Genomic DNA, 57,671 nt, shown 5'->3' with positions numbered 1-57,671 from the left:
AATATAGCTCCCTGCGGCTACAATCCAATCCATCTCGGGGAGGTATTCATAGATTACGATCTTCTCCCTTGCCTTTTCTTCTCCAGGGTTTTTCCATGGGTATATGATCTTGCCGCTCTTCTTCTCAAGCATCTCCTTGATAAAGAGCCTTCCGTCTGTATCCTTGGCGTTGGCTAAATTTTTCCCTTCGCTGGCAGGGTGTACCATGAGCTTACCTTCATTATTGAGGATGTATCCGTACCCTGTATCACCTATCTTTACATCGAGGATGTAATCACGGAAATCGGCGGTTCTAACAAGCTGGGGAAGCTCCTCCTTTGCTGCCAATCCGACAATAAACCACCCCCAGGGCTGGAAGAAGTTTGCATAGGCGAAGTATTCCTTCTCGCCGTTTCCGTCATCCCATTTTATGGTGGCAAATCCATTCTTGTTTTCCAAAACCTTGGTGAAGCCGTCTATCTCATGAAGATCCTGTCCTATCATTCTACCGTTGGGGTGTTCGTATATCTTCCCATTCTCTTCGGCTATCATTATATAACCGGAATCGAGGATCTTCTGCCTGCTTAGTACCTGAGAGGCCTTCCATTTTGCAGCGGCTTCTTCGTTGATGCCCTGCATATGCTCTCCGTACTCGAAACGTACCGTTTCAACGTTTGAGTCCACAACGCCTTCGAGATAGTTTTTTGTGCTGGTGGATATGGAGGCTTTAACCATTGATGTGAATATCTCGGCGATGTGCTGGAGATCCTTTTCGATCATTGTATAGGCCATCTTGCTGGAGACCCTGTAACTGGTTATAATGAGGAAGCTTACCGCTATCAGAGAAAGAAGGCTGAACGAAACAATAATCTTGAGTTTGATAGACATCTTCATTGAATTTACCCCGGACTGTAAAATTTAAAAAATGTGTTTTAAATATGTTAGCTTTCTTGTTACTTTGTCAAGAGAAAGCTTCTAGTATCTTATCATTAGAAATCTGTATTTAATAGCACATTTTTCCAGAGGAAAGTAATTAATAAAACAGAGTTCTACACTTACGCCTTTTGATATATAGATAAGTATATATTGACAAAAAGAATGGTGCAGGTTTTACTGCCTTTGTCTCATATAAAGCTATTTTTGGAGTGTTTACCATGGGTTTCTTTGACATATTTAAAAAGAAGAAGAATATAGATGAGGATGATTCCCTTTCAGAGGAGCATGAGCTTGAAGAATCACCAGAGGAGCCGGAACCAGAAGGTGGAGCTGAAGAGCCCGCTGAAGAGGCGGCTTTAGAGGATGAATCCAAAACCGGAGAAGCGATCCCCGCTGAGGAGATAACGGGGGAAGAGCCGAAGGGTGATATTAAGCCCGTCTCCGGCGATGAGCTACCCGATCCCGAAGAGATAGAGGTGGGTATCCCCGAGGAGGAGCTTGAGACGGAGATCGAACCCGAACCGGAGCAAGAGCCCGAGAAAGCGGCAGAGGAGGACCCCAAAAAAGAGCGGAAAGGGCTTTTCAGGCGTTTGCGCATGGGGCTTTCCAAAACATCCGGCAAGCTTGTTGGTGGTATCGAAACAGTTTTTGCTGGTAAAAAGGTTATTGACGAGGAGCTCTTGGAGGAACTGGAGGAGCTTTTCATCTCTGCTGATGTGGGGGTTAACACCTCCCTATCTATTATAGATGATGTACGTTCGGAGGTTTCCAGAAAGATCCTGAAGAATCCTGAGGATCTCAAGGAATCTCTTAAGACAAAGATAAAGGATATACTATCCCTGGACAATAGTCTGGTTCAGGTTGATGAGAACCCTTATGTTGTTGTAGTCGTTGGTGTTAACGGCACTGGCAAGACCACGAGCATCGCAAAGCTGGCCCGCATGTTCAAGGCGGAGGGGCTCAGAACGGTACTCGCCGCCGGCGACACATTTCGTGCGGCGGCTGTGAACCAGCTGAGCGTATGGGCGGAGCGTGCTGGTGTTCCCATAGTTAAGCAGGCGGAGGGGAGCGATCCCGCCGCAGTTATATACGATGCCGTTACATCCGCAAAGGCAAAGGGATACGATGTCGTTATCGCAGATACGGCGGGAAGGCTCCACAATAAAGCGAACCTTATGAAGGAGCTGGACAAGGTCTTCCGTGTTATTAAGAAAGAGATGCCCGATGCACCCCACGAGGTTCTCCTTGTTCTCGATGCCACAAGCGGCCAGAACGCCCTCGCACAGGCAAAGGTATTCCACGAGGAGATCGGTGTTACAGGAATCGTGCTCACCAAGCTGGATGGAACAGCCAAGGGGGGTGCTATCATAGGCATAGTGAACGAACTCCAGATCCCCGTTAAGTTTATCGGATTCGGCGAGGGTATGGATGATCTCCGCCCCTTCGATGCGGATAATTTTGTGGATGCTTTGTTTCAAAGCGAAGGGGAAGACGAGGCTGAATGAGGCTGCTGAGTCTTGAGTCGTGCAGTTCTCTTTTCAGAAGCCTTAAGGAGGAGATTTCCCCCTATCCCCCTGTGGCGGCTAAAGTGGAGGGTGAGTGGTACAGGCTTAATCTTTTTGACAAAGAGGTTTGCGAGTATTTGAGCGCAGGTGAGCTTAGCCCGGCAGAGGCCGTTGCACTGCATATGGAACTGCTCGGGGATCTTGGTCCGGCTGAGCTGGGCAGGATAGTTACCCTCTGTGCGCACTTCGGTATCGAACCCTGTACGGTTCCCGGAATGGAACGCTTTGTGAAGGGTAAGCGCAGTTTTGATGCACTGAGGGTTCTTGGGGAAGCCCCGATTGAATTTCTCAACTATATAGAGCAGAAACGCCCCTCATTGAAAATCATATCCATTTATTCAAGCCTCAGTATTAGTGGCAGAAGGTTCCTCCATGAATACACAATCGAAACATCCCCAAGTGTCTCCGCATTCAGGAAAACCGTTGAGCTGTTGAGCGATATGGGTGAGGAGAATACACCGGAGAATTATACGCCCGAAGCACTCGATGAGCTTGCCGGTACACGCAGTTCGTTTCGCCGTGATTTTATGGACAGCTTCTCAAACCTCTCAGGCCCGCTCGATATTCAAAGCAATTCCGGCTTTGAGGACGGCTCCCTCACCCTCAGGATAGATTTCTCCACCCCGGAGGAGTTCGAGGCGAAGATAAAGGGAGCGGCGGATTCAGCAGACAGGATCAGAGATATCTACAGGTTCCTACAAGAAAATGATATATGTTGAGAAAACCGCCCTCGGAACTGAGCTGACAGAGAGGCTCGAAAGGGAAGGGCGGCAGATGCAGGTGGTTGAACCTGGGTTTATACCCGAGGATGATAAGAAGAATATCCTGATCACCTCCTCCGCCAACAATTTTGTACATAAATGCCCCGCAACAAGTATATACAGGTGCTGTGGATACTTCGTAACCGATGCTGTGGAGGGTTGCCCCTTCGACTGCTCCTACTGCATACTGCAGGCTTATCTTAACCACTCATGGATCAAAGTATATTCGGATCTGAGCCGTATGGAGAGTGAGATCCGCACCCTTGCCGCAGAGGGGAGGAGGAGGCTTGGTACGGGGGAGCTGGCGGACAGCCTCGCCCTTGACGGGGTTCTGGGGTTGAGCGAGTTCTTTGTGCCCATCGTTAATTCTCTTGATAACATACAGTTTGAGCTTAAAACCAAGTCGGTACAGGTATCAAGGCTGTACAACCTGAATCCCCGAAACGTTGTCCTCAGCTGGAGCCTTAATCCGTCATATATCGCTGAGCGTGAGGAGCATGGCGCCGCCCCCGTTTCTGAGCGGATAAAGACTGCTGCACAGATGGCGGAATGCGGTTACAGGCTGGCATTCCACTTCGATCCGCTTATCATGTATCCCGGCTGGGAGGAGGGTTACCGAAGCCTCATAGAGGAGCTTACGGATAGCATCGACCCTGCTGTGGTGGAGTATATCAGCATATCCACCTTCCGCTTCATGCCGGATCTTGCAGGGATTGTGCGTGAAAAGCACCCTGAAAGCCTCCTAATGCGAGGGGATTTCGTGAACGGTTTGGATGGAAAGATGCGCTATTTCAAGCCCCTGCGCACAAAGATGATCAAAATGGTAACTGAAGCCTTGCAGAGTAGATGGAAGGATGTTTTTATATACTACTGTATGGAGCATTCCACAGTATGGGAGCAGAATTTCGGCTTTGATCCCGGCGAAAGGGACGAGTTGGAGGGGCTGTTCCCCTTTTACGGAAGGTGAGACCGATGCGCTTTGCATGCTTTGACATAGGCGGAACAAACCTTAAGAGAGCGGTAGTTAACGATAAAGGTGAGATCCTCTCGTTCAGCTCACTTAAAACACCATCGGAATATGCCGGTCTTCTTGAAAGCATTTCGGAATTTATCCCCGATGATGTTCATTCTGTGGGTATCGGTATACCCGGAACATACTCACGGGGGAGAGCATACTGCCCTAATCTCAAGTCCCTTAACGGCAAATCCCTTGGAGCGGATATTAAGGGGATGAGCGGTAAGGATGTCTTTGTGGAGAATGATGCCGGCCTTGCAACCCTGGGCGAGTTGGCTTTCTTTGAGGATGAATCAACCCGCAATATGATCCTGCTCACACTCGGAACGGGTGTCGGCGGTGGGCTTATCATGGATGGTTCGTTGGTAGGCTCGGAGAGGGCTGTCTTTGAAGTGGGCCATATAACCCTTGACGCCATGGGTGAAAGGTGCGGTTGCGGTAAATGCGGATGCTTCGAGACCTTCTGTTCCATGAGTGGGCTTGTCAGGATCTTTAACACCCTTTCCGAGGAGGAGAGGGTGGAGAAGGCGGCTGATGTGTATAAGCTCTGGAATATGGGGCACACCGTGGCGGGGCTCTCCTTCGAGCGTTACGCACATTATCTGGCCCACGGTATGGCAAGCCTTGCAAACCTTTTCAGCCCCCAGAAGATAAAGATCGGCGGAGGGTTGAGCGAGCTTTCCGATGCGTACCTCCCCAGCGCTGTGCGTATATTCTCACGCATAGTTTATCCCAGCCTGCGGGGAGAGATAATTATTGAGACGGCTCAGTCACGCAACAGGGCGGGTATACTCGGTGCGGCTGCCCTCTGTCTGCGTTCTCAGTAGTCCTCGCCGTGATCGTCCCAGAACTCCTGCCTGAAACGGATCACACGGTTCCTGCCCTCTTCCTTCGCCTTATATAGTGATATGTCAGCAAACTTGATGGCCTGCCAGAAGTTTTCCGTATCTCTGGGGAATATTGATATACCTATGCTTAGTGTCTTCTTGATCGTAACCGAGGGGGAGATCTTCATCTCATAGTTCTGCATGTTCTCCCGGATCTTCTCAGCAACGGTTATAACCGCCTCGTCATCCCCCGCTTCCTTGATTATGACAAGGAACTCCTCGCCGCCGTAGCGGACGACGATATCGGACGCTCTCACCGATGACTTCAGCACTGCGGAGAGCATCTGCAGAACCTTGTCGCCAACCTCATGTCCGTGGACATCGTTTACCTTCTTGAAGTAGTCTAGATCGCACATCAGGATGCCGATATTCGTGTTTTTGCGCCTGTTTTCAGCTATTAGGAATTCGGTGTATTCCTCAAGGAACCTTCTGTTGTTGAGCCCTGTGAGGGGGTCCTTGAGGGTGGTTTCCCGAAGGTTTTTGAGCAGTTTCTTGCTTTCGATAACGGGTGATGCGTTTCGCAGGTATTCCTGCAGGACGGGGAGCTTATTTTTAAACTCCTCCTCTTTCTCAGGCTTTATGGTTATGTGCACAACTTCCCCTGCGGTTCCCCCAATAATAATGGGTATACACATATGCTTGCGCCCTTCGTCGTAACCGAGAAACTTGGGACAGGAGCGGTACTCCGGTTCGCCCATAACAGTTTGGGCAAGGCGTTTCGCCCTGCACTCATCGGCGTGAATCAGAATATCCGAAGCGCAGGGCATCGGCTCCAGAGTGCAGGAATCGCCGCAGATCTCATGGTTGAGGTAGTTGATCCTGTTCTTGGCATCGTCCACCTCATATATGGCGAAGTTTTTGATGCCGAAGGTGTCAAGCAATGTGAATATCCTTGTATAAACCTCAACAATATTCTGATCCTCTTCAATGAGCTGTTTAAAACGCTCCATATTTATCCGCTTCTGGAGGTAGTTGTTGAAGGCCTCTATCATGCGGCCTATCTCGTCCTTGTTGCCCGCTTTTAGCTTCATATCCGTTTCGCCGGAGGCGGCAAGGGCGTCTATACTTTCGGTTATACTGTTTATGTTTTTGGTCATCCCCCTCAGATAGGTGAAGAGGAAGCCGATTACGATTATTGTTGCCACAAGACCCAGAAGAAAACTGAATCCCACAGCTTTGATGATCTCCATCCTCTTACGTTTAAGGATGCTGTTTATATTCTTTTCAGCCGCTTCGGTTTTATCGAGGCTCATGATGTAGTAGTTAAGGGGCTCGAAGTACATGGTGTTCACAAAGTAGCCCCTTGGCTCATCCTTTGCGGCAAAGTCTATATAGGAGCCGTGGATCCTTGTTTCATAGGCCTGTTTAATGAGATGGACGATCTTTGCCCTATTACCCGGACTGAAATTCATCAGTGTTTCAAACTCACTTCCGCTGCTGGAGATAAGATCGCCGCTGAAGTCGTAAAGTGCGAAGGCGTACTGGTTATCATTAAACAGGAGTACGTTGTTTACGAACTCCCTTATTATGTCCTCCCTCCCGAGCTGTTCCTCCCCTGCGGAGGTATAAAGCTTGGTAAGGATACCGTGGAGATCCATGGTGTATTTCATATGGTTGAAGGATTTTTCCTGGAAATACTGGGCCTGTTTGTCGAAGATCTCTTTATCACGAAGATAATTGTCGATCTCCAGATAGATGAAGAAACCGTAGCCCACAACGCCGAGAAGTACTAGACCCATGAAGTAGATACCGAGCAGTTTGATCTTTAATGACACGTTGCGAAAGAAGTCCATATAGCAAATCCTCTGATAAATAAACGTTAAGCCCTTTAATATTCTCATAAGAATGTTACATTTTTAGTAGGATTTCAACATATTTCCGGCCTCAGGGGATCTTTTTTGAGAAACTTGTCAGGTCTTCATATGTCATTAATGAAAAAAGGGGGAACCATGAGATATATTATTATTCTGCTTATGTTTGTTTCGGCCACAGCCTTCGGGGCGGATCCGGAACTTCTAAAAGCTTTCGGCCACAATGAAAAGGCAAAAAAGGCTATGGCAGAGTATTTCGATACACTCAATGAGAAGAGTATCGATGCGGGGGGTGTTCGTATCTCCGTTCTTTTCTCCGACAGTAATATGGAACATGCGGATAAGTATCTTGAAGCCTCTGCGGAATACATCGAGCTTTATTCCAAGCTCCTGACTCCCTATCCCTATGAGGAGTTCAAGGTTGTGGAGGTTCCTTATCCCGCAGGCTATGCCTTTGACGGCTATACGATGATCGGAAAACAGCTCATACCATACCCTTTTATACTGGACTACTCCCTTGGTCATGAGGTTCTGCACCAGTGGTTCGGGGGTGCTGTGGGTATAGATTACGAAACTGGTAACTGGGCCGAGGGGCTTGTTACACTTCTCTCGGATCACCTTTACCGTGAGAGCAGCGGAGAGGATAAGGAGTACCGTAGGATGACCCTTGCCGGGTTCGATTCCTATGTTCGCTCCGAAGATGAGATATCACTGAGGGAGTTCAGAGCGAGACACGGCAAGAAGACCTCCTCCGTCGGCTATGGCAAGTCGATGATGTTTTTACACATGCTAAGGAATATGCTCGGTGAGCAGTCCTTCTACGATGGCCTGCGCCTTTTTATTCGTGAGAATACGGGTAATGAGGCATCATGGGATGACCTGATACATGCCCTTGAGAGATCTTCCGCCAGGGAGCTAAAACTGGTGGCAGGCAGATGGCTTGAGGTAAAGGGTATGCCGGAGTTAAGCCTTCATGGTGCGAAGGTCGGCATGGTTCCGGAAGGGTTTGAAACTAAACTGCGCCTCACAAGGGGAGGAGCACAGCTTCCCATACATCTTCCCGTTAGCATTAGGACCGTTAATGGTATCGAGGAAAGGAGCGTTTATCTCGATTCTGATAATGCGACATACTCGTTTATAACAGAAGAGGAGCCTGTGGAGCTGGCTGTTGATCCATCCTTTGATGCCCCCCGCATACTCCTCCCTGCCGAGACGCCCCCCACTACAGCACGGTTTATGGGGGCGGATTCGAGGATAATAGTAACCGGGGATGCGGATAAATACGCCGCACTCATTGAACTGTTCGACGGTAAGGTGATACAGCCCGATGAACTTACGGACGAGATGTTCAGGCAGAACACGATCCTCTTCGCCGGAGTTTCCGCTAAGGAGTATCTTGGCGAACGGGGGAGGATCGAGGCCGGTTTCGTCTTTAACGTATATCCCCACCCTTTCATGGAGAAGGGGGTTGTTGCCCATGCTTCCGCCATGAGCGCAGAAGAGGTTGAGCGTGCGGCTGGCAAACTGAGGCACTACGGCCGTTATGCGGGGTTAGCCTTCAATATGGGGGAGAATATCCTGAAGCGTGTTGAAACAGCTGAGAACGGTATTATTGAAGAACTGCGAAGGGAAAAGCAGGGGGTTAAGGTGGAGAGTGTGTTAAGCGTTTCCGATATTGCCCGAACTATGAAGGATGCTCCGTTTGTGTTCATCGGCGAGAAGCACGACGAGTTCTCCCACCATGCAAACCAGTTGATTATGATAAAGGCACTGCACGACAGAAAGGGTGATATAGCCATCGGCATGGAGATGTTCCACAGGGAATTCCAGGATGTTCTGGATGACTACATCGCAGGCAGGATCGACGAGAGAACAATGCTGGAGAGAACCGAATACTTCTCACGCTGGCGCTTTGACTTCAACCTGTATAAGCCGATACTGGATTATGCAAAGGAAAACAGTATACCTGTAATAGCACTTAATATAAGCAACGCCATAACCGCCAAGGTCTCGAGAAATGGCCTGGAATCGCTTACGGATGAAGAAAGGGAGCAGCTCCCCAGGGAGATAGACTACTCGAACAGTGATCACAGAGATTTCCTTGAGCACATATTCTCCATACATAAGGAGAGCCGCAACTTTGAATATTTTCTCCAGGCACAACTCCTCTGGGAGGAAACCATGGCCGAAACTGCGGCAGACTACTATCAGGCCACGGGGCGGGATATGGTTATCCTCGCCGGAAACGGCCATGTACGTTACGGCTATGGTATTCCCGATCGTCTCAAGAGGCGTACGGGCGGGGATTATGTTACAATACTTAACGATGCTCCGATGAATGAAGGGGTGGCTGATTATATCCTCCAGCCCCAGCCGCTGGATGGTGAAAAAGCTCCGAAGATAGGGGTTTCTATCCTGACGGCAGAGGGGGTAGAGGTGATCAAGGTCTTTGATGATACCCCCGCCATTAGGGGTGGGGTAGAGAAGGGGGACGTCATAGTCGGCATAGACGGCCAGGATGTCGAAGAGCTTGAGGATCTTAAGCTAGCCCTCTTCTATATGGAGAAGGGGATGGATATAACCCTTGATGTTCTGCGTGATGGAGAGCGTTTAACCCTTGAACTTACCCTTTAGGAGGGTGGATGAAGCATCTGATAGGCTCGATCTTTTTCGGGCTCATCCTTCTTTTTGTGTTCAACACCTTTATCAAAAAGGATGAGGAGAATAAGAGTATCAAGATGCCCCCTCCAGAGGAGCGGATAAACTTCTCTCCCAGGAAGATAGTGGGTGTGCCGGCAAGGTTTGCCGCCTATGAAAGGGCAGTGGATCCGCATCTGGCGGAGGTTCGTGAGCTTGCCCTCTCCCTTGCCAGTGACTGCGGTATAGATACGGAGTGCAAGGTGGCCCGGATTTACCGCTTCGTACAGGAGAAGGTGAGGTATTTGAGCGATCCGGCGGAATACGAGCTCATCCAGAGGCCGGAACGTACCATGGCACTAATGGCGGGGGACTGTGAGGACCTTGCCATACTCACAGCCTCTCTCCTCTTAAGCCTTGATGTTCAGACCGAGCTGGTGGCGATACCCGGACATATGTATGCCATGGCCTGCGGAGTTGACCCGAAAAGGCTATACGATATGGTCTCGGCGGAATACAGGGATGCAGGCTCCGGTTTTAGCAAAACCTTTACACTGCAGAATGGGAGCAAATGGTATAGTTCATTCCGGGAGTTCAGGAAGCGTTCCAGCTTTAGGATTGAGATAGAATCATCTGCAGATGCGGATGTGTACCTTCTACCCGAAAGAGAGGAGCTGGACAGATTCCTGAGAAGGGAGAACTTCACATACATGACCTACTGTTCCCGGGAGAATATCAGGGAAAGGACACTCACATGCGATATCGAGCCGGGGAACTATCTGGCCGTTACCTCCGATGAGAGGAGCTTTGTTCAGGTTCGTATTATCTCCGAGATTAAGAACAGGTTCGACCGCATAAGGGTGTACAATAGAAACGGGGTTAAATGTATCCCCCTTGATGCCGCCATAAAGGGTGAGATGGTTGTTCCGGGGATGGAATCCGAAAATGCCGAACTCCGGGATAAGAGCTTTATCCCTCTAATAAGATGAATTTGAACAACGAGGTTTAGATGAATAGATTTTTCTGCTCTAAGGACTGCCCCGATCTGTGCGAGTTTACTGTTGAGCATTCCGGCTCAGGCATGGTTTTCAGCCCGGCCGAGAAGGAGGAGGGGAGAAACGGATTCGTTTGCCGTAAGCTGAAAGGTTTCTATGAGAGGGAGGTTGAAAACGGAGCCCCCTTTGATGAAGAAGGTATAGAGAAGGCCGGCGATCTTATCCGGAAAAACATGGGTAAGCCATTCCTGTATATAAGAGGTTCGGGTAGCCTCGCCTACAACATGGGGTACTGGGATCAACTCTTTTCAAGGATACCCGGTGCTGTTTTTGTTGAGGGTGGACCCTGTGATGAAACCGCCATAGCAGCTCAGGAGCGGGACTTCGGCGTCTGCGCTAATCCCCCGGTTGAAAATCTGGAAGGTGCAGAGACTATCATCAGTTTCGGCAAGAATGCCCGTGTTACAAGCCCGCACCTTTACGGCTATATGAAAGAGCTCAAGCAGAAGGGGTGCAGGATAGCCTATATCGATCCTGTAAAGTCCGAGAGCAGAAGGCTTGCGGATCTCTACATACAGAACACGCCCGGAACGGACGGCCTTCTTGCCGCCGCACTGCTGATGCATCGAAACGGTGAAGAGGGGTGGGAGGAACTCATCGATGAGGCGGATGTGAACCGTAGTGATTTCCTGAAGCTTTCCGGTATGCTTAGGGATGGCAAAACGGGGATTATCATCGGCTGGGGACTGCAGAGGTACTCTAACGGATTCAACGCAAACCGCTGGATAAACCGCCTCGCTGTTAAAACGGCTAATGTGGGAAGACTATATTTTGGAAGATCCTCTAAAAGCGGCATGGTCACACCCGCCGCGGAGGAGACGGGTACGATAAATATCGGAAGGCTTCCCGTTGCATTGGCAGAGGGTGAGTTTCCCCTTGCGGTGATAGTGGCTGCAAACCCTGCGATGACCTATCCCGATTCAAATATGTGGGATAAGGGGCTTAAAAAGACCACGCTTATCAGTGTGGACACCAACCTGAACGAGACCACAACCCACGCAGATGCCTTTATCCGTGTGGGGGGGATGTTTGCCCAGCCGGATATGATGGGGAGCTATTTCTTTCCCAAAGAGGCAAGGAGGGATGTGAAGGTTTTCGATGTACTCTCCGATCAGGAGGCGGCATCTAAGCTGGCAAGACTGCTCGATATTGAGCTTGATATAAAGCCAATCGATGAGGTGGAACGATTCCAGATTCCCCCCAGAGAGTACAGGGAGGAGAAGCTTGATCTGCTACGCCCCTCAGAAGGTGAAGGCTTCCGCCTGATAACGAGCTCCCACATGGCATGGCTGAACTCACAGGTTCCTCCGTCCCTGGGTGAGAATGTGAGCCACATATATATATCCGAAGAGACAGCCGCAGAGACCTCCTTCGGCGATGGCGATATCATCGAGGCGTACAACTCAACAGGCTCATTCACCGGCGTTTGCAGGATTTCGGATATGGTGCGCGGCCGTGATATACTGGTTTATAAGAACAGGACCATGAAGGAGGGGCGCCCCAATGCAGCCATTCCCGCCGGACTGACCGATTCGAAAAACGCCTATAACTACTACGATGCATTTGTTTCCCTCAGGAGGAAGGAATGATAGAGATTATACCCGCTTCACAGAGATGCTACTCGGACTTCGGATGGCTCAAGACCTACTGGCTATTCTCCTTTTCCAACTATTACGATCCGGATAATATCAGCTTCGGCGATCTCAGGGTTTTCAACGATGATATCGTGGAGCCGGGTACGGGTTTCCCTACCCACCCCCATGAGAATATGGAGATCGTAACCGTTGTGCTCTCGGGGAGTGTTACCCATGAGGATTCAACGGGGGGGAGGATGACCATAAGGGCTGGAGAGGTGCAGAGAATGTCCGCAGGGAGCGGGATAACCCATTCGGAATACAACCTCGGCAAGGAACCTGTGCACTTCCTGCAGATATGGGTGAGGCCCCGTAGGAAGGGGGGTGAACCCTCATACGAACAGAAGAGCTTCGATGAAACCTTATGGGAAAACCGTCTAGCCCCCATCGCAACGGGTAATCCCAAGCTGAAGAACTGCCTGAGCATAAACTCCGATGCAACCATATACCGCTCCAAGCTCAGTAGCGGAAGGGGCTTTGAGCTTGATGCGGGTGATAATAGAAGGATATTTGTCTATCTTACAAAGGGTAAGCTGGCCGTTAATGGAAGAAGGCTTTCTGCGGGTGATCAGGCTAGGGCGGACCTTGAGTGCTTTTTGAGCATCAAGGCGGATGATGATGCGGACTTCATCCTTATTGACATACCCTCAAGCAAAGGATTCGGCTATGACAGCAAAACACTCAAAGGGACACGCCTGGGATAAAAGCATTGATTTACAGAATCTCCCCGGATGTTATAATTGTATCATTCCGTACACTTTTTATTACGGTGTGGATGGTACGAAGGGAGATAGGGTTTGCCTAAGGGTAGCAGTCTCAAAAAGATTCTTTTTGTAAATTATTCCGTCCTTGCGGCTGTGGTAGCTGTTGTTTTTATTGCGGGTTACGGCTTTCATATTCACAGCTTTGACCGGCATCTTAAAAAAATAGCCTATGAGGCTATGCTGCTTCTGGATGAAAATGTAGGCTTTTACAGGGAGTTTCTCTCACCCAGAAACAGGTATGTCCGCAATAACCTTGTGGCGGAGCATGCTGCCTATCAGCAGACGATAATCGAAAGCGGCATACCGGACAACGCAACCCTCGGTATAATAAAATCTGAGCTTGAGAGCGAGTTCAATACCTCCGTTGAGGTTAACCTCATATCCGGTGAAGGGGTTATCTTCAAGACCACATACCCCCTCGAGCTTGGTTTCGATCTCAGTAAGCTCGTTAACGCCTCTGTAAGCCTGCGAAATGTTAAGCAGAGTGGTGAAATATCCCTCGATTATCCCATCTACGAGAGAAAGGGGGGGATCCTGAGAGCCTACACCATGAGCTATATCCCCGAGCTTGATATATATTTCCAGATAGCACTCTTCCTTGCCGATCTTAACGATGTAGAAAACAGAATGGAAAGAAATGTCCTCAGTACGGATTATATAACCGATGTGGCCGCCTATATGGTTTATGAAGAGGTGAGCGGTGAAAACGTTGAATATCATATAATCGGTTCCGCTGGTGATGATGGGGGCGGGGAGGAGTACCGCACCAGTATCGAAGAATCCATCAGAACGGGGGATGTGGTTGAGGGAACCTACATGAACGGCGTTCATACATTCTTCATGGCGGCAAATGTTGAAGATTCCGGTGATTATATCGTAAACCACCGCCTTGTTTACCGTATGGGATTTGATATGAAGGATGAGTGGTACTTCGGTTATGCCTCTCTTCTATTAAGGCTAACCACTGTTTCGTTGATAATCCTGACCTTTGTTGTTGTTTACCGCACCTTCTCAAAGCGTTTCTCAAAGCCGTTTGAGGGGGTTGTGAGGGCTGTGAAAAACTCGGAGGAGGTTCCCCCCGAGGTGCTTTCTCAGTGCGAAAAGGAGCTTGCAGGACTTGCGGAGGTCTATAACAGTGAGCTTGCAAAAATGAACGAGCTTATTTCCGTTGCCGAAAGCTACAACGAAGAGCTTGAAACCCGTGTGCGGGCAGAAATCGACAGACGGAAGGCGAACGAAAGCATCCTTATCACCCAGGCACGTCTCGCCACCGCAGGAGAGATTATCTCGTCCATCGCCCACCAGTGGAAAAAACCCCTTGGCATCCTTGATGTCTTCCTTGAGGATATCGGCAGGTATATAGATGAGCCCGAGCTTGGAGAGGAGCGTATCGTGCAGATCAGCGACAGCTGTATGAACCAGGTTCTCAAGATGAGCTCCACCATCGAAGACTTTAGAAAATTCTTCGCACCATCGGATCGTAAGGTGATATTCAGCCTGAAAGACAGTCTGCAACAGGTTCTTAACCTTCTTGCTCCGTATTATGCGGTATTTGGCATCCGCATCGAGTTCCGCTGTAACCTCGGAGGGGGTGAACACATGGGGAAGGTGAGCGAGATAAACGAAAACCTTTTCTTCTCCTGCGACATTGGAGGTGCGGACTGTGTGAACATGTGTGGAAATAGAGATCAGATGGTCTACGGGTACCCGAATGAGCTGAAGCAGGTCTTCCTTGGTATCCTGGATAACGCAAAAGAGGCGGTGCTGGAGCATGCAGAGAACGGCCTGCTGGATCTTTCCCGTAGGGGAGGGCTTATAACCCTTTCCATCGAGTCCCAGGGGGATAAGGTTGCGGTGAATATCGAGGACAATGGTGGAGGTATCCCCTCAAGCTTTCTCGGAAGGGTTTTTGAACCGTATTTTACAACAAAACCCGGGGCTAACCGAACAGGTATAGGGCTTTATATGGCAAAAACACTGCTGGAGACGGGAATGAACGGAACAATTCATGTTTCAAACTCTGAGAAGGGGGCTGTTCTAACAGTTATTCTCAATAAGTTTCAGTGATAGAACAGTAGAACGCATTTAAAGCTTTTTTGCATTCTATAGACAGATTTAATAATTAAGTACATCATAAGATAATTGTTATCCTATTACTTACACCATTTCTTCATCTGATAGCGTATTATGCCGATAAAAAGTGTTGATTTATGCAGATATGGTGTTAATCTGTTTATGGTTCAGTGATGTCCTGTCTTACGTCCTGCGATCTAACCGTCCGGCTATAGACGGCGCCCTGTTCCAAGAAATCTTAGAGGTATTTTGTATGAAGAACATTTTTGTCGGCAATCTTCCCTTCAACTCTACGGAAGATGAGCTGAGAGATCTTTTCGGCGGCTATGGAGAGGTAATCTCCGTCAAAATCATCAATGACAGAGAAACTGGACGTTCACGTGGATTCGGCTTTGTGGAAATGGAAGACGCAGATGCTGAAAAAGCTATGGAAGCGCTCAACGAAAGAGATTTCGGCGGCAGAACACTCAGGGTCAACGAAGCTCACTCAAAGGGCGGAGCGGGCAGACCCAGATACTAACATTCCGTTAGTCTAATCATTTTTTGTATTAACTGGTTATTTGCCGGTTTTTCGTTTGTCTGTTAAGATTAAAGAAAGCAGAGATGAACCGGGCCGTTGGGGTCCGGTTCTTTTAGCATGAAACGAAAAAGCGGAGAAATAATGCCAAAACTAAGACCATATTCACTTCGTCAGATACTTCTTCACAGCTTTCTGCTTTTATTCTTTACCGTTACAGCATTCCTTATAATTGACCACTATCTTAGCCAAAAGCTTGCTTTTTCCAGACTCTCCGGAGCATATACCGGTGTTTCAAGCCTTATAGAGGAAACACTGCGAACCTCTTCGGAGTTAAGCGAGGTCAGGATAAGCACTATTTCCGGAGTGCTGCGGAGTACGCATAATAAACTGAACGCAGAGGTATCTAGCAGGTCCGACTGGCTTTCTAATACCGCAGGTGCTCTCGCAGGGAAGATTGACAGACCTGTTTATATTGAGGTCTACGACAACTCTATCCGAAGACTAAACGGCTACTCCTCTGAGCGGGATGATCGAAAGGAGTTCTCCCTCTTTAACACGGAGGATTTTGTTGATGTTCAGTTCAGCGGTGCAACAAAGCTTAAGCATGAATACTATCCTGCTGTGGGAGTCACTATTGTTCAGAGTCTCTCATGGTCGCAGAGCAGGGATATGTTTCTGCATGTATATACACGCTATTCTGCGGCTGATGAGCTCCACAGGCGGCTCACAAGGCTCTCCACAGAATCGGAGATGTTTAAAGATATCAACATCTATTCCGTTCGTGATGAGCGGATAGACCCAATATACGGCAGTGCCGGCACACCTGTTATGTTCCGTTCGTCCATTATAAAAGCGGCCAGAGAGGGTGAGCTTTTTATGAATGATCGGATATTCAAGAGGATGGAGAACAGTAGCGGTCTTCCTTGGGATGCGATCGTTTATGAAACGGTCTTCTCTCCAGACTCAATGGTGAGCAGTATATGGAACAACTCCATGATATATGCCGTAATCCTGGCAATACTGGTTTTCGCCGGCCTTATAATCCTTTACATCAACTTTCGAATGAAGTTCCAGAAACCTTATGAGATGCTTATGGACCGCTTCAGCAAGTCCAGAACAGTTGAGAAGACAGATTTTCAAACATCTGAGCTCAGTGAGCTAGCCGAGGCCTATAACTCCCATCTCATTGTTATGAAAGGAGTTCATTCAAAGCTGAATGAATACAATACAGCTCTCAGGGAGCAGGCTCTGGAAGAGGCACACAGGCTTGAGCGCCAGAAAGAGTTTATGGTTCAGCAGCTACGCCTCACCTCCATAGGCGAGATGGTTAACTCTCTCTCTCACCACTGGCGGGAACCCCTGAGCCTTATGTATATAAATATGCGTAACATCAAGGATGAGATGGATTCGGGCAGGTATGACGAGTTCTATCTGGAGGAATGCATCGGCAACTGCCGTGAGCAATTGAAGCTAATGCAGGAGGCTGTGGGGCGGTTCATAGAATTTATAGATGAAGAAAGAAAAGGGGAGGAGTTTTCCCTGCACGGAGTACTTGATGAGGTACTCAGTTTTGTCACCGTTTACTATGAAAAGGATGGAATCCTGATAAAAGATGATATAGATTCCGCCAAAGGCGTTATGCTTATGGGGGAGGCTTCGGTAATAAAGCAGATACTGCTTAATGTCCTTATGCAGTTTAAGAAAGCCCTTGATGAAACAGAATCTGGAACGGGCGTTGTCTCCTTTGTTTTTATAAGCTCCCCCTCCCAGCACCGCATTTCTTTGAGCGAAGAGACCGGTTCGGTGAGCTTTACAAGACCCGATGATTTCTTCGACAATCTCAGGTTTTATGACAACGACAAAGGTATCGGCCTATACGTATCACGAAGGCTTATCCAAGAGAACTTTGGCGGTTCTTTGGAGGCTTCTTCCGACCAGTCCGGCTCCAGGTTCGATATTATTATCCCCACCACCTGATTTACGGGTATAAAACCGGAACATCAAACACTCCATTCTATTGTATATTTCCCCAGCGGTTAGATAAAACCAGCGTGTACAACCATCTGTTCAATCGGGGGAGTAATGGCTATCAACTGGGAAAAGATGCGGGCTGATTTTGAGATTAGCGGTGAAAGCACCGGAGGTCTCGCCCGAAAATACTGCTGTACTGAGAGGACTATCCAGAAGAGGATAGCGGATGAGGGGTGGCAGAGATCTAATGAGAGGGTGAAGGTGAACCGCATAAAGATACTGAATGCGATCCACGACAGCACCCTTAAGGGGCTTGAAAAGGCGGACTGGCTCCTTGATGAATGCGAAAACCTGAAGGATCTGGAGATCCACTCTAAAACAGTGAAAAACTACAGGGATATAGGGGTTACAAAAACCGAGGAGATCGTAAAGGAGGATTCCATAAGCACCTCTTTAGAGGACCTTTACGACGGCCTCGGCTTAATCGGGGATGATGAGGTTGAGCGGATCCTTGATAACGAAGAATGATCCTAAGATAAGGGCATTGCTCAAAGGAAGAAGCAGCCTTACTGCCTATTCCATGCTCAGCTTCCCCCGCTTTGCGCCCAGCTGGCACCATAAGGTTCTGGCGACAGAACTGGAGAGGGTGGAGCGGGGTGAAACGGACAGGCTTATGGTTATGATGCCCCCTAGACACGGTAAAAGCGAGCTCGCCTCGGTCCGCTTCCCTGCATGGTTTCTCGGGAGGAAGCCGGAGGCAAGGATTATTGCATGCTCGTATAGTGCCGAGCTTGCGGAGCATTTCAGCAGGCGGGTGAGGGATGTTCTGGACTCATCCCGCTCCCGGCTTGTTTTTCCAGGTGTCCATCCGAGGAGGGGGTTCTCTTCGGCGGGTAAATGGGAAACCGAAGGGGGAGGAGCCTATGTAAGCTCTGGTGTAGGCGGTTCCATAACAGGGCTTGGCGGAGACCTTATAATCATTGATGACCCTGTTAAGAACAGCGAGCAGGCAGAGTCGTCTGCTTACAGGGAGAAGGTCTGGGAGTGGTATCAATCCACCCTTTTTACTCGATTGGAGAAGGGGGGAAGGATAATACTAATCCAGACAAGGTGGCATGAGGACGACCTTGCCGGGCGGCTTCTCTCCTCGGGGGACGATGAGTGGCGGGTGGTCTCCTTCCCAGCCGTTGCCGAAGTTGATGAGGAATACAGAAAAGCGGGTGAGCCCCTTTGGAAGGAAAAGTATGGAGCTGAGGATCTGGGTCGTATACGCAAAAGTGTAGGAGAGAGGGTGTGGAATGCTCTTTACCAGCAGTCCCCCTCGCCCCAGGAAGGTTCGGTTTTCAGGAGGGAGTGGTGGCAGTACTATCGCACTCTTCCGGCAAGGATCGATTTTTTTGCGCAGTCCTGGGATATGAGCTTCAAGGGGGGTGAGCGTTCGGACTATGTGGTTGGGCAGGTCTGGGCCGCCTCCGGCAGCTCACGTTACCTTGTGGATATGGTTAGGGCGAGGATGGACTTCGCCGAGACGCTCAGGGCTGTACGCAGGATGACAGAGAAGTACCCTAAGGCGGAGGCCAAGTATATTGAGGATAAGGCGAATGGCTCCGCCGTTATCAGTGCATTAGGAAGGGAGATTTCGGGTCTCATACCCGTTCAGCCTTTGGGAAGCAAAACCTCCAGGGCTTATGTGGTGCAGCCACTTCTGGAAGCGGGCAACGTATGGCTACCGGAGAAAGGGGAGTGGGTTCAGAGCCTTGTGGAGGAGGCGGCGGCTTTTCCTGACGGGGCGAATGACGACATGGTGGATGCCATGACCCAGGCTCTGAACTTTATGGCGAAAAGACAAGCCCCTGCAGGGTTCAGCTCCGGTGCGGTGCGGAGTTCTGCGGGGTTAATGAAGGGATATTAAAGGGGGATAGTATGAAAAAGCTGACAACAGCAGTTACAGGACCGGCAGGGATAGGAAGCGTTCTCGGATATATGCCCAATCCGGATACGGTTCTTTCGGGGGGTGTCCGAATGGAGACCTTTGCCCAGATGATGAACGATGCTCATATCTCAGCGAAGGTGGAGCAACTCAAAGAGGGGGTGCTTTCAGGGGGGTGGAGTATTGCCCCGGCGGATCAGGGTAACGATGCTGTGCGCACTGCGGAGATGGTTCGAAGGGCCGTTGAAGGTATAAACGGTTTTCGTGGTGATCTTGAGGAGATCCTCAGCGCTGTGGAGTATGGTTTCTCCGTAACCGAGATAGTCTGGAAGAGGGAAGGGGGACTGATGCTACCGGAGAAGCTTCTCGGCAGGAAGCAGGAGCGTTTTGGATTCAATTCCGAAGGCGGTCTGCTCATGGACGGAGCCTCCGGGAGCAGTGTTATTGATGAGGAGTATAAGGTGATAGTCCACAGGCATTCGCCAAGGGGGGAGAACCCCTACGGTTCCCCCATCCTTTCAAAATGCTACTGGCCTTGGATGTTTAAGAAGGCGGGTTTCCGCTTCTGGCTTACTGCGGCGGAGAAGTACGGTGTCCCCACTGTTCTGGCACTCTTTGACAGCATAGACGATGAGGATGCAAGAAGAAGGGCGGCATCCCTTGCGGAATCTTTAAGCGGCATACAAAACGATGCGGCACTCGCCATGGCAAATGTGGACAAGGTTGAGGTGCTTGAAAGCAGGGGGACATCCGCTGATTTCTCCGAACTGATCAATCTTTGCAATGCAGAAATATCAAAAGCGGTTACCGGAGAGATTCTTACCAGTGACACTTCAGCCGGTGGTTCATGGGCTCTAGCTAGGGAGCATTCAAAGACATATCACTCCAGGGCGGAGAAGCTTGCTGTATCCCTTGCGGATACACTTAACTCAACACTCATAAGATGGATTACAGAGCTGAATGCCGGCAAAGGTGTTCCTGTTCCTGTTTTCAGTTTCGAATGGGGAAGCTCCGCCGAATGGGAGGTGGTGAGCGATGCCATAAAACTTGGTGTTCCTGTGGATATTGAAGAGATTGGCAGGAGGTTTGGCATACCTTTGATTAACGAAAGTCTTCACAACGGGGAGGATTAATGCTAAATAACCATTTGTGAGGGTGATGCGGATGGTTAGGGTTTTTTCATTAGCGCTTTTCTTATCGTTGGCTGTTTTTGCGTCTGATTGCTTTGCAGGATTCAGTTTCAAGAACGGTACGAAGTATATCATGGGCGTTCGGCTTCAGAACACAGTGCGAGGGCACGATGATTATATACTTATGAAGCCCGTGTCTTCCAAAAACTACTCATGCGACTGTAACTATGCGCATATTAGTGTTCAGCTGATAACAGGTAGCTACGAGATAGTCTGCTGTGAATGGGTGCGTATGAATGATGGGAAAAGCCTGCAGGTGAAGATGCGCAGTAACGGCGACCGCTGTTACTGCGAGTTTGAATAGCTCTGCGGCTTGCGGAATGCCGGATTTCTGTGCAATAATAGTCTACTATTCTGATTCCACAATTAAACAGGGGCATGGGTTATGAGAGAAAGAAGAAGGTACCACAGGTTCGAGGATCTCCCCGTCAAGGTTGAGCTTAAGAGTAACGACGGCTCCGGTTTGTTTGAGGCTGAGATCATCGACGTAGGTATCGGCGGTATGAAGATACGTACCGATGAAAATATCACTATCTATGAAAAATATATGATGCTTATCAAGTATCCTGAGGATGAGAGCCTGTCCGAATTTGAGGTGGAGGGCAAAGCATGGCGTATAGAACCGGATACCGAGATAAACAATGACATCAGCAGGTATGTGGCCATCGAGTTCACCGGCTTCGATGAAAAGTACAGAAAGATGTTTACCCGGTTTATTGCAAATTACCTTGTGAAATCAAACACAGAGGAAGAGGTCTACTAGTTCAGAAAATCCACCAGCGCACCACTCGTGCTTCTGAGGCGGTTGCATATCAGTTTTGATATGAACTCAAGGAGCTTAACCCCGAGCTTAGGCCTATCCGATATGATCACCCTGAAATTACCGCCGGAAAGCCTCATGAGCGTGCTTAGCGTGGACGCCTTGGCTGTTGCAGAGCGGGGCTGACCATCTAAAAGAGCCATTTCGCCCACTGTCTTACCCGCAGATATCCTTGTGATAAGTTTCTCGATATCCGTCGAATCCTTCTTGTAGATACTCAGCTTACCCTTGACCAATATATACATATCCTCAGCGGGTTCACCCTCAATAAAGAGCGTATTCCCCCTGTCAAGCTCAAGCGGCTCAAGAAACTCAGATAGCGAAAGGATCTCCTTCCAGCCGAAAACCTCTGAAAGGGTTGTTCTTTCGATCATCTCCGATTTTTCCATAATGGTGTAGGGAACTCGTCTCAATTTGTGCTTTCCGTTTTCTTCATTAGGATCAAGTCTTATGATCATGGCAATCCGCTAAAATATAAATTGTGTTTAGACAGGCGGGTTTTGTGTTCAGCCCGAATTAATAATAAGAATAAACGGAATACAGCGCATGTCAACAGGTAAGAGTTTCGATGCTGGGATTCAGCCTGGAAAGATCTTTTCAGCTACCCAATGTATTCGGAAGAATTTATCACTTTTATCCATTTTTTCATCATCTGGAATAATAACGAGATCGGTGTCCCTCGATTCTGGCTTAAGGATAGTTCTCCTGTTTTCCCTATAGGCTTTGTATATACCGGCGTTGCCGTTATATGCCATGAGTATGGAGTCCCTGTCACCGAAGGGTGGAGCGGCCCTGTCAATGTACATGATTTGCCCGGAATGAATTGATGGTTCGAGGATATCTATGTCGACCTCAACCCAGAAAGGGGGCTGCATGCCGGGATTGTTGGAGAGCAGGATCCTGGAGAGCTTCACCCTCGGGGAGGGGATATCCGGAGGGGTTGGTGGTGACGAGACATCCTGCACGAAATAATCCAGCTCAACCTTAAAGAATGCGGCTATCCTGCTCAAGGTTTCGAGGTCTGGGTTGCGGTTGTTGTGGATGTAGTTCGATATACGTGAGGAAGAGATGCCTGTGGCCTCACAAAGATCCTTCTGCTTAATGTTGTTTTGTTTGATTAACTCTTTGAGCCTGCTACCTATCATAAAAAAAGAATAAGGCTGCATACACGAAATGTCAATATAAATATTTAATTGTGAATGACTAGCCGAAGAAAAAAGACGCCAGTAGAAAAGCGCCTTTCTGATTGATTGTTATTCGGGTCTTCTGGCGTGCCAGTGCACCCTATAGCACTGGGTTCCCGGGGCGTATCCGCTGGCTTTTTGAACGGTGACTGGTTCCCCTGTGTTGGTTTCGGGGGTGAGCAGGATGCTGTCTTCATTCTCAAAGCATCTCATGTACCTTACCGTTCCACCGGAAACATAAACAACGCTGTCTCTGTTTGAGGGGAGCGTAACCAGTTTCTCAATGAAGAGAAGCTCGCCTTCGTGGACTTTCGGAGCAAACCTGCCGTCACCCACAACAACCCAGAAGGGTGTTTTGAGTATATCGGTTCTCCCGGCGGCCACATCTTCAAGGTGATGCTGTGCCTGGGGCGAGCCTGGAAGGTAGTCAACGTTATCACGTTCGGCTACCATGGGCTGGGGCTCTGTGCTTATGTTTTCCCCTTTACCGAGAAGCTCATCTGCGTCGTATTTGAGGACTTCGGCGATGGTGTCGATGGTCTCCCTTTCAAACTCCCCCTGCCCGAGCTCTATGCCGGCGAGGAATGTCATGTTGTATCCTGTGGTGTCTGAAAGATCCTTTTTGCTGAGCCCTCTCATTTCCCGCACTTTCTTAATCCGTTCGCCGATCTCTCTGTTGTTTTTGATTGTGTCGCCATAGGCGAAGTAATCAAGCTTAACTTCGAGGAAACGGGCGATCTTGCTAAGGGTTTCAAGGTCGGGCTCACGGCTGCCGCTGAGGTAATTGGAAAGGCGAGATGGGGAGAGCCCCACTGCGCGGCATACATCAACCTGCTTTATCCCTTTGCGTTTAATCAGTCTTCTTAATTTTTCTCCAATCATAGTCTTAACTTACCTTATAATTATTTATGTGTAAATAAACTTGCCTAAACCATAGCCGGAAGACACTTAACATGCGGTTGACAGTGAACTTTCTGCTCACAGACTACCGAAGTTATCCAGCTTAGTTACGCAATCCACCGATTCGATAATCAGCGTATGCGTAGTTTCAGCCACTTATTTAGCTCTTGCCAAGCTCCGCTCCTTATGATATTTACTTCCCCTTAATCGGGATGTAGCGCAGGTTGGTAGCGTACTGGTTTCGGGTTCCAGAGGTCGGGGGTTCAAATCCCCCCATCCCGATTTCAGTTCTTTATCTACCAATGCCATGGTTCTTCACAGTGCATCTTCAATAAAGCTCCTTTAGTCGAGATATCATAAAACCGACTCTTACGGGGTCCACTTCCCAAAACCATCATAAATATTTGTCAAATACACCGCCCTCATATGCTGAAAAGGAGCTACGGTATACACGTTTGGTATTTCTCAGATATATAATTGTACATTAAGGCAACAAATTTATCACTAAAAATGCCAGACGTACGTACACGAAGCGCATATTATTAATTGTGCATTATCAGAACGTCTTCAAAACGTTTGAAAAGCATGTTCTTTTAATGTACAATATTTACATAGCGTTTCTATGGGATAAGAATATACCCATGAGTGTGTCATGTCAAGAAGGAGATGGTGATTTGTACATAAAAATAACTAAAAAAAGTCGGGATAATTGCGTTTCTGTTATTCCCAAAGGGGTGTTTCTCTGTTATGATGAGTCACATAGTGAATACAATGCTCTATGCTAAATATCTTTTCTGACAGTGGTGACATGGTAGGTAATCGTATTAGAGAGCTGAGGAAAGCCCTCGGTCTAACCCAAAGAGAGTTCGCAGAAAGTATATTCTCCTCTCATCGTTCTGTGCAGAACTGGGAAACGGGAGAACGCAATATCAGTTCCCGAAACCTTAAGTATATTTGCGTTATGTATAACGTGAACGAGGAGTGGCTCCTTGAAGGGGAGGGGGAGATGTTTGAGAACGGTATGCCAGGCCCCGGCGAAAGCCCGGACACCAGCTATCGAACTCGAGTCGAAGATATTGTGAACCTTCCCTCCCGTTTTATAGACAAAGGTGCAAACGCCTTTGTTGTGCATGATAATGCCATGGAACCTGGAATTGTGGAAGGTGATGTGGCTATATGGAGGAGTGTTGACCCCGCAGACCTCCGCAGCGGCGACATAGTTGTCCTCAAACCGGCTAGGGGGCATTTCACGGTACGGCGCTTTTTGGTTCATTCCGGAAGAAAGCTATACGTTGCAGATAATAAAGACTATGAGCCGGCAGAGTGCGAGAAGGCAGAGCTCAAGCTGTGTGGTAAACTCCTGGAAATATTCGGACGCAAAAATCTTAGCTGAAATTTTCGTTTCCATATTCATGAACATTGGCATATAATCCGACGACAATTCCTCCGGGAACTCTATTTCGCATTATTCGCATCGGGATACTTGTATGGTGACCAATGTTTATCGAAGCCCTAAGAGCGAAAATCCGAAGACTTATCCAGCTGGACTGCTCCCCGTCAAGGATTGCAGCGGCATCTGCCGTTGGTATATTCATCGGATTCTCGCCGTATCTCGGTCTGCACACAGCACTTGCCATCGGGGCTTCCTTTGTGTTCAGTCTTCCCCTGTATCCTCTTCTGCTCGGGGCATACATAACTAACCCTCTCACAATGGTTTTCATATACGCTGCATGCTATAAGTTCGGCAAGCTTTTCGTGGACGGTGCAGATTTGAATATCGACATTGGCAACCTCTCCCTGACCGATCTGTTCACCACAGCAAAGGCCTTTCTCCCCCCATTTATGGTGGGTACGCATCTGCTCGGCTTTCTTGTTGGCATCTTTACATATTTATTGATATACTATATAGTGAAAAAGTATCGTGAGGCATATTAAGGCCTCAACTCTCTTTTCATTTAAGTGGGTGTTATGGCAGAGATTATTTCTGTAGCAAGCGGCAAAGGGGGCGTGGGGAAAAGTTTTTTCTCTTCGAATATCGCCATGGCCCTCTCCTCAGCCGGAAGCAGAGTTTTACTGGTTGATGCTGATCTGGGCGGAGCAAACCTACATGACTTCGTGGGGATACGTGTGCCCGGCGTGGGGCTTTATGACTTTCTCAAGGAGAAAGCGCCTATTGACAAGGTTATACAGAACACACCAGCACAGGTGGACTTCATCGGCGGTTCCGGGGATATCCTCGGAATGGCGCACATTACAAACTACGAAAAGCTGAAGGTATTGAACAAGCTTAAAGCCCTTGACTACGATCATGTTATCCTCGATCTTGGAGCGGGAACAAGCTATAATATGATAGACTTTTTCAACTCTGCGGATAGAAAGGTTATGCTCATGAACAGCGAGCCAACAAGCCTTGAAAACTCCTATGGCTTCCTTAAGGTGGCTCTTTACAGAAAGATTGAGCAGCTGCTCCGTAAGGATTACAGGTTCGCGGACATCTGCAAGAAACTGAGAAGCAAGAGTATGAATTATCCAAGCGTTTCATCGATTAAGGATTCCATGCGCTCCATCGATGTTAAGCTTATTCCTAAGGTTGAAGAGATAGCTGTATCCTACAAAGTAGGTATTGTTCTTAATATGCTGAAAACGAAAAAAGAGCTTAATGTCTTTTACGGTTTCGAGAATGTTGCTAAGAAATATCTCAGCATAGATATTGAAAAATTAGGCTTCATACCCTATGATATTAGGGTGAGTGAGAGTGTTAAAAAGCTAAAGCCTTTTTATATAAACAACTTGAGCAGAGATGTCTGCCTTTGTATTGATGACCTGAGAAAACAACTACTGGCAAAACTTTAAGGGGTGTTCGATGGACAATATGCAGCCTGTTAACCCTTCTCTTGACTATGATGACTCCATAGACGAAGGAGAGATTATACAGCTAGTCGGGCTTAAGCTCGGCGAAGAGGAATATGCAATCGATGTTCTCAAGATTCAGGAGATCATCAGGCCTGTGGAGATAACAGCTGTTCCCCGAACAGACTCCTTTGTTCTCGGTGTTATGAACCTGAGAGGCAAGGTTATCCCCGTTATCGACCTCCGTGTACGTTTTGCCCTCGACAAAATGGATTTCGACAAGGAAACGAGGATCATCGTTGTCCGCTTCGAAAGCGAAAACATCGGTTTTGTGGTAGACGAAGTTACCGAAGTAATCAGAATCAACAAAAGCATGGTAGAGCCTACGCCCCCCCTTGTGGGCTCCATCGGTCAGGAATATATCCTTGGAATCTGCAAATATGAGGAACGACTCATAATTCTTCTGGATATCGATAGTGTTATCGCCGACGGTAAAACAGTCGACAGCGACCTCAGAAGAAGATTCTTCTCCCAGCCCGCCCTTGAAGAAAAGCCTAAGGTAAACTATGAGGAGGTTGCTAAGAGCGTTGAAAGCGAAGCACCTCAAGAGGATGAGCCAAAGGCCATAGAAGAGCCGGAACCGGAACCCTCTTCTGAACCCGAGCCCGATAGTGGGGGAGCTGATGACGGTGTTGGTGATGATATCGATGCCCTCATAGCCCAGGAGCTTGCAAAGCGGGAAAAAGAAACCGAGGAGATGCTTGAACGAAAAAAGGATGAGCCCGCATCTCATCAGGCTGAGGGAGATGCGGACGACGAGGTGAACGCAGTTCTCGAAGACGCACTCAGCCAAACGATTGGAAACGGTGATGAAGCCAATTACGTAGAGCAGGATGACCTTGACGCTCTCATAGCCAAAGAGCTTGAAAAGAGGGAAAAGGAAACCGAAGAGATGCTCGAGCGTAAAAAGGCTGAAAAAAAAAATGAAGAATTAGGGGAAGCTGAACAGGAAGAGCCCACTGAAGACGAATCTGACCTTGACGATGCCGTCATTCAACCTGATTATTGTACCGTTTCCGGCAAGGAAAAACAGCAGAAGATTGAAGAGGAAGAGGCCAGAGCCGAGGCCGAGATGGCCGCTCAGTTGGAAGATGATTCCGATACCTCCACCTTTGAAGAAGACACATCCGACGAAGAAAAAACCAAACAGCAGTTAATAGACGAGGAAGAGGCCAGAGCCGAGGCCGAGATGGCCGCTCAGTTGGAAGATGAGCCCGATACCTCCACCTTTGAAGAAGACACATCCGATGAAGAAAAAACCAAACAGCAGTTAATAGACGAGGAAGAGGCCAGAGCCGAGGCCGAGATGGCCGAAGAGATCGGACTTGATGAAGGGACTGATGATTCAGGCGGTATAGATACGGACGCTGTCATGGACGATGATCTAGGTGTTCTTCTTGATGAAATCGAGAATGGTGATTCCGAATCTGAACCTGAATCTGCGGAAGATATTGCAGAGGAGGAGGCCGCCGAGGCCGCCTTTGAGGATACTCCCGAAGAAGAAAAGAAAGACCAAAACGGCTTCTTCGTTGAAACCGACTCCATAGATGACTTGCGTGATCTTACCCAAAAGATAATAAACGGGGATGCCGTTGACCTTGGTGTTGATATAAAAGGTGAGCTGGGCGAACTTGTGCGATTGATAATGGACACTAAAGAGCGTGTGGACGAAGTGGATCCCACCATTATGGTCTCAAAGGAAAGCATGCCGGTCGTTGTGGAATCACTAGAAAAGGTAAACGAGACCACCGAAGAGGCAACCATGAACCTCATGGAGGCCGCCGATAAGATGTCCAGTTTCTATGCAGAGTTTATTGGCGATGTGGATGATTTTGAAGATCTTGTCTATAAGAAGGATATAACATCAGTTAAAAAGAAGCTCGATTATATGGAGAGTCAGATAGGTCTTGCCGAGGATCTTGGCTTTGGAATACTTCACTCCCTCGAGTTTCAGGATATCACAGAGCAAAAGCTCCGCAAGGTTATCAATTCTGTGGAGGATATCGGCGCCAGGATCGGAGCAATACTTGGTCTTATCAAGGCTCAATCTGGAAATGCGGAATTGAGTGATGACACATCTCAGGATGATATTGATAAGCTGCTCATGGACTTCGGTCTAGGCTAAACCCCGGCGGGTGGCCTGGTGCGGTTCAGGTCTGCTAAAGGGTTAAACAGCTGGCTCAGTTTATGTTTGTGGGAGTTACCCTGGCGGGTTGGTCTGGAACGGTTCAGTGCATGCTAAAGGGTTAAACAGCTGGCGCAATGTATGTTTGTGGCAGTTACCCTGGTGGGTTGGTCTGGAGCGGTTCATGTCTGATTGATCAGTATAGGGCTATATTTGTTTATCTGCCGTAATCTGTGACTAAAAGTTGCAATGGCTCTGATTATATAACATTACACAAAGGGTCGCTTAGAGAGCGGCCTTTTTCGATATCGCAATAATTGTTGCTGATAAGTTTGTATCGGCGAGTATTTGTTATGCCCCAACCAGCAAAAAGCAGGTTATTCTATATAGCCTCTGTGCTTCTCCCATGGCAGATTTGAGAATATTAAAAAAATATCAGATAACTTATAAGTGATTAAAATATAGGCAAGTAGTCTGAGGCATCAAATAATCAGGATCCATGACTTGAAAAACTAGAAACTACACAAGTAATCAACAATTCTGTGGAGAAAAAAGTGCTTGACACCACAAATACCCTTAAAGCGCGGGTATTATGTAACACTCAGATATATATGATTAAAATATGACATAGTCTGCGGATCCCCATAAACACTACATTTCAGCACCTGGGAATTCCACATGTTATCCACAGTGGCAAACAGGATATTTAGAGCCTTTTTCAAAAGTATATGGAACCCCGAAACTTTTGTTTACAACTGAGAATGTCAACTGAAAGTAAGGCAAGGTGTAAAATAAATTTACATATATGCGGACAGCTTAATATGTGGAAATGAGTACTCCTGCTACGGCCTATCATAATGATTTTTAAAGTACACGATTATCTACAAACGAGGTTGTAGAATCATACATCCGGTAGCATAACCGCATTGGCATCTATTGTTCATTTCATGCTGCCAAATTATTCTGCATATAGGTATCGATCTAAAGATCCACATGTGCAAACCTGATTATTGGTTTTTGGCTGAACAGAATGGCTGCGATTTGTGATGGATCATGGGAATTCAGGAATGTACTATGCTGTTGGAGGCTGTTGCGTCGACCGCCTGAGTTGTGCATGTCACTGTCATCTCCATTAAAGCATTCCTGTGGAGCGGATACCTGCTCAATAAGGAACAATATCAAAGCCTGAAACAGGCCAGAGTAGTATGGATATTTTCGGACACCCTGCTACTAGTTCTGTCCATCGTGTTAGTAGTAGTGATTATGCAATGAATATAGATAAGAATCAAAACACAGCATGGAATCATGATCCGATCGAATACGATGGTTATTAATGCAGACTACAGTTTTGTGTGTTGTTAGGGATGTACTGTCATGAAGCGGGTGCGTGTGATTTTTATGAATATACAGCATATCTAGTTATTGGTGAATGTGATGGATGCTCTGAAATTAGCTCACGTACCGCTCACTTACTATCATTGATTACAACAAGCCCAAGCCACGATTCACTGATGAATGAAAACTCGAAAAAATGGCTGGCTGTTTTAAATAAAAGTAGTAATAAGAATGATTATCGGTGCGCTGATTAAAAATTAATCAAATGTAAGGGAACCTTGAAATAATAGGGATTTTTCCCATTACATTGCCTTTATTCCCACAGTTGTCCACATTCTTGTGGATAAAATAATGCTTGACACGCTGATCACTATAAAATCTGGAAAAGCTGTTAAGTCCTTGATATTGTGTAAATATGTGGAGAGTTATGTGCAAAGATAGTGTGATCTATGTATAAAAAGCACAAAACTGTCCACATGGTTTCAACATAGGATAACGGAATAGTTACTCCTGAACACAGTTTCATAAATAGAATACCTATATAGTTATATACCTTTGGAAAATAGGTAAAAACAAAAAGATAGGCTAAGCTGTTCTATTATGGAGCGTTCTAAGATATTGCTGACATGAGAATATCCGAATTAAAAAATATATTACATTTCACGTATAAAAGTTACCTTCGGGCATCCGGTGACAAAAAAGGGAGCCGTAAAGGCTCCCTTTTGTATAACGAATTGATATACTTTGCTGAATTAACGCTTGGAGAACTGAGGAGACTTTCTCGCCTTGGGAAGACCGGCTTTCTTTCTTTCCACAGCTCTTGCGTCCCTTGTGAGGTAGCCTTCTCTTTTGAGGGGTCCTCTGTAGTTTGCGTCGAACTGGCTGAGTGCTCTTGCGAGCCCGTGTCTGATTGCTCCGGCCTGTCCGCCTTTTCCTCCGCCTTTAACGGTTATGAGAAGGTCAAACTTCTTTTCTACGTTAAGCTTGGCGAGGGGCTGGAAACATACTTGAAGCAGAGAGGGTCTTTGAAAGTAGCTCTCGGCATTTCTACCATTTATGGTGATGTTTCCGTTACCGGGCTTGAGGAAGACCCTGGCCACTGAAGTCTTTCTTCTTCCTGTGCCGTAGTTGTATCCTGCCATAGGTAACTACCTCCTAGAGTTCCAGTTTCTGAGGCTGTTGAGCCTCATGGGGGTGTTCGCTGCCGCTGTATACCTTAAGCTTCTTGAGCATAGCGTTGCCCAGCTTGGTCTTGGGGAGCATACGCTTAACGGCGAGCCTTATAGCTTCTTCGGGCTTTTTCTCGAGCATTTCGGAGAGTGTTCTCTCCTTGATGCCGCCGAGGTAGCCGGAGTGCCTGTAGTATTTCTTGGTTTTCATCTTGTTGCCGGTAACGGTGAATTTCTCAGCGTTAACGATAACAACGAAATCTCCGGTGTCAACGGAGGGAGTATATTCGGGTTTGTGCTTACCCATGAGGACAGTGGCTACTTTTGATGCAAGTCTTCCGAGGATTTCGCCTTCGGCATCAACGATGAACCACTGCTTTTCCATATCGGGTTTTGCCCAGTATGATTTCATCTGTATACCTCTTATGATTGCGGCCTATAAGCCATTCATAATTAGAGCGCAAATGAAGGGGTTCTTAGAATCCCTTGCGGCGCTCCTTGATCCTTGCAGCCTTACCTCTAAGCGCTCTCATGTAGTAGAGCCTTGCCTGTCTAACACGTCCAGTGCGTTTAACCTCTACGCTCTCAACCCTGGGAGAGTAGAAGGGGAAAATTCTTTCAACGCCGATGTCACCTACCATCTTTCTAACGGTAAAGGTAGAGGAAGCACCGTTTCTATGAATCCTGAGAAGCAGACCTTCAAAGGCCTGGATACGTTCCTTGTTGCCTTCCACAATTCTGAAGTTTACCTTAACGGTATCTCCGGGGCGGAAAGCAGGAAGTTCCTTATTTTTAAACTCCGCTTCAACGGATTCGATGAGTTTGTTTTTCACAACAGACCTCCTGTGGTGTATCTGTTCAATCTGTCCAAAATTATGGCGACCGCACTTCGAACGGAGAGGTGATTGAAGTCACCGGCTCCATCTATGGGTTCGAGTATGTGGTCTGCCATGTCAAAAACATCGTCTGTAAAGCCCCAGCCCGTGCCGAATATGAGCAGATGCGGCTCGGATAATGAGGCTTCGGCCAACTCAGGATATGTGATGTCGGCTCTATCGGTTCGGGCGGTCGTGGCAATTATGCGGGGCTTGCGGCCTTCCGCCCGTTCGATCTCTTCGATTGTTTCCATGAGGCTCTCTCGAAGTTCAGTTCCTTCAAAGGCCTCTTTCCTGTTTACGTTGTAGGTCGCACCGTAACCTTTGAGCCAATGTTCCATGACCCTTTCTGCGATCTTTCGCTGGGCTTCCAGTGGGGTTACAACGAAATATTTCTTTACTCCGAAGGTTGTACAGCTTCGGGAGATATCGTGGAGATCCATGTTGGTTATGGATGTGGCCACGACATCCTTCTCCTTATCCCTCATGGGATAATGCAGAAGAGCTACATATAGCCTTCTGCGGCGGGTTTTGTCAAGACCAAGATCACGTAAAATCGATTTATCCTGATCATTTAGCTCCGCTTTTGCCAAAAGATCCGGCCTGCGTTCTGCTGTTGTCTGGAGTGAGCGCGTTCTTCTCCATTTATCTATCTCTGCATGATGCCCGTTTGTGAGCACTTCGGGAACCGTAAGCCCTTCGTATTCGTAAGGGCGTGTATAGTGAGGGTATTCAAGCAGGCCTTCGGAGAACGATTCTTCAATTGGGGAGTTCTCATCACCGAGCACACCGGGGATAAGCCTTGCTACGGAATCAAGCACCGTCATAGCTCCGAGCTCTCCACCGGTCAGAACGAAGTCCCCCATGGATATGCACTCGTCCGCCACAAGCTCGTAGACGCGCTCGTCTATCCCCTCATAGCGTCCGCAGATGAATGTTAGTGAATCGTACTCCAGAAGCCTCTCGGCCTCTCTCTGGCTGAATGGTTTGCCTCTGGGGTCCATAACGATAACCCTTGTGGAGGGCTCCTTCTTCTTGATATCACGCACAGCTTCAACGATGGGCTCAGCCTTCATCACAAGGCCCTGGCTGCCGCCGTACTGGTATTCATCGGTCTTGCGGTGTTTATCGGTGGTGTATTCCCGTACGTCAACGGCGTTAATGCTGAGAATCCCCTTCTCGGCAGCCTTGGACACAACGCCGAGGGAGAAGTGATCCTCTATCATTTTGGGGAATATGGTAAGAACGTTAAACTTCTTCACTTACAAGACCTTCTCTGTTTATGAGTAACTTTTTGTTCCGGGCATCTATGCGCAGAACGTGGTCGGGGTTGTTGGATACGAGGAAGCTCCCCTTATCCCCCTTTATGCGGAAAACATCGCTGGTTCCGGTTTCGATATAATCATCCAGAGTGCCGATGAATCTATCCTCGGTGTCATACACCTCTGAGCCCTGAATGCGGCTCCAGTATACCTCCCCTTCATCCTCTTCGGGAAGCATGGAGGCGGGAACAACGACATCAAGACCCTTGAGCTCAAGGGCGCTCTCCTTGTCCATAACCCCATCCACCTGTATAAGCAGGGCGTTCTTATGCTCCTGCATGTAGCCGATCTCCAGAGACTTCACAACGGAGCCGTCCTTTGCAAGCATAAGATACTTGATCTCTGCGTAGATCTGAGGGTTGTCGGTAATGGGAGCGATTCTCAGGGTTCCGTCCAAACCGTGGGTTCCTGTGATTCTCCCGATGCGGATAAATTCCATAAAGCTGCCTATACGCAAAAATACAGCCGGATAATGATCCGGCTGTATCATGACAAAACTAAACCGGTTTAATTCTGCCGATTATTCTAGCCATGGGCAAATATGCCTCAAGCTTTCAGGGGTATCAGTCCTCAAGAATCTCGAGAACAACCTTCTTCCCGCTTTTTACGCCGGAAGCGTTTAGGATTGTCCTGATAGCTTTAGCTGTTCTGCCCTGTTTCCCGATGACCTTACCAAGATCACTGTTGTCCACTCTCAATTCGATAATGGAAGCCTTTTCGCCTTCTACTTCTTCAAGTCTCACAGCATCCGGGTTGTCCACGAGTGATTTGACTATGAACTCTACAAGTTCTTTCACGGCTTCACCTCATAGGTAAGTATTATCTCAGGCACCGGCTTCGTGGAGTTTCTTAATTATACCCTGCTTTGAAAGAATATTTCTAGCCGTATCGGTGGGGATAGCACCTTCTTTAAGCCACTTAAGGGCTCTTTCTTCATCAACCTTAACCTCTGCGGGGTCGGTAATAGGGTTGTAGTAACCGAGGATCTCGATGAAGTTTCCGTCTCTTCTTTCTCTGCTGTCTGCTACCACGATACGGTAGAAAGGTCTCTTTTTACGGCCCAGTCTCATGAGCCTGATCTTTGTCGCCACTTGGTTTACCTCCGTAAGTGTTACATATTCTTGAACATATCCTGCATTTTTCTCATATCAAGTTTCTGGTTTCCACCCATCTTCTTGCGCATCTTCTTCATCATCTTATTCATCTGGGAGAGCTGATTTACCAGCTTGTTAACATCGCTGACATTGGTTCCGCTCCCCCTCGCGATCCTCTTTTTGCGGCTTGCATTGAGGAGCTTAGCGTACTTGCGCTCTTTGGGGGTCATGCTCTGAATGATAGCCTCAATCCGCTTCATCTGGCTTTCGTCCACGTTGAGAGGGCCCGCGGCGGAAAGTCCGGGAATAAGCCTCATGATGCTCTCAAGGGAGCCCATCTTCTTTATCATCTTAAACTGTTTCAGCATGTCGTTGAAGTCCATGCCGCTTTTCTGAATCTTGTCGGCGAGGTCTTCGGCCTCGTCTTCATCTATGGCATCCTGAGCACGTTCCACAAGGGAGACAACGTCGCCCATGCCGAGGATGCGTGAGGCCATCCTGTCGGGATAGAACTGCTCGAAGTCATCAAGTTTTTCGCCGAGACCAATGAACTTGAGGGGTTTGCCCGTAACCTCTTTAATGGAAAGGGCGGCACCACCCCTGGCGTCACCGTCCATCTTGGTGAGGACGATACCAGTGGCATCAAGGTATTCATTGAAGGTCTTGGCTACATTAACCGCATCCTGCCCTGTCATGGCATCCGCAACGAAGAGGATCTCGTCGGGTGAGACGGTGTCCTTAACACGGACAAGCTCGTTCATGAGGTCTTCATCTATGTGGAGCCGGCCGGCGGTATCTATTATAACGACATCCTTGGCTGTCTTCTTTGCATATGCGAGTGCCTCATCTGCAATCTGAACGACATCCTTGGTGTCTCTGTTGGTGTAAACATCTGTCTTGAGCTGTCCTGCAAGAACCTCAAGCTGATCGATAGCCGCAGGGCGGTAAACGTCCGCAGCAACCAGAAGAACGGATTTCCCACTCTTCATAAAGAACTTTGCCAGCTTGCCCGAGGTTGTGGTTTTACCGGAACCCTGCAGGCCTGCCATCATAATTACAGTGGGCGGGGTTGAGCTTAGGTTTATCTTCGCATCGGGGCTGTCCTCTCCGCCGAGAACGTTTACCAGCTCATCGTTTACTATCTTGATAAAGACCTGATCGGGTGTGAGGCTCTTCTTAACCTCTTCCCCCATGGCCTTTACACGGACATTATCAATGAACCGTTTTACCACCTTGAAGTTTACATCCGCCTCCAGAAGTGCAAGGCGAACCTGCTTAAGGGCGGTTTGTATATTCTCATCGGTGAGGCGCACCTCTTTGCGCATCCCCTTGAAAACGGCAGAAAGTTTTTCGTTCAGAGTGGTAAACATGTCCTGAAACTAACCCTTTAAAAACTTATTCCGGCCGTTGGGCGCAACTCTCCTTGCAACGTGCCGGGAACTAAAACTTATATTGAAAACCGCTCCATGTGTCAACTATTTTTCAAGGAAACTCAGAGCATCTGAACACTTGCGGAATATGCAGAATAACATATATTTGTGTTATGAAAAGTAAAGTATTGCTTTTAATGGTCATGACAGCCCTTATCAGCCTCTCCTGCACTAAAGCAGACAGCCTTAACCCGCCTGAAAAAACTGTGGTTCATGAGGAGCCGTACATTAAAGGGAGTGTTGTCAAGAAGGATGGGGGTTCATTTCTTTCAATGGTGAACACTTCCCTGTTGGATTCCGCCAGATTCAGGGGGACTGCCTACTATCTCAACAACGATATGGAGAGAATTGACGAGTTCGCCTTTGCCGGTTTACCTGTAGGTCCAGGTTCGGCATGGAGCAAAAGGCTCAATCCGCCGGAAGGTGCGCATTACATATACGTGGTTTATACCCAGCTTTTATATAATGACGATCGTGACGTAAGGATCCACGGCTCAGGGATAGACGGTGAGAGCTACTTCGGCGAGTTCAGTATTCCCCTGCCCGGTAAATAATCAGACAATAAAGACCCTGTTAAAGCTGTATGAAATCGGCTCACATCCTGCCTAAAAAGTGTGCAGCTGTTTGTTTATTATTGTACTCATAATTGACATCAAACCTGTAAACCATTGACAAATCGTATATAAGCTATATGGCACGCCCATTGCTTTCTCCTTTGTGTTCAAAAAACAAAAAAGGAGGAGTTCCTATGAGGCTTATTAAGGCGATTGTAAAACCTTACATGCTGGACAACGTGAAGGACGCTCTTGCAGAGCTTGGTGTAACCGGTATGACCGTTTATGAAGTGAAGGGTTATGGAAGACAAAAAGGGCACAACGAGCTTTACAGGGGTGCTGAGTATCAGATCGATTTCGTTCCTAAGGTGATGATGGAGGTTGTTGTACCCGATGACATCTCCGAGAAGGTTGTGAGCACCATATCTGAGTCTGCAAAGACCGGAAAGATAGGCGACGGTAAAATCTTCGTCATAGACGTTAAGGATGCTGTCCGTATACGCACCGGTGAAACCGGTTCTGAATCCCTTTAATAATACAAACAGATACAGGAGGACATAAATGTTACGTCTAATAGCTGTTTCGCTCTTTGTGCTCATGGGTGCGGCACTCGGCTACGCCGAAGAAGAACCCCTTACTCTCGAAAGTGTCAAGGCCGCATCGGACCTTGTTCAGACAAATGTAGACTGGCTCTGGACCCTCATAGCGGCGTTTATGGTATTCTTTATGCAGCTCGGTTTCGCCATGGTGGAATCAGGTTTCACCAGAGCAAAGAGTGCCGTTAACATCATTATGAAAAACCTCGTGGACTTTTCCGTTGGAGCACTCGGTTTCTGGGCCATCGGTTTTGCCATTATGTTCGGCGCAACATCCACAGGCTTCTTCGGTACAGAAGGTTTCTTCCTTTCCAGCTGGGATTACAGCGATAACTGGACCCTTGCTTTCTGGATATTCCAGACGGTTTTCTGTGCCACAGCTGCAACCATCGTATCCGGTGCTGTTGCTGAGAGGGCAAACTTCAAGGCATATATGATATTCTCGCTTATTATGTCTGTACTTATATATCCCGTTTTCGGAAGCTGGGCGTGGGGAAGTCTCTTCCACGGTAACGGTTGGCTCGAAGGTCTTGGTTTCATAGACTTCGCCGGTTCCACAGTTGTTCACTCCATAGGCGGTTGGGCAGCTCTTGCTGCAGCGATAGCTGTAGGTCCCAGGATAGGTAAATACGGAAAAGACGGCCGTGTTAAGGCGATTCCCGGGCATAACATACCCCTTGCGGCCATCGGTGTATTCATACTCTGGTTCGGATGGTACGGCTTCAACGTCGGTTCCGAGACTGCTGCAGACAGCCTTCTCCCCCTCATTGCGGTGAATACAACGCTCTCTCCCGCAGCCGGTGCCATTGCTGCACTCTTTACCACATACTTCATCTACAAGAAGTTTGATGCGGGAATGAGCCTTAACGGTGCCCTTGCAGGACTCGTGGGTATCACAGCTGGTTGTGCAAACGTTACACCCGGGTTCTCTGTAATCATCGGCCTTCTTTCTGGTATACTCGTTGTCTTCAGCGTAATCTTCTTCGATAAGATTAAGGTGGACGATCCCGTGGGCGCCATCTCTGTGCACGGTGTTTGCGGTGCATGGGGTACCCTTGCGGCTGGTCTCTTCAACTTCGATTTCGAAGCTGGTGCTCTCAGCCCTGTGATCATGTCTCAGGTTGTGGGTATTGTTGCGGCATTCGTATGGGCCTTCGGCGTTACCTTTGTGGTAATCAAGATAATAAACACCTTCATCAGCTTCCGTGTACCCGAGGAAGTGGAACTTGGTGGTCTCGATATGTACGAGCACGGTGTGGATGCATACCCTGAGTTCTCAAGGTCACTTATTAAGTAAAAAATATATAACACTACTGTTGTACAATAAAAGGCTCCCTACGGGGAGCCTTTTTTATTTGTTGTTAATACGTAATGTGAATAAATGATAATATATCTCACCAGCACAAATTTTCGTCAAAATATTCTCTATATGTGTAAGAAGTCGGTCATTAGGCATTTCTACATGAAGAGATCGTAAAGAAAAAACCTCAAAACACCAGAAATATACATAAAAACGATGAAATTTAACGGGATCTAATATCAATACTTGCGCTGTTAACCTAAACACTTTATTTTTGATCATACAGTAATAAGAATATTCAATAAGGAAATGGTATGAACAGATGGTCAAGTAAAAAAACGGGATACTGCTTTTATAGGATAATCCTTATATGTGCCTTTACTTTCTGCATATTGAGCACGGTTTATGCACTTGATGATAAACATATCGTTATAAATGGATATAATGCTGAGCCGTTTTATAATTCAACCTCTAATGGTATTTACCAGCAGGTACTTGATAATGTCTTTCAATCAATGGATTACAGTGTTGAGTATCGAAGCTATTCCGCAGAACGCTCCCTTGCAGAAACCATGAAAGGTAACGGCCATGCTGAGGCTGGACGGGTTCACGCACTCAAGGAACTCTATCCGTCGCTTATCAGAGTTGATGAGCCGCTGTTGAGGAAGCGTGAGCTTGTAGCCTTCAGCATGGGAGAGTCGGACTTTGCCGGATGGAACAGTATTAAGGGTAAGTCTGTGGGTTTCATGAGAGGGTGGCAGATCTGCGAGATAAACACAAAGGGCGTGGCACGGGTGGAAAGAACAACCAGTCTTCGCTCGTTGTTTATTATGCTGAAAGAGGGGCGCATAGATTATGCCCTCGCTGGAAGGCTCGATGGAACAGCAGCCTCGCAAGATGTCGGTATGAATGGCCTCCATGTACACGACCCGCCGCTGGAGTCCCAGCCTGTATACCTTTATCTCCATAGTAGTGCTTCGCACCTGCTTCCCCTTATCTCGCAGGAGTTAAAGCATATACATGATTCTGGAAAAACAAGAGCAATAATAGCTGATTATATTCATAGAGGTGCAAAAGAATGAAAAGATATTTGCGAAGGATTCTCGAACGGGGACTTTCGGGCAAGCTCACAATAATCATCTTTATGCTCGGAATATCCGCTGCGATTCTTCTTTCCGTTGTTTCTTTCTATATTGAATACAACGACGTTAAAGAAGAATCGGTGAAGGAGCTCACACGGATTAAGGATTCGCAGATACCGGTTTTAGCCGAAGCACTATGGAAACTGGACTATGAGCTTGTTGTAAAGGCCTCAGAATCTATCCTTACATCTGAGGATTATATAACAGGCTTAAAGCTGTTCCATGATGGTAATCCATACATTCATTTGGGGAAGTTGACAAAATACGGCAGTGTAAGAACATTCAATGTTGCCACAGAGATTTTTGAAGGGGAGCGGGAGATTGGAACCCTTGATATCTATGTGGATCTCAACAAGGTTATTATGCCTGTTTTAGAGAGGACCCTTAGATGGTTTTTTGTAGAAGTAATCATGATCTTTGTTCTCTGCTCGCTTATATATTTTGCTGTGAAAAAGATCGTTGTGGATGATCTCGAGGAAATATCTAGGCAGCTGAAGGACTTTGACCCGCAAAAAGATCTTGGTAAAAGAGTAAAAAGAAGACAGACACTCCATGATGAACTTAGTGATTTTGTGGTCAGTTTCAACGAACTTTTGTCCAGATACAGTGCGATTCTTGAAAAGAATACCAGCCTCAACGAAGAGCTTCGTGAGCGGAACATCTTATTTGAAACAGTTATGGAGTCCGTCCCTGTGGGTATAGCCGTGATGGATTCAGAGGGGATTGTAAAGAGGATATGGAACAGGGGAGCCGAAGAGATGACTGGCTGGAAACGTGAGGAGGTCCTTGAAAGCTTTATACCGATGATTGAGCAGACCGAGAATCGGATGGCACTTTTTAGGGAGCGTATGAAAAGCATAATCCGCGGTGGTGAAAGCTTTGAGTTTGAGGGTGAGCATCTTAGAAAGGGGGGCGAGGTGTTTTATACCAAGGTATACTCATCCCCGGTGGAGCTTCAGGGGGACAGATGCATTGTTACGGTATTTGCCGATATAACCGAGGAGAAGCAGCTCCGTCGCCAAAATAGTAGAAAGGCTGAGATTCTCAAGCTTATAAATGAGAACACCCTTGATGTTATATATGCAGTGAGTATCGACGGAGAGGTTGCCTACTGTAACAAGGCATTCAGAAAGATTTACAGCTCCAATGAGAGAGATGCTTCTCCTGGAATTACCGCCAGCTATGTACACCCCGAAGATGTTGAAAAGGTTGAGAAATGGAAGAGAGATGCATTCTATACGACATTTACGGAGGGGAGGTTCAGAACGGAAGACTCCATGGGTTCTGTGCGCTGGATAGAAGGGCGATGGAGGCCTCTGCTTGGCGAAGGGGGTGCATTGATAGGTATCCAGGGGCGTGAGCACGATATTACTGAAAGTGTGGAAGCGGAGAATGAGCTTGTCGAGACCGAAATGTTTTTCTCAAATATGATAGAGCATGCGCCTGTACTTATTTTCATGCTCGACAGAAACCTGCGCATTGTGGATGCAAATATTGCCGCACTCGATTTTGCAGGCTATTCAAGGGGAGACCTCCAAGGTTTTGACTTTGCCAGAACACTCTTCCGAGGTGAAGAAGCCGAGAAGATAAGAAATATTCTCACTCCAGATGCAACCCGGTTCACAAGGAGGGTGGAGACAACCTTCAATATAAGGGATGACTGGAAGATGGATGCAGAGATCCTTGCAAGTGCCGTTTACAGAGACGGAATCCATAACGGTTATGTGGTCTTCGGCGTGGACATGAGCGAGGTTCAGGTTATGCAGGATACAATGGTCTCCATTCAGCAGAGCTTCGAATCTCTCAGCATAGAGTTTAAGAGCGTTCTGGATGCTGTGGCGGACTCAATAATATATGTGGACCTTAATATGAGGATCCAGTGGGCAAAGATCAGCTCCACTGTTTCTTTTGAGAAGAAAGATGCAGATGCACTGACCAATGAGTATTGCTACAAAGCACTTTTCAATCTTGATTCACCGTGCAGAGACTGCGCCTGTGTCGATGTACTTAAGTCGGGCGAGAGCACACAGAGAAGGCTTACCACTCCCTCCGGCAGGACGATGGATGTTCATGCTGTTCCTGTCTTTGATGCCAGAGGGGTGCTCAAAGGCTCCGTTGAAGTTCTGAATGACATCACCGAACGCCTCAAGATGGAGGCAGAACTCGCTGATAAGCATTACTTCAGTCAGATGGCCGAGCTTGCCGCCGGAGCAGCCCACGACATCAAGAACCCGATGCAGGCAATCCAGCACAGTTCTCAGAACATCAGCTGCTTTCTTGATGATCTGGAGATCTTCCTCAGGGAGCTTCCGGAGGAGTACATGGATGAGGTTATCTCTGCGTTCAAGATACCGAAGGCGGTTTCAATGGCGAAGGACGGTACACGTAATATTATCTTCAACTCCGACAGGATAAACGAGACTGTAGTAGATATGCTTGCCAGTTATGCTCCAGATCAGAAACAGGAGCTTATTAATCCGGAAACCCTAATAAGGCAGAGCGTGGAAATGCTCAGACACAAGATCAAAGACAAGTGCCATAACTTCAGAGTAAATTACAAAAACATGAACACATGGATAAGTGTTGATAAAGGTAAGATACGACGGGCACTGATGAATATTATCAGCAATTCTCTGGAGGCTCTGCCTGATCGTTCCTGTGGTGTCTATGTAAGTGTATACGAAGATGTCACCGATAATTCCGTTGTTATCTCCGTAAGTGATGAGGGTGTGGGGATTGCGGAGGAGGATCAGGAGAAGGTGTTCAGCTATTATTACTCGACTAAGGATAAGCAGGGGCGTTCGGGTATAGGGTTGTACCTTTGCAAAAGGTTTGTGAGGGAGAACGGGGGTACCATTGGGTTTAACTCTGTTCAAGGTGACGGGACTACTTTCTACCTGAAGTTTCCCAGAGAATCAACCAATCTGAAGGTTTATAAGAGTGAGGGAGTAACATGACTGCAATCTATGACAAGAACATTTTGATCGTTGATGACGAGGAAACGATCCTCACATCCGTAGAGATGATGCTTCGCCAGGAGGGGTACCGAAATATCTTGGCTAAGGATTCACCCTGCGAGGCATTGAATACTGTTTATTCTGGTGATATTGATCTCGCCGTTATTGATATGAACATGCCGGAGATGGATGGGGAGGATCTGCTGGACGGCATAAGGAAATTTAGCGAGTTTATTCCGGTTATAGTTATTACCGGGAATGAAGATATCGAAAGGGTCTTCCGGTGTACCAAGAAGGGGGTTTTCAATTACCTCATAAAGCCGGTTGACAGGAACAGGTTTCTCACATCCATAAAGAATGCCCTGAATATGAGGGAGCTCCAGCTGGAGGCGAATAACCTTAGAAGGCATCTTATTGAAAGAGAGATAGAACACCCCGAAGCATTCGAGAAGATAATCACGAGATCCAGCAAGATGTACGGTATATTCAGCTATCTTGAATCGATAAGAAACTCCTCAAAGCCTGTTCTTATCAGAGGGAAATCGGGGAGCGGAAAGGAACTGCTGGCGGAGGCTGTTCATAAACTCGCCGACAGGAAAGGGGAGATGATAAGCATAAACGCAGGAGGACTTGACGAGCAGGTCTTTAACGATACCCTCTTTGGTCATCAGAAGGGTGCATTCTCCGGAGCAGAAAGTGCAAGGAAGGGTGCTGTGCAGTCTGCGGAGAACGGCACACTTTTCCTTGATGAGATAGGCGATCTTTCTGAGCAGACCCAGGTAAAGCTTCTGCGTCTTCTTCAGGAGGGGGAGTACCAGGCCTTGGGATCCGATCTCACAAAGAAAACCAACGCAAAGATAGTTCTTGCCACAAGCAGGAACCTTGAAGAGAAGATGGAGAATAAGGAGTTTCGTGAAGACCTTTATTACAGGATAACCCTTCAGCAGGTAACCATACCGTCCCTTAATGAGCGAAAGGAGGATATTCCCCTTCTTTTGGAATACTTTGTGGAGAAACGTGCTAAGGACTACGGCAAAGCTGCACCAGTCATTCAGGAAGGGGTGTATGATCTTTTTGCCGAGCAGGAGTTTGAGGGTGAGATACGTCACTTTGAAGGGGTTGTGGGTAAGGCTGTTGTCCTGGCTGGTGATGTACTTGGTCTAGAGCATGTTAGAAAGGTGTTTGAGGAGGATCCTAAGGTAAAGCCTGCTGAAAAGGACTATAAAAGCTTTAAAAAGCCTGGTTCAATAGCAGCACTTTTCGAACATTTTCCCACGATTAACGAAGCAAGTGACCGACTTGTACAGGAAGCCATGGAAGCAACCGGTGATAAAGTGGGAGAGGCGGCCAATCTGCTGGGTATATCAAGGCAGTCTCTGAGCAAAAAGATAAATAGATAGGGTGGAGCAAAGCCGATAGCTTCATTCAAATGCTCCACCCCTTATCTGGTGCCCATCAGTTAACTTCAGAGGGTGAGTAGATGTCGTTTATGCGGACACTTTCAGGCTCAAGGCCGAGCATGTCTTCAACAAAATCGGAGCACTCCTTTGCTGCATCCTCAGGGTTTGCACAGTCGATGATCTGAAATCCGTTAAGCTTAGGCTTAGAAAGAGAATAGTTGAATTCCCAGTGTACTTCGTAAAACATAATCGTCTCCTTTAGTTAGTTACTACAGCTTTTACGTAGCTTGAAAGTTTGGTAGAAAGCCTGTTTGAGAACTCACATGCTCTGGAGTGCTCAAGCCTTGCCTTGTTCCATCTGCTCTCTGCATCCTTGAGTGCATCGCCGATGTGTCTTATTCCGTCGAAGTATCCAACAACGTGGAATACGAACTCACCGCTTTCCATGGAATGTATCTCATGAGCCACGGACCTCTTCTTCAGCTCGGATGCAAGGATTGTCATCTTACAGGTTCCTTTCTGGAAGAAAGCGCATCTTTCCATGATGCATTTCCCTGACACGGAAACCTCGGCAGTATTAGATGTTACAATTACCTCTGGTTTTGCGAGCTCACCGTAAGCTCCTGCTGCGCTAGTTGCCATTTCGGCCTCCTTTACTGTTTTAGTTATCTTTCTTAAAGCATGGAGTGTGCCAATTTGGTACAGATCTCGAAGGCCTGATGTGACAGTATGTTACAGCCTAAGTCATGTCTGCGGATTACTGGCAGGATCGTAAAGATATTTTACCTAATGGTCTGACCAATGCCTAAGATCCTGGTGTTGTAGTATAAGGTTGAAATGTAAAAAAATGTGACAGTCATCTGCTGTGTAAACAAAGTGGACGGGTGTAAGTAATGTTAAGAAACGGGGGGTAGGATTATTTTGAAAACAGCACCTTTTCCATTGTTGTAGGCTTCGATTTCTCCGTTCATCTTCTTGGTAATAATGGTATTTGCCATGTATAGCCCTATGCCTGTCCCCTGCTCTCCTTTGGTTGTGTAGTAGGGGCTGAAAAGGTTCTTGAGGGACTCTTCAGGTATGCCTCCGCCATTGTCGCTGATAGTAACAACGATATGTCCGTTCTCGCTTCCAACGTCTATGGTGACTACTCCTTCGATTGTTTCGAATTCCTTGGAGCTGTTGCGCAGATCGTTTATGGCATCCTTGGAGTTTGTAACAAGATTAAGCACTACCTGCTTGAACTCGTTTGGATACCCCTTTATGTCAGGGGAAACGTCACTTCTGCACTTGTCCGACAGCTCGACACTGATATTGTTCGCCTTAAGCTGCGGGGTCATCATCGATACTACCTCACGAACAGCCTTGCACACCTTGAACTCCTTAAGCACTTTTGTGGGTGCGAAGAAGCTTCTGAAATCATCTATGGTCTGGTCCATGAACTTTACCTGTTCCATGATCATGTCGATATGCTCGTCCATTACAGATGAGTCAATATAACCACTTTCGTAGTCATCACCTATAGTCTGGGCGATGATGGCCACTGCGTTGAGAGGCTGTTTCCACTGATGTGCGATAACTCCAATCATCTCACCCATGGCGGCCATACGGGAACGCTCTATAAGGAGGGACTCCTTCCTTTCCTTCTCCTCCTCAAGTAACTTGATTCTGCTGATGTCGCTAACAGCGGTAATATTTATCTTTTTACCGGAAGCAGTTTCGGTTACACCCGCAGAAACGAGGATCGGAACATTCCCGCCGTCCTTTTTGACACCTTCAAATTCAAAGCTTGCATCATCGGATTCTATGACCCTGGAGTATAGCTTGCGGTATTCCTCTTTTTTGTACTCGGGGGTTATGAGTGAGTAGTGCTTTCCTGTCAGCTCCTCTATACTGTATCCAAAGAGGCTTGCAAAGGCTCTGTTGACGAGGATGAAGATACCGTTTTCGTCGGTGATGCATATGCCTGTGGAGGTTACATTGAATACGGATTTAAGCATCGTATCAGTTTCAGAGAACTTCTCTTCGGCGAGCTGTAGCTCTGTTATATCCTGAATTGTTCCAAGCAGTTTTGTGGTGTATCCATTTTTGCCAGCCACCGCTCTGCTGCGGCTGATCACGATGCGCTCTGTTCCGTCATCCCTAATTATTCTGAAGCGTTTATCGGAAACATTCCCCGGTTTCATGGTCCTTTCGAATACCAAGGCAGCTGTATCCTGGTCCTTCTCCGGCACAAAATCAAGCATGCGTGCTATGGAGGGCTTAACGGAGCCCGGTGTTATCCCAAGTATGCGGAACATCTCATCGGACCAGTACATGTTGTCACCAGCGAGGTGCCATTCCCAGTTTCCGATATGTGCTGTCTTCTGAGCCTCTTCGAGGTATTCTCTGCTTCGGTCAAGCTCCTCGGACTTTAGGCTGTATTTCTGCTCAAGCCTCCGGTTTGCCTCTTCCAATGCCTTCTCCATCATTCGGAGATCGGTTACGTCCATGGCCAGCTCAACGGCTCCGGTCATCTCGCCTGAGCTGTTCCTTATGGGGGAGGCGAAGAACTTGTATGAGCATTCATCCCTCTGCTCTTCCTCAAGGGTGGAGTATCTTGTTGATGGCTTGCCCGTTTCAAAAACATCCTTAACGGTGCAGTTTTTGCAGGGTTCATCCTTTCCGTGAAGGTCCTTGTAGCATTTATTATGGGGTGAGGCTTCGAAGTCGAAATCGATGGTATTGAACTGTGTGTCCACAACCTTCAGGTGTCCCGGAATGGTGCTTATAACCGCCTGCATAACACTGAGCGTCTCCGCAAGCCTTCTCTCGGTTTCCTTTCGTTCGGTTATATCCATGAAAATGCCCATACTTCCCCGGAAACCGGATTCTTTATCCATGAAGCTGGAGGCGGAGACGATCATATCCCTGATGGAGCCGTCTGCGCATTTAAGGGAGACCTCGTACCTTCCGTATTCCCCCTTTCGGCGCATTTCAAGCTGTCTTTCCACTTCGTTGAGGCTCCTTGTGTGAACGAAGTCGGTGAGCTTCATGCCCATAACCTCTTCTATGGAGTAGCCGAGGATGTTCAGAAGCGTTTGGGATACATAGCAGATGTTTTGATTCTCATCGGTCATGCCCACCCCTTCGTTCAGCTGATCAAGGATGCGGATGTAGTAGGGTGCGGGTGAAGCTGGATGGAGTCTGGAGTTCTCGGGAGAGCCTGTTTCGTGTTTGAGGCGTCGAATTTCGGCTATCAGTTCTTCTTTGCTCCATCGCTCATAGTTCATCAATACTTAAAAACCTCGTGTTTAAATAAAATATATATCATTCACTTTTATCCGAAAAAGGAAAAAATTCAATATGAAATAATCAATATCATGAATAATGCTACCCGGAAAGGTAGTATTCACAAGCTTATAAAATAAATCGCACTTGAGTGCAATAAAAAAACTTGACACGATACGACTAAGATATATCTTGATTAATACAATAATATAAGAATGGAGGTGGAGTATGTTACGCAAGCGTGATGAAGCAGTTTTGTCGCCTTTCAGAAGCCTGTTCGACCTCAATCGTGAGATGGGGCGTGTCTTCGACAGGTTGGTTGATGGGGACTATGCCGGTTCACCAGCCGCTTTCAGGCCTGATATCGACATCGTAGAAGAGGATGACAGGATCCTGGTAAGCGCGGATCTTCCCGGAATGAAAGATGATGATATCGAGGTATCACTCTCCGACGGCGTTCTCACCATTAAGGGTGTGAGGGAAGAGGTTAAAAGCGAGAAACAGAAGAGCGTCCACAGGCGTGAGAGATACTATGGCAGTTTTGTCCGCAAGTTCACCCTCCCTGCAAACGTGGAGAGTGATAATGTGAAGGCGGTGTTCAGGGATGGTGTCCTTGAGATATCCCTTCCCCTTGCAGAGGCCGCAAAGGAAAGACGAATCGCCATCGAGGCTGAATAAGGTGCAAAAAGAGGGCTCCCAAAAGAGCCCTCTTATTCTATCTAGTCATTATCGAGCAGTGCGTTTTCCGCAACCTGCTCAAACCTTTCAACGGATATAATCTCCAAAGACTTTTTAACGTTCTGGGGGAGATTCGCAATATCCTTCTCGTTCTTTTTGGGTATCAGTGCCTTGGTGATGCCGTGACGCTTTGCCGCAAGAAGCTTCTCCTTCAACCCGCCTATGGGGAGCACCTTACCTGTGATGGTGATCTCTCCGGTCATGGCTACGGACTTGTTCACAGGTTTCTTTGCAAAGGTGGAGAGAATCGCCGTTGCCATGGTTATTCCCGCAGAGGGTCCATCCTTCGGTATTGCTCCGGCGGGGACGTGGAGGTGTATGTCATATTTAGAGAATTCTTCCGGATCGATGCCGTATTTCTCCGCAATGTTCCTTATATATGTGAGCGCAGCCTTTGAGGACTCCTTCATAACATCCCCGAGCTGGCCAGTTACCGTCAGGTTCCCCTTGCCGGGGTATCTTGTGCATTCCACAAACAGAACCTCACCCCCTACCGGTGTCCAGGCGAGCCCTGTGGCGATGCCTATCTCGTTGTCCTGCAGCTCGTCGTCATCAAGGTATTTAACGGGTCCGAGGAACTTTTCGACAGTTTTCTCCGTTATGCGGAAGTTCTTGTCCTTCCCTTCTGCAACCTGTCTTCCAACCTTTCTGCACACTGTGCCCACGTATCGTTCGAGGTTTCTGAGCCCCGATTCACGTGTGTAGCCTTCTATGATGTGCATAAGCGAGGGCTTGGTGAAGTTTACCCTCTCCTCGCTCAGGCCGTTTTCGTCTATCTGTCTGGGGACAAGGTACTTCTCGGCGATCTTCAGCTTCTCCTCCTCGGTGTAGCCTGGGATCTGGATAACCTCCATCCTATCCTTCAGTGCGGCGGGGATGGGGTCGAGGTAGTTCGCCGTAGTGATGAAAAGCACCTTTGACAGATCGAAGGGCACACCGAGATAATGGTCCACAAAGTTGACGTTCTGAACGGGGTCAAGAACCTCAAGGAGTGCCGAGCTCGGATCGCCCCGGAAGTCGTGACCGAGCTTGTCGATCTCGTCAAGCATGAGAACGGGGTTATTCGTCCCCGCTGTTTTAATGCTCTGTATTATCTTGCCGGGCATGGCGCCGATGTAAGTTCTTCTGTGTCCACGAATCTCTGCTTCGTCCCTCATTCCGCCGAGGGACATGCGGACGTATTCACGACCCATGGCGCTGGCGACGGATTTTCCAAGGCTGGTTTTACCCACGCCGGGGGGGCCCACAAGGCAGAGAATGGGGCTCTTCATATCCTTCTTAAGTTTGCGCAGTGCAAGGAAGTCGAGTATCCGCTCCTTAACCTCCTCAAGGCCGTAATGGTCATTGTTCAGAACCTTCTTCGCTTCTTTTATCTCAAGCTTCTCTTTGCTCGATTTGCTCCATGGTAGCTCCACAAGCCAGTCAAGATAGGTTCGAACAACGGTGGATTCTGCGGAATCTGGATGCATCTTGGTAAGGCGCTTAAGCTGTTTGTCAGCCTCTTCCTTCACCTTCTTGGGCATCTTTGCCTTCTTTATCTTGGCCTGATACTCCTCAAGCTCAACCTGGATATCGTCCTCTTCCCCAAGTTCTTTCTTTATTGCCTTGAGCTGTTCACGGAGGAAATATTCCTTCTGGCTCTTATCAATCTCACCCCGGGCATCGTTCATAATCTTCTGCTGAACCTCAAGGATGGAGATCTCCCTGGTTAGGAATTCGCTCACCTTCTTAAGCCGCTCAAGGGGGTCGCTCTCTTCCAGAATCTCCTGGGCCTCTTCCATCTTAATCCCGAGGTTTGAGACGATAATATCCGCAAGCTTACCGGGGTCGTCTATGGTCTCTATAACAGCGAGGAGGTCGGGGAGCATAGGCTTGCCGAGGTTGACAGCGTTGCTCAGCTGTTCCTTCACATGGCGCAGGAGAGCCTCCGACTCAAGCTCGCCGTCCTTATACTCCTCAAGGAATTCTGCAACAGCAACCTTGAAGTTCGGCTCACGCTGGAGGAATTCTCCGATGGATGCACGTTTAACCCCCTGAACAAGGATCTTGATCCTTTCGTCTGGGAGTTTCAGCATCCTGAGAATAACTGCAACGGTTCCTACTGTGTTGATATCCTCCTCATCCGGCTCCTCCTGCTGGGGGTCCTTCTGGCAGGCGAGGAATATCAGCCTGTCGCCGCTCAATGCCTCGTTTACTGCTGAAATACTGGATTCTCTTCCCACAAAGAGGGGGAGTACCATATATGGAAAAACTACTATATCCCTTACAGGCAGCAGCGGAAGCTCTTCTGGTATATGTATATCGGTTTCAAATTGTTCCACTTCGTTTACCTCTTGTTCGTTATTTTCGTTCTCTTCACTCATAATTAATCCTCGATTGTATCTGAAAGAGATTATTCAGCTGTTTTTTTCAATGTTACGCTGAGAACCCCTTTCTTCAGTACGGCGTGTGTTTCTTCCTCATTCACCCGAAAGGGGAGGGGTAGAACCCTTTTGAAGGGGGCAAACTCCCTTTCCACACGCATGAAATAAACCTTATGATCGAGGCAGTAGCGCTTTCTTACCCCCTCAATTATAAGAAGGTTCTCGTACAGATACACGGCGAAATCATCACTGCTGACACCGGGGATCTCAATATTGACAAGTATTTCATCCCCTCTTATCAGTGCATCCATGGGAGGGGTGTTGGTTTCTGCCATGGAGCCCTTCTGTGATTCGATAAGATTCATAATCTCATCCACTTCCTTTTTCATAAGGCCGTGGATGAATCTTATCTTGGAGAGATGATCGGGTTTGCTCATTTCTTCCTCATGAGAGATTCAGCTCTCGTATGGTTTTAAGAATACCCTCCCGGGTATCCTCCCTTTCAAGGGCGAAGTTTACAGTTGCCTCAATGAGGCCGTCCATATTTCCGCAGTCAAAGCGTTTGCCTTCGAATTCGTATCCGTAGACACCCCTTTCGTCTGCGATGGTTTTTATGGCGTCGGTGAGCTGTATCTCGTTTCCGGCTCCTTCGCCTGTTTTTTCGAGTTCGTCCATTATGTCGGGGGTTAGTACATAGCGGCCGATGATGGCGAGATCGCTGGGGGCGTTTTCCTTCGGTTTCTCCACCATGTTTCCAAGGCGGAAGAGACGCTCGCTCTCCTGCTCCTTCACTTCGACGATGCCGTATTTATGTGTCTGGTCCATAGGAACACGCATGATTGATATAACGGGAGCTTTAGTGCGCTCATACTCCTTGGCCATTTCGCCGATAACCGAACCCTTCGAAAGGATTATGTCATCGGGGAGGATAACGGCGAAGGGATCGTTCCCCACGATATCCTTGGCGCAGAGAACTGCATGACCCAGCCCCTTCTGTTCCTTCTGGCGGACATAGACCACATCACACATATCCGATATTCGGTTAACCTCTTCGAGAAGTTTTTGCTTACCCGCCTCTTCAAGGGCCTGCTCAAGGGCGGGGTCCCTGTCGAAGTGGTCTTCCATGGATTTTTTTGTTCTTCCTGTTACGAATATAATTCTCTCTATACCGCCGTTAAGGGCCTCCTCCACGGCGTATTGGATAAGGGGTTTGTCTATCAGTGTAACCATCTCCTTGGGGATGGCTTTGGTGGCGGGGAGCATCCTCGTGCCCATGCCCGCAACGGGGAAAACTGCACTTTTTACCTTCATTTTTTCTCCTCTCAATAATAAAGTTATTCATTATCCGGCCAAACATCGCCGGCTTAAAATCAGGGGAAAATAATCCCGGCGTAGCCCACAACCTTGTCGTTGTCCCCCGATACCTCTCCGCTGTGGGTATGCTCCACAAGCTGGGGATTCGAACCGCCGAGCTGTTTTAAGTACTCAATACCGATCCCTGCCGGTATAACACCGCACATTGATATGCTGTTGTCTGTTACACTTTTGAAAAGCTCCTCCGTATCCATCTTCAGAACGGCATCAATTGCCATCCGGTCCTTCTCTTCCGTGATGGATGCATTCTCAAAATGGTTGAAATCGGAACTGATAACAACGAGAATATCCTCGTCTTTGAATGCTTCGGCCATTATCCGGCCAAGTTCCCGTACAGTTCTTAAATCGCCCCTCCCCACTGTAACGGGGAGTATCGCCACATCGGGGTTAAGCTGTTTTAATATAGGGACAATAACCTCTAGGGAATGTTCATTCCTGTGGGCGGCGGTGTCGTGGGTGAAAACACCCGATGAAATAAGCCTTCCGGCAGCGCTGTCGTCCACACGTACCTCGCCGCCGGGAACCTCCCATGCGCCCTCGCTGTATACGGAGAAAGGGGAGCCCATGCTTGTGTGGTTTGGTCCTATCAGGATGACCGTGTCGGGTATACGAACCCTGCTGAGGGTTTTAACAGCCGTTCTGCCCGAATAGACGTAGCCCGCATGGGGCACAAGTACGGCTCTGGCTCCCATAGTGCCGGAACCTTCCCTGGCTGATTCGATAAACTCTGAGATTTCGCTGACTGTCGAGGGGTAAAAAAGCCCTTTTACCGCTGCTTTTCTGAGCATAGCATCTTTCCCACCTTTTCTGTCCAGCTGGACGGCATCTTCACTGAGATGTTAAAGTAGCTGTAATCGTTAACCAGAACAAGCCGTTTATCCACATGGCTCAAGGCCCACGGCTGTCTGTTTCTTGATATTACCAACTCTTTAACCCTTTTAAAAGTGAAGTGTTTCATAAATGGGAAGATACCCTGCAGAAACCGGAGATGATCGAGGGTTTTGGAACCTATGGTTATGAGACGGTTCCCCTGGGCGCAGATCTCAAGCCTCCCGTCATGGGTGAACAGGATGAAATAGTCCTCCCCGAGAGCCTCTTTGAGGTCGAAATCCGTATCGAACATGCACATCTTCTCGCTCCCTGCGAGGAACTCCATGTAGGATGTTACGATGGTAGCTTCGGGGTTTTCGTTGCTTATGGTCTGGAAGGAGACGGGCTCACCCGTCTGGTCTTCAATCCTGTATGAATCCACAGCGCCTGAACGCAGGAGGTATAGGTCAACGATGTTGCCGCAAGTCATATCATTGCCGAACTCTGAGAGTGCGCCGCTGATCTTCTTTGATATAAAGCCGCTGAAGAGTGTTTTTTTGGTTTTGTTGCAGAGATCTGTATTCGGTTCTTTCCCTGAAACGTCCCCCCGTGCTGTGGTGTAGGACCCTCCGCTGAAGCAGTGTACGTTCTTGGCGGAGATGGGCGGAAACTGACCGTTGTTTACAAGGCGAACCCTGTTTCCGCAGTGCTTCACAAATTCTGCTATCCCCGCCAGGTTAGGGGAGGGGTTCAGGAAGATAAATTCATTCATTTAATAGGCATCGCTTCGTAGAATGCGTTTCTGCGCACAGGCTCAAGGCCGGAGGCTGTTATCATACCCCTGAGCTCTTCCTCTGTAAGGCCTTCACTGCTGGTGGCTCCCGCCGCATGGGTTATATTCTCACGGAATATCGTCCCGTCCAGATCATCTGCGCCGAAACGAAGGGCGATCTGGGCTGTTTTTTCACCCAGCATTACCCAGTATGCCTTTATATGCGGTACGTTGTCCAGCACAAGGCGTGAAACGGCAACCATCTTGAGGTCATCCATCCCTGTGGAGGGCATCATGCCGTCGAGGAACGTGTTCTCCGGATGGAAGGAGAGGGGGATAAATGCTAAGAACCCTCCGGTTTTTTCCTGTAAATCTCTTATGGCCTCAAGATGCTCCATACGGTGTTCATCGGTTTCGAGATGGCCGTAGAGCATTGTGGCATTGGTTTTTACGCCCTCTTTATGGGCGATCTCATGAATCCTAAGCCAATGATCCGCTTCTATCTTTTCGGGGCATATCTCATTGCGCACTTCGGGGTTGAATATCTCCGCACCACCCCCAGGCATCATGTCGAGACCGGCTTTTTTGAGCCCTTTGATAACATCAACGATGCCTATACGGGAGATCCGGCTGAAATAGTCTATCTCAACGGCGCTGAAGCCCTTGAGAACCTTGGCGGGAAAGTTCCTTTTCAGCTCGCTGAGCATATCCGTGTAATAGGTGAAGGGTGCGGTGGGGTGGAGTCCGCCAACAATGTGGAGTTCGTCCGCTTCCTTTCCTGATTTGCGTACATATTCGAGGATGTCGTCGATCTCCATGAAATACCCGTCATCGTCACCCTCATCCCTGGCAAAGGCGCAGAATCGGCATTTGCTCACACATATATTCGTATAGTTTATGTGCAGGTTATTAACGTAGAAAACCTTCTTCCCCCACATCCTCTGGCGGAGGGTGTCCGCTTCGGAGCCGAGTTCGAGAAAGTCTTTATCGAAGAGGTTCTGCATCGCTTGCTTTATCCTGTTATATTAAATGTGTCAAATTCTTGAAAAATTATCACAGTCCGCACTCTTTTAGCAACCGTTTATTGGCTACTCCGTCCCACGGTATTTCTCACCCTTCTCAAAGAGCTTCTTCCATACCCTGAGACCGTCCTTCTCCACAAGGTCCTTCTCCGCCTCTATCCTTTGTTCCAGTATCTCAAGGGCATCTTCGAACCTGTCCGCCTCGGCCAAAGCCACGGCGAGTGTTATCACACCCCTGTTGGAGGGGCGCAGTCGGAGTGCTTCTGCGGCATTCTCCACAGCGAGGCTTCCGTTACGTATGGCGGGATCCTTGGCTGTGGCAAGTCTCCATGCGAGTTTATGCCTTGCGGCGGCATTCTTCGGCTCGAGCTCAACGGCCTTTTCAAGATCACGCAGGGAATAGCTCTCCTTACCCGCCGAACGGAGTATATCCGAACGGAGGAGGTAACCATCAGCGGACTCCGGCGCAAGCTCTATCCCCTTGGTGGCGTCCACAACAGCACGCTCGAGATCACCGGCTTTGAGGTATGTTCTCCCCCTGCCGATATACGCCATCGTCAGTTCTGGGTCATAGGTTATAGCCTTAGTATAGTTGAAGAGGGCCTCTTTGGTGTTCCCCTGTGCCCGGTAAGCTTCAGCCATGCCGGCATAAGCTTCGGCCCATGTGGAGGGTTTTCTGCTCACCGCTTCGTCAAGATCCAGCAGAGCAAAATCGTATGCACCCTGATGGAGCCTTGCCATCCCCCTTTTGTAGTATAGCCTTGCCATATTTACCTGGTAGCGCATGGCGGCTGTGTAGTCGTTCTCCGCCGCCGCATACTCACCCCTTTCCATATAGAGATCTCCACGAAGCTCCCTTGTGGTGTAGTGGTCGTATTCATCTATCGCTTCGGAGTAAATCTCCTCTGCACGGTTAAGGTTACCTGATTCAAAGGCGTTAAGCCCTTTTGTGTTCATCAGTTCTGTCTGTTTGGGTACGCATGCGGCGCACAGCAGTGCGGCTATTACAATAAATCGTCTCATGAATAAGCACTCCTAGATTACTGGGGATTGGGGATTCTAACCTATGGCGTATAAAAAATCGACAGCTTTAAAGGTGTATGGACACAAAAAATTCACGTGAAGTAACATATTGTGACAATCATTGTTTGTGAGTGGTTTATATTCTCACTCAGCAAAGAGGAGGGGATTAGATGATTCTCGAAATAGCAAAAACAGGTTCATACGGAGACACGGTTATTACGCCGGAGATACTTGGCGAGATAGCCGCCTCCTTTGCCGGAGACGTTCCCGTTACTGCGGGGCATGAGCTGGCGGATTCCATGCCCGCTCTCGGCTGGGTCAAGCGCATCTGGGTTGAGGGGGATACCCTTCTCGGCGAGGTGGAGTTGACCGGGGAGATGCAGAAGGCGTTCGATGGCGGTGAGTACAGAAGATGGTCCATCGGCGCAAGGAAGAGGGAGGATGGCTACTACCTTCATCATCTCGCATTTCTCGGAAGCGTTCCACCGATGATAAAGGATCTCGAGGTTATCGAGATGGGGGACACGGAGGACTTTATAACCATACCCGTGGAACCCGAAGGTGGCGTGCTTACGAATCTTGAAGAGCTTAGAAGGCTGCGTGAAGAGGTTCGGGAGATCAAGATCGAGCAGATGCGAAGGGCGGGTGAGGGGAAGATTCCCGCATTCCGGTTGGAGACTGCCGTCAGCTTCGCCAGAGAAAGTAGTGAAGCGGTGAACATGGCGGATGGGAGCAGGATTGAGGCGGCGGATCTTTTGATCGACCTCTTCGGTTCACTCCCCGAGATGGTTAAGCCCGGTTCAGATATGAGCAGAGCGGGGGAGCATACCTCCGTATCGGCAAGATGTTTTTCAAAGATATAGGAGGATTTCATGGCTAAATTCGATGCAGTTGTGAACAGACAGACGGTGGATTCCGCAGAGATTCTGGATGGCCGTCACCCCGCAGTGGTTCGGGTTATGGAGTTTAAGGCGGATTCGGGAGAGGTTCCCGCAGGTGAGATCGTTGCGAAGGACGCTCTCGGGCTCATATCTTCGTATGACCCGGATGCGGTTTCGGCAAACGCAACGCTGGCGGTGCCTGTAGGGGTGAACCTTTTTCCCGTGGATACAGCAAAGGACAGCCTTGGGAATGTGGTTGTCCACGGAACGGTTATCAGAAGCTCACTCAAGACAGAAGGAGCAGAGGCCGCAGATGTGGATAAGGATACACTCGAGCAGAATACCCAGATCTGGGCATTCTAAATACTAGGGGGAGGATACATGATTCAGTTCGACATCAACTCATTTTTCACAAGGGAGGCGCTTGTCCGCACACTTTCGGATATGCCCGTTCTCTCAACACCTGTAATGGACACCATATACAAGGAGGAGAGGCGAAGAAACCATCCGCTTCCCACTGTGGCTGTGGCGGATCTTCAACAGCCCATACGCAACATCGCAGTGAGCAGACGGGGCTCAAACCCTGTTCCCCTCTACGGCGATTCCGGCGAGATTACCCATATCGAACCCCAGCCACTCAGGCCCTCTGAAAGGCTTTCGGGTGTGGATGTGAACAACTTCAAGATGATCGATACAGCAGGAGCAAAGCTCCTTATCGATAACAAGATAGACAGGCTCAGAAGAGTTGTAAGAGCCTCTACCGAGGCGATGGCGGCGCAGTCGCTCAAGGGGAAGATAAGCTATCCCATGGCAATGGACGGCGGTTTCGGAACCTATGAGGTGGACTTCGGCACGACACTGACCCATACACCCGCAACCCTGTGGGATGATTCGGGTATCACCATCGATGAAGTGATCGCTACATTCATAGAGATGGAGGCGGCGATTCAGGAGAGTAGTCGTTTCAGCGGCGAGATACTCTTCTGGGCGGGGCGCGACGCCTTCATGGCGCTCAGTAAGATCGTCCAATCCCTCGATGGTTCAGTGGTTGCCACCATGGAAAACAGGGCTATCAATGTGGGCGGATACAGCGTCGGTCTCATGAATTCATCTTATACAAACCCTGCGGACGGAACACCGGTTAAGGTCGTGGACGACAACTCCATCGTGGCAGTGGCGAAGGATGCTCCCTTCGAGCTTGTCTATGCGGTTCTTGATGATCTGGACAGCAACCTCGTTTCCATGCCTTTCTTCGTGAAGCCCGTCGAGGATAAGCGTACATCCTCCATCGAGCTAGTGGCGGAAAGTAAGCCCCTCCCCGTTCCTTACACTAAGGCGGTGAACTGGGCCGCTGTCACGGCATAAGGGTTAATGCGTGGCTCTGCTTAGTGCTGAAGAGCTCCGGGAAGAGATTCAGCAGGAGGATTTCGACGCAATAACCGGCGGTGACGACACCATAGCTGAAAACGCTGTGGAGAATGCAAGGGATCGCATCACTGCCGTTGTAGAACGCTTCGGGCTTGAATACGACGAAGAGGATAAGGTTATACGGCTTGCTCTTAAGAAGATGGCGCTGTGTG

The 57,671-nt window shown here is 48.2% G+C and carries 54 protein-coding genes and 1 tRNA gene (2 of these 55 only partly in view); 32 read left to right on the top strand and 23 right to left on the bottom strand.

Annotation, left to right across the window (positions count from 1 at the left end):
- Positions 1-873, bottom strand: the beginning of a protein-coding gene (locus tag K300_RS0112855; RefSeq protein WP_022852084.1) for a methyl-accepting chemotaxis protein. It extends 1,095 nt beyond the left edge of the window; only the first 873 of its 1,968 coding nucleotides appear in the window; the start codon lies at positions 871-873; the stop codon falls past the left edge of the window.
- A gap of 260 nt (positions 874-1,133) precedes the next feature.
- On the opposite strand from K300_RS0112855, the gene ftsY reads away from it, so the two are divergent.
- Genes ftsY through K300_RS0112835 form a run of 4 tightly spaced genes read left to right on the top strand, consistent with a single transcriptional unit; the run spans position 1,134 to position 5,083 of the window.
- Positions 1,134-2,420, top strand: coding sequence for a signal recognition particle-docking protein FtsY (gene ftsY / locus K300_RS0112850; RefSeq protein WP_022852083.1), 1,287 nt, complete (start codon positions 1,134-1,136; stop codon positions 2,418-2,420).
- Positions 2,417-3,199, top strand: coding sequence for a hypothetical protein (locus tag K300_RS0112845; RefSeq protein WP_022852082.1), 783 nt, complete (start codon positions 2,417-2,419; stop codon positions 3,197-3,199). Before ftsY ends, K300_RS0112845 begins: the two co-directional genes overlap by 4 nt.
- Positions 3,186-4,208, top strand: a complete 1,023-nt coding sequence (locus tag K300_RS0112840) for an SPL family radical SAM protein (protein WP_022852081.1) — start codon at positions 3,186-3,188, stop codon at positions 4,206-4,208. The genes K300_RS0112845 and K300_RS0112840 overlap by 14 nt, the downstream gene beginning before the upstream one ends.
- Positions 4,209-4,213: 5 nt before the next feature.
- Entirely contained in the window at positions 4,214-5,083 is an 870-nt protein-coding gene (locus tag K300_RS0112835; protein WP_022852080.1) for an ROK family protein, read from the top strand.
- Here K300_RS0112835 and K300_RS16430 read toward each other — a convergent pair.
- Positions 5,077-6,936 carry a diguanylate cyclase gene (locus K300_RS16430; protein ID WP_022852079.1) on the bottom strand — a complete coding sequence of 620 codons (1,860 nt, stop codon included), beginning with the start codon at positions 6,934-6,936 and terminating at the stop codon, positions 5,077-5,079. The two genes, K300_RS0112835 and K300_RS16430, sit on opposite strands and share 7 nt — an antisense overlap.
- Before the next feature lie 156 nt (positions 6,937-7,092).
- Here K300_RS16430 and K300_RS16425 point away from each other — a divergent pair, with 156 nt between their 5' ends.
- The 12 genes from K300_RS16425 (at position 7,093) to K300_RS0112770 (ending at position 21,491) form a co-directional block, all read left to right on the top strand.
- Positions 7,093-9,588 (top strand): ChaN family lipoprotein, encoded by a 2,496-nt coding sequence (locus K300_RS16425; protein ID WP_022852078.1) that lies wholly within the window; start codon positions 7,093-7,095, stop codon positions 9,586-9,588.
- An 8-nt stretch (positions 9,589-9,596) separates the two neighbouring features.
- Entirely contained in the window at positions 9,597-10,580 is a 984-nt protein-coding gene (locus tag K300_RS0112820) for a transglutaminase-like domain-containing protein (protein WP_022852077.1), read from the top strand.
- A gap of 20 nt (positions 10,581-10,600) precedes the next feature.
- On the top strand, positions 10,601-12,235 hold the full coding sequence (locus K300_RS0112815; RefSeq protein ID WP_022852076.1) for a molybdopterin-dependent oxidoreductase: 1,635 nt from the start codon (positions 10,601-10,603) through the stop codon (positions 12,233-12,235).
- Positions 12,232-12,984 carry a pirin family protein gene (locus K300_RS15680; RefSeq protein ID WP_022852075.1) on the top strand — a complete coding sequence of 251 codons (753 nt, stop codon included), beginning with the start codon at positions 12,232-12,234 and terminating at the stop codon, positions 12,982-12,984. Before K300_RS0112815 ends, K300_RS15680 begins: the two co-directional genes overlap by 4 nt.
- A 93-nt stretch (positions 12,985-13,077) precedes the next feature.
- Positions 13,078-15,111 carry a sensor histidine kinase gene (locus tag K300_RS0112805; RefSeq protein WP_022852074.1) on the top strand — a complete coding sequence of 678 codons (2,034 nt, stop codon included), beginning with the start codon at positions 13,078-13,080 and terminating at the stop codon, positions 15,109-15,111.
- Between the two features lie 259 nt (positions 15,112-15,370).
- Positions 15,371-15,637, top strand: coding sequence for an RNA-binding regulator (gene rbp, locus K300_RS0112800; protein WP_022852073.1), 267 nt, complete (start codon positions 15,371-15,373; stop codon positions 15,635-15,637).
- 141 nt (positions 15,638-15,778) lie between these two features.
- A complete protein-coding gene (locus K300_RS0112795; RefSeq protein WP_022852072.1) occupies positions 15,779-17,614 on the top strand; it encodes a sensor histidine kinase in 1,836 nt (611 codons plus the stop codon).
- Positions 17,615-17,719: 105 nt separating this feature from the next.
- Positions 17,720-18,136 carry a hypothetical protein gene (locus tag K300_RS0112790; RefSeq protein ID WP_022852071.1) on the top strand — a complete coding sequence of 139 codons (417 nt, stop codon included), beginning with the start codon at positions 17,720-17,722 and terminating at the stop codon, positions 18,134-18,136.
- On the top strand, positions 18,120-19,520 hold the full coding sequence (terL, locus tag K300_RS15675) for a phage terminase large subunit (protein ID WP_022852070.1): 1,401 nt from the start codon (positions 18,120-18,122) through the stop codon (positions 19,518-19,520). The genes K300_RS0112790 and terL overlap by 17 nt, the downstream gene beginning before the upstream one ends.
- A gap of 11 nt (positions 19,521-19,531) precedes the next feature.
- Complete coding sequence (locus K300_RS0112780) at positions 19,532-20,671, top strand: phage portal protein family protein (protein WP_022852069.1); 1,140 nt, start codon at positions 19,532-19,534, stop codon at positions 20,669-20,671.
- Positions 20,672-20,738: 67 nt separating this feature from the next.
- Positions 20,739-21,032 (top strand): hypothetical protein, encoded by a 294-nt coding sequence (locus K300_RS0112775; RefSeq protein ID WP_022852068.1) that lies wholly within the window; start codon positions 20,739-20,741, stop codon positions 21,030-21,032.
- A gap of 81 nt (positions 21,033-21,113) precedes the next feature.
- The gene (locus tag K300_RS0112770; protein ID WP_022852067.1) at positions 21,114-21,491 is read left to right on the top strand and encodes a PilZ domain-containing protein; all 378 of its coding nucleotides are present in this window, start codon (positions 21,114-21,116) and stop codon (positions 21,489-21,491) included.
- Here K300_RS0112770 and K300_RS16420 read toward each other — a convergent pair.
- The 3 genes from K300_RS16420 to K300_RS15660 all read right to left on the bottom strand — a co-directional run bounded on the left by K300_RS16420 (position 21,488) and on the right by K300_RS15660 (position 23,614).
- Entirely contained in the window at positions 21,488-22,006 is a 519-nt protein-coding gene (locus K300_RS16420) for a cyclic nucleotide-binding domain-containing protein (protein ID WP_022852066.1), read from the bottom strand. The genes K300_RS0112770 and K300_RS16420 overlap by 4 nt on opposite strands.
- A 120-nt stretch (positions 22,007-22,126) precedes the next feature.
- Positions 22,127-22,693 (bottom strand): helix-turn-helix domain-containing protein, encoded by a 567-nt coding sequence (locus K300_RS16415; RefSeq protein WP_022852065.1) that lies wholly within the window; start codon positions 22,691-22,693, stop codon positions 22,127-22,129.
- 108 nt (positions 22,694-22,801) lie between these two features.
- Positions 22,802-23,614 (bottom strand): helix-turn-helix transcriptional regulator, encoded by an 813-nt coding sequence (locus K300_RS15660; protein WP_022852064.1) that lies wholly within the window; start codon positions 23,612-23,614, stop codon positions 22,802-22,804.
- Between the two features lie 226 nt (positions 23,615-23,840).
- On the opposite strand from K300_RS15660, the gene K300_RS0112750 reads away from it, so the two are divergent.
- The 5 genes from K300_RS0112750 to K300_RS16630 all read left to right on the top strand — a co-directional run bounded on the left by K300_RS0112750 (position 23,841) and on the right by K300_RS16630 (position 28,667).
- Positions 23,841-23,914: transfer RNA gene (locus K300_RS0112750), tRNA-Pro, on the top strand.
- A 526-nt stretch (positions 23,915-24,440) separates the two neighbouring features.
- Positions 24,441-25,025, top strand: coding sequence for a helix-turn-helix domain-containing protein (locus K300_RS16410; RefSeq protein ID WP_022852063.1), 585 nt, complete (start codon positions 24,441-24,443; stop codon positions 25,023-25,025).
- 104 nt (positions 25,026-25,129) lie between these two features.
- The gene (locus K300_RS0112740; protein ID WP_022852062.1) at positions 25,130-25,567 is read left to right on the top strand and encodes a DUF2062 domain-containing protein; all 438 of its coding nucleotides are present in this window, start codon (positions 25,130-25,132) and stop codon (positions 25,565-25,567) included.
- Positions 25,568-25,600: 33 nt separating this feature from the next.
- Positions 25,601-26,485 carry a nucleotide-binding protein gene (locus K300_RS0112735; RefSeq protein ID WP_022852061.1) on the top strand — a complete coding sequence of 295 codons (885 nt, stop codon included), beginning with the start codon at positions 25,601-25,603 and terminating at the stop codon, positions 26,483-26,485.
- A gap of 10 nt (positions 26,486-26,495) precedes the next feature.
- Positions 26,496-28,667 (top strand): chemotaxis protein CheW, encoded by a 2,172-nt coding sequence (locus K300_RS16630; RefSeq protein WP_022852060.1) that lies wholly within the window; start codon positions 26,496-26,498, stop codon positions 28,665-28,667.
- 2,087 nt (positions 28,668-30,754) lie between these two features.
- Here the strand turns inward: K300_RS16630 and rpsI are convergent.
- From rpsI to ffh, 8 genes are all read right to left on the bottom strand, one after another.
- Positions 30,755-31,144 carry a 30S ribosomal protein S9 gene (rpsI, locus tag K300_RS0112720; RefSeq protein ID WP_022852058.1) on the bottom strand — a complete coding sequence of 130 codons (390 nt, stop codon included), beginning with the start codon at positions 31,142-31,144 and terminating at the stop codon, positions 30,755-30,757.
- A 13-nt stretch (positions 31,145-31,157) separates the two neighbouring features.
- Positions 31,158-31,583, bottom strand: coding sequence for a 50S ribosomal protein L13 (gene rplM / locus K300_RS0112715; RefSeq protein WP_022852057.1), 426 nt, complete (start codon positions 31,581-31,583; stop codon positions 31,158-31,160).
- A 64-nt stretch (positions 31,584-31,647) separates the two neighbouring features.
- On the bottom strand, positions 31,648-32,004 hold the full coding sequence (gene rplS, locus K300_RS0112710) for a 50S ribosomal protein L19 (RefSeq protein WP_022852056.1): 357 nt from the start codon (positions 32,002-32,004) through the stop codon (positions 31,648-31,650).
- Entirely contained in the window at positions 32,001-33,308 is a 1,308-nt protein-coding gene (trmD, locus tag K300_RS0112705; protein WP_022852055.1) for a tRNA (guanosine(37)-N1)-methyltransferase TrmD, read from the bottom strand. The genes rplS and trmD overlap by 4 nt, the downstream gene beginning before the upstream one ends.
- Positions 33,295-33,807, bottom strand: a complete 513-nt coding sequence (gene rimM, locus K300_RS0112700; protein ID WP_162139902.1) for a ribosome maturation factor RimM — start codon at positions 33,805-33,807, stop codon at positions 33,295-33,297. The genes trmD and rimM overlap by 14 nt, the downstream gene beginning before the upstream one ends.
- A 124-nt stretch (positions 33,808-33,931) precedes the next feature.
- Positions 33,932-34,165 (bottom strand): KH domain-containing protein, encoded by a 234-nt coding sequence (locus tag K300_RS0112695; protein ID WP_022852053.1) that lies wholly within the window; start codon positions 34,163-34,165, stop codon positions 33,932-33,934.
- A 27-nt stretch (positions 34,166-34,192) separates the two neighbouring features.
- Positions 34,193-34,459 carry a 30S ribosomal protein S16 gene (rpsP, locus tag K300_RS0112690; RefSeq protein WP_022852052.1) on the bottom strand — a complete coding sequence of 89 codons (267 nt, stop codon included), beginning with the start codon at positions 34,457-34,459 and terminating at the stop codon, positions 34,193-34,195.
- A gap of 20 nt (positions 34,460-34,479) precedes the next feature.
- Complete coding sequence (gene ffh / locus K300_RS0112685) at positions 34,480-35,832, bottom strand: signal recognition particle protein (RefSeq protein WP_022852051.1); 1,353 nt, start codon at positions 35,830-35,832, stop codon at positions 34,480-34,482.
- Positions 35,833-36,005: 173 nt separating this feature from the next.
- On the opposite strand from ffh, the gene K300_RS0112680 reads away from it, so the two are divergent.
- From K300_RS0112680 to K300_RS0112655, 6 genes are all read left to right on the top strand, one after another.
- A complete protein-coding gene (locus tag K300_RS0112680; protein WP_162139901.1) occupies positions 36,006-36,446 on the top strand; it encodes a hypothetical protein in 441 nt (146 codons plus the stop codon).
- Between the two features lie 194 nt (positions 36,447-36,640).
- Positions 36,641-36,979 (top strand): P-II family nitrogen regulator, encoded by a 339-nt coding sequence (locus K300_RS0112675; protein WP_022852049.1) that lies wholly within the window; start codon positions 36,641-36,643, stop codon positions 36,977-36,979.
- A 28-nt stretch (positions 36,980-37,007) separates the two neighbouring features.
- A complete protein-coding gene (locus K300_RS0112670; RefSeq protein WP_022852048.1) occupies positions 37,008-38,339 on the top strand; it encodes an ammonium transporter in 1,332 nt (443 codons plus the stop codon).
- Positions 38,340-38,857: 518 nt separating this feature from the next.
- A complete protein-coding gene (locus tag K300_RS0112665) occupies positions 38,858-39,424 on the top strand; it encodes a substrate-binding periplasmic protein (RefSeq protein ID WP_162139900.1) in 567 nt (188 codons plus the stop codon).
- Positions 39,421-42,441: a PAS domain S-box protein gene (locus K300_RS0112660; RefSeq protein ID WP_022852046.1), complete on the top strand. Its 3,021-nt coding sequence runs from the start codon at positions 39,421-39,423 to the stop codon at positions 42,439-42,441. Before K300_RS0112665 ends, K300_RS0112660 begins: the two co-directional genes overlap by 4 nt.
- The gene (locus K300_RS0112655) at positions 42,438-43,841 is read left to right on the top strand and encodes a sigma-54-dependent transcriptional regulator (RefSeq protein ID WP_022852045.1); all 1,404 of its coding nucleotides are present in this window, start codon (positions 42,438-42,440) and stop codon (positions 43,839-43,841) included. The genes K300_RS0112660 and K300_RS0112655 overlap by 4 nt, the downstream gene beginning before the upstream one ends.
- Before the next feature lie 55 nt (positions 43,842-43,896).
- Here the strand turns inward: K300_RS0112655 and K300_RS0112650 are convergent, their stop codons facing one another.
- From K300_RS0112650 to K300_RS16405, 3 genes are all read right to left on the bottom strand, one after another.
- On the bottom strand, positions 43,897-44,088 hold the full coding sequence (locus K300_RS0112650; protein ID WP_022852044.1) for a hypothetical protein: 192 nt from the start codon (positions 44,086-44,088) through the stop codon (positions 43,897-43,899).
- Positions 44,089-44,099: 11 nt separating this feature from the next.
- Positions 44,100-44,483 carry a hypothetical protein gene (locus tag K300_RS0112645; RefSeq protein WP_022852043.1) on the bottom strand — a complete coding sequence of 128 codons (384 nt, stop codon included), beginning with the start codon at positions 44,481-44,483 and terminating at the stop codon, positions 44,100-44,102.
- 254 nt (positions 44,484-44,737) lie between these two features.
- Positions 44,738-47,110, bottom strand: coding sequence for a PAS domain S-box protein (locus K300_RS16405; protein WP_022852042.1), 2,373 nt, complete (start codon positions 47,108-47,110; stop codon positions 44,738-44,740).
- Positions 47,111-47,336: 226 nt separating this feature from the next.
- Here K300_RS16405 and K300_RS0112630 point away from each other — a divergent pair, with 226 nt between their 5' ends.
- A complete protein-coding gene (locus K300_RS0112630) occupies positions 47,337-47,786 on the top strand; it encodes an Hsp20/alpha crystallin family protein (RefSeq protein WP_022852041.1) in 450 nt (149 codons plus the stop codon).
- 41 nt (positions 47,787-47,827) lie between these two features.
- Here the strand turns inward: K300_RS0112630 and lon are convergent, their stop codons facing one another.
- From lon to K300_RS0112595, 7 genes are all read right to left on the bottom strand, one after another.
- Entirely contained in the window at positions 47,828-50,209 is a 2,382-nt protein-coding gene (gene lon / locus K300_RS0112625; RefSeq protein WP_022852040.1) for an endopeptidase La, read from the bottom strand.
- 29 nt (positions 50,210-50,238) lie between these two features.
- Positions 50,239-50,646 carry an Hsp20/alpha crystallin family protein gene (locus K300_RS16400; RefSeq protein ID WP_022852039.1) on the bottom strand — a complete coding sequence of 136 codons (408 nt, stop codon included), beginning with the start codon at positions 50,644-50,646 and terminating at the stop codon, positions 50,239-50,241.
- A 7-nt stretch (positions 50,647-50,653) separates the two neighbouring features.
- Positions 50,654-51,520, bottom strand: a complete 867-nt coding sequence (gene galU, locus K300_RS0112615) for a UTP--glucose-1-phosphate uridylyltransferase GalU (RefSeq protein ID WP_022852038.1) — start codon at positions 51,518-51,520, stop codon at positions 50,654-50,656.
- Positions 51,521-51,579: 59 nt separating this feature from the next.
- Complete coding sequence (amrB, locus tag K300_RS0112610) at positions 51,580-52,371, bottom strand: AmmeMemoRadiSam system protein B (RefSeq protein ID WP_022852037.1); 792 nt, start codon at positions 52,369-52,371, stop codon at positions 51,580-51,582.
- Positions 52,350-53,165, bottom strand: coding sequence for a hypothetical protein (locus K300_RS0112605; RefSeq protein ID WP_022852036.1), 816 nt, complete (start codon positions 53,163-53,165; stop codon positions 52,350-52,352). The genes amrB and K300_RS0112605 overlap by 22 nt, the downstream gene beginning before the upstream one ends.
- Positions 53,162-54,169: an aminofutalosine synthase MqnE gene (mqnE, locus tag K300_RS0112600; RefSeq protein ID WP_022852035.1), complete on the bottom strand. Its 1,008-nt coding sequence runs from the start codon at positions 54,167-54,169 to the stop codon at positions 53,162-53,164. The genes K300_RS0112605 and mqnE overlap by 4 nt, the downstream gene beginning before the upstream one ends.
- Positions 54,170-54,253: 84 nt before the next feature.
- The gene (locus tag K300_RS0112595) at positions 54,254-55,210 is read right to left on the bottom strand and encodes a tetratricopeptide repeat protein (RefSeq protein WP_022852034.1); all 957 of its coding nucleotides are present in this window, start codon (positions 55,208-55,210) and stop codon (positions 54,254-54,256) included.
- 170 nt (positions 55,211-55,380) lie between these two features.
- Here K300_RS0112595 and K300_RS0112590 point away from each other — a divergent pair, with 170 nt between their 5' ends.
- The 4 genes in view from K300_RS0112590 to K300_RS0112575 are tightly spaced (at most 18 nt apart) and all read left to right on the top strand, a layout consistent with a single transcriptional unit that may run on beyond the window.
- On the top strand, positions 55,381-56,073 hold the full coding sequence (locus tag K300_RS0112590) for a hypothetical protein (protein WP_022852033.1): 693 nt from the start codon (positions 55,381-55,383) through the stop codon (positions 56,071-56,073).
- A gap of 9 nt (positions 56,074-56,082) precedes the next feature.
- Positions 56,083-56,454: a hypothetical protein gene (locus tag K300_RS0112585; protein WP_022852032.1), complete on the top strand. Its 372-nt coding sequence runs from the start codon at positions 56,083-56,085 to the stop codon at positions 56,452-56,454.
- 18 nt (positions 56,455-56,472) lie between these two features.
- The gene (locus K300_RS0112580; RefSeq protein WP_022852031.1) at positions 56,473-57,456 is read left to right on the top strand and encodes a major capsid protein; all 984 of its coding nucleotides are present in this window, start codon (positions 56,473-56,475) and stop codon (positions 57,454-57,456) included.
- 10 nt (positions 57,457-57,466) lie between these two features.
- Positions 57,467-57,671 carry the 5' portion of a hypothetical protein gene (locus K300_RS0112575; RefSeq protein WP_022852030.1) on the top strand. It continues 143 nt past the right edge of the window, so the window shows 205 of its 348 coding nt (coding positions 1-205); the start codon lies at positions 57,467-57,469; the stop codon falls past the right edge of the window.

The sequence above is a fragment of the Limisalsivibrio acetivorans genome (genome assembly GCF_000421105.1).
Classification (GTDB): domain Bacteria; phylum Chrysiogenota; class Deferribacteres; order Deferribacterales; family Geovibrionaceae; genus Limisalsivibrio; species Limisalsivibrio acetivorans.
Note: the sequence above shows the minus strand (reverse complement) of the source record. Positions and strands in the feature narration are given on the sequence as shown.

What these genes read in the sequence shown, in the direction of transcription:
- K300_RS0112605 (WP_022852036.1), bottom strand. Translation starts at nt 53,165, where the DNA reads ATGAATGAATTTATCTTCCTGAACCCCTCCCCTAACCTGGCGGGGATA.
- rbp (WP_022852073.1), top strand. Translation starts at nt 15,371, where the DNA reads ATGAAGAACATTTTTGTCGGCAATCTTCCCTTCAACTCTACGGAAGAT.
- K300_RS15680 (WP_022852075.1), top strand. Translation starts at nt 12,232, where the DNA reads ATGATAGAGATTATACCCGCTTCACAGAGATGCTACTCGGACTTCGGA.
- K300_RS0112845 (WP_022852082.1), top strand. Translation starts at nt 2,417, where the DNA reads ATGAGGCTGCTGAGTCTTGAGTCGTGCAGTTCTCTTTTCAGAAGCCTT.
- K300_RS0112820 (WP_022852077.1), top strand. Translation starts at nt 9,597, where the DNA reads ATGAAGCATCTGATAGGCTCGATCTTTTTCGGGCTCATCCTTCTTTTT.
- K300_RS16425 (WP_022852078.1), top strand. Translation starts at nt 7,093, where the DNA reads ATGAGATATATTATTATTCTGCTTATGTTTGTTTCGGCCACAGCCTTC.
- K300_RS15660 (WP_022852064.1), bottom strand. Translation starts at nt 23,614, where the DNA reads ATGATTGGAGAAAAATTAAGAAGACTGATTAAACGCAAAGGGATAAAG.
- K300_RS16400 (WP_022852039.1), bottom strand. Translation starts at nt 50,646, where the DNA reads ATGAGCAAACCCGATCATCTCTCCAAGATAAGATTCATCCACGGCCTT.
- K300_RS0112650 (WP_022852044.1), bottom strand. Translation starts at nt 44,088, where the DNA reads ATGTTTTACGAAGTACACTGGGAATTCAACTATTCTCTTTCTAAGCCT.
- K300_RS0112735 (WP_022852061.1), top strand. Translation starts at nt 25,601, where the DNA reads ATGGCAGAGATTATTTCTGTAGCAAGCGGCAAAGGGGGCGTGGGGAAA.
- K300_RS0112585 (WP_022852032.1), top strand. Translation starts at nt 56,083, where the DNA reads ATGGCTAAATTCGATGCAGTTGTGAACAGACAGACGGTGGATTCCGCA.
- K300_RS0112795 (WP_022852072.1), top strand. Translation starts at nt 15,779, where the DNA reads ATGCCAAAACTAAGACCATATTCACTTCGTCAGATACTTCTTCACAGC.
- K300_RS0112740 (WP_022852062.1), top strand. Translation starts at nt 25,130, where the DNA reads ATGTTTATCGAAGCCCTAAGAGCGAAAATCCGAAGACTTATCCAGCTG.
- K300_RS16430 (WP_022852079.1), bottom strand. Translation starts at nt 6,936, where the DNA reads ATGGACTTCTTTCGCAACGTGTCATTAAAGATCAAACTGCTCGGTATC.
- rplM (WP_022852057.1), bottom strand. Translation starts at nt 31,583, where the DNA reads ATGAAATCATACTGGGCAAAACCCGATATGGAAAAGCAGTGGTTCATC.
- K300_RS0112655 (WP_022852045.1), top strand. Translation starts at nt 42,438, where the DNA reads ATGACTGCAATCTATGACAAGAACATTTTGATCGTTGATGACGAGGAA.
- K300_RS0112670 (WP_022852048.1), top strand. Translation starts at nt 37,008, where the DNA reads ATGTTACGTCTAATAGCTGTTTCGCTCTTTGTGCTCATGGGTGCGGCA.
- K300_RS0112580 (WP_022852031.1), top strand. Translation starts at nt 56,473, where the DNA reads ATGATTCAGTTCGACATCAACTCATTTTTCACAAGGGAGGCGCTTGTC.
- ffh (WP_022852051.1), bottom strand. Translation starts at nt 35,832, where the DNA reads ATGTTTACCACTCTGAACGAAAAACTTTCTGCCGTTTTCAAGGGGATG.
- K300_RS0112770 (WP_022852067.1), top strand. Translation starts at nt 21,114, where the DNA reads ATGAGAGAAAGAAGAAGGTACCACAGGTTCGAGGATCTCCCCGTCAAG.
- lon (WP_022852040.1), bottom strand. Translation starts at nt 50,209, where the DNA reads ATGAGTGAAGAGAACGAAAATAACGAACAAGAGGTAAACGAAGTGGAA.
- K300_RS0112815 (WP_022852076.1), top strand. Translation starts at nt 10,601, where the DNA reads ATGAATAGATTTTTCTGCTCTAAGGACTGCCCCGATCTGTGCGAGTTT.
- mqnE (WP_022852035.1), bottom strand. Translation starts at nt 54,169, where the DNA reads ATGCAGAACCTCTTCGATAAAGACTTTCTCGAACTCGGCTCCGAAGCG.
- K300_RS0112595 (WP_022852034.1), bottom strand. Translation starts at nt 55,210, where the DNA reads ATGAGACGATTTATTGTAATAGCCGCACTGCTGTGCGCCGCATGCGTA.
- amrB (WP_022852037.1), bottom strand. Translation starts at nt 52,371, where the DNA reads ATGCTCAGAAAAGCAGCGGTAAAAGGGCTTTTTTACCCCTCGACAGTC.
- K300_RS0112835 (WP_022852080.1), top strand. Translation starts at nt 4,214, where the DNA reads ATGCGCTTTGCATGCTTTGACATAGGCGGAACAAACCTTAAGAGAGCG.
- K300_RS0112590 (WP_022852033.1), top strand. Translation starts at nt 55,381, where the DNA reads ATGATTCTCGAAATAGCAAAAACAGGTTCATACGGAGACACGGTTATT.
- galU (WP_022852038.1), bottom strand. Translation starts at nt 51,520, where the DNA reads ATGAAGGTAAAAAGTGCAGTTTTCCCCGTTGCGGGCATGGGCACGAGG.
- K300_RS0112675 (WP_022852049.1), top strand. Translation starts at nt 36,641, where the DNA reads ATGAGGCTTATTAAGGCGATTGTAAAACCTTACATGCTGGACAACGTG.
- K300_RS0112630 (WP_022852041.1), top strand. Translation starts at nt 47,337, where the DNA reads ATGTTACGCAAGCGTGATGAAGCAGTTTTGTCGCCTTTCAGAAGCCTG.
- K300_RS0112790 (WP_022852071.1), top strand. Translation starts at nt 17,720, where the DNA reads ATGGCTATCAACTGGGAAAAGATGCGGGCTGATTTTGAGATTAGCGGT.
- K300_RS0112840 (WP_022852081.1), top strand. Translation starts at nt 3,186, where the DNA reads ATGATATATGTTGAGAAAACCGCCCTCGGAACTGAGCTGACAGAGAGG.
- K300_RS16410 (WP_022852063.1), top strand. Translation starts at nt 24,441, where the DNA reads ATGGTAGGTAATCGTATTAGAGAGCTGAGGAAAGCCCTCGGTCTAACC.
- K300_RS16630 (WP_022852060.1), top strand. Translation starts at nt 26,496, where the DNA reads ATGGACAATATGCAGCCTGTTAACCCTTCTCTTGACTATGATGACTCC.
- K300_RS0112680 (WP_162139901.1), top strand. Translation starts at nt 36,006, where the DNA reads ATGAAAAGTAAAGTATTGCTTTTAATGGTCATGACAGCCCTTATCAGC.
- K300_RS0112665 (WP_162139900.1), top strand. Translation starts at nt 38,858, where the DNA reads ATGGATTACAGTGTTGAGTATCGAAGCTATTCCGCAGAACGCTCCCTT.
- K300_RS16415 (WP_022852065.1), bottom strand. Translation starts at nt 22,693, where the DNA reads ATGATAGGTAGCAGGCTCAAAGAGTTAATCAAACAAAACAACATTAAG.
- ftsY (WP_022852083.1), top strand. Translation starts at nt 1,134, where the DNA reads ATGGGTTTCTTTGACATATTTAAAAAGAAGAAGAATATAGATGAGGAT.
- K300_RS16405 (WP_022852042.1), bottom strand. Translation starts at nt 47,110, where the DNA reads ATGAACTATGAGCGATGGAGCAAAGAAGAACTGATAGCCGAAATTCGA.
- K300_RS16420 (WP_022852066.1), bottom strand. Translation starts at nt 22,006, where the DNA reads ATGATCATAAGACTTGATCCTAATGAAGAAAACGGAAAGCACAAATTG.
- rimM (WP_162139902.1), bottom strand. Translation starts at nt 33,807, where the DNA reads ATGGAATTTATCCGCATCGGGAGAATCACAGGAACCCACGGTTTGGAC.
- K300_RS0112660 (WP_022852046.1), top strand. Translation starts at nt 39,421, where the DNA reads ATGAAAAGATATTTGCGAAGGATTCTCGAACGGGGACTTTCGGGCAAG.
- K300_RS0112780 (WP_022852069.1), top strand. Translation starts at nt 19,532, where the DNA reads ATGAAAAAGCTGACAACAGCAGTTACAGGACCGGCAGGGATAGGAAGC.
- rpsI (WP_022852058.1), bottom strand. Translation starts at nt 31,144, where the DNA reads ATGGCAGGATACAACTACGGCACAGGAAGAAGAAAGACTTCAGTGGCC.
- K300_RS0112645 (WP_022852043.1), bottom strand. Translation starts at nt 44,483, where the DNA reads ATGGCAACTAGCGCAGCAGGAGCTTACGGTGAGCTCGCAAAACCAGAG.